This is a genomic window from Flavobacterium sp. PL02, from assembly GCF_035013205.1.
In the GTDB taxonomy this organism is placed as follows: Bacteria; Bacteroidota; Bacteroidia; order Flavobacteriales; family Flavobacteriaceae; genus Flavobacterium.
On record NZ_JAYGJP010000001.1, the window covers coordinates 346,028 to 403,698 of the forward strand.

The window sequence follows — 57,671 nt, forward strand, 5'->3', positions numbered from 1 at the left end:
TACCAGGAATATTTATAGCTTTCAGGACACTTCCAGAAGATAAGATTAGATAATCATAGCTCAACAATCTTGATCCGCTTTCGGTAGCTACTGTTACCTTTCTTTGGTCAGGATCAATGATTTCTGCTTTGCCAATAATAAGTTTAATACCTAATGGTTTAAAGTATTTATTCAGTTCGACTCTTAAACCTTCCAGAGAAACTTCGTATAATCTTGGGCGAATGGTCATATACGCATCCATATTAACTAAAGTTACCTCTAATTCATTTTCTTTTTTTAGTTCACGACTTTGGCGTATAGCACTTAAAGCACTCCAAAAACCTGCAAAACCACCTCCGATAATTAATAATTGTTTTTTCATTTTTATAATAGATAATTACGATAATAATTGTCGCAAATTAAGGCAAATTAAACAATATTGTAAAATTATTCTTTCATTATTTAATTTAAAATATTTAAAAACGTAGTTAAATACTGATAATAAGATACCGTGATTTTAAACTTTAACTTTTCGGATAACCTTTATTATAAACAATAGAAAAGTTGAGACCCATTTGCTTTGTATTCTTTTTCAGACACCTTTATGATTAAGGGAGAAATTTATTTTAGAAACTAAATCTGAAATAATAAGTCTTTAATTGATTGATAGTTAGTGTTTTGATTTTTTAAGAGAGTAGGAGATTGAGCCCTTTAAATATGGGAGATTACATTTTTTAAAGTTTGCTATTTTTATCGAGTCTAAATTAAGTTATATTTGCAACTTTTAATCACCTTTCTGTTATATATCATATAACTGCATTACAAATTAACTACAATGACTTATTGTAATAGTCTCCCGCCAATATTTTCTAAAAGCATTATTTTGTTAGTATTCATCTTATTTTCTAACCTTGGTTTTACACAAAATATAAATAAGTTAAATATTCAGATTACCGTTAAAGATGCCGAAAGTAAACTACCTATAAAAGGGGCTTTGCTAACTGTAGAAGGATCGTCTCAGAAATATAAAGGACAATCAGACGATTTTGGTAGCATTGTTCTGAATGCTATTGTAAGCGGTAATTACAAAATAAAGCTATCACATTCAGGTTACGAAACCATCGAAAAAAAGCTAGAGTTTACAACCAATCAAAATTTGTCTTTAGAGTTAAAACCTGCAAGTATTGAGTTAAACGAAGTAGTTATAACAGCTACAGAGTCTCGAGGAATGACAAGTACCTCTATTATCGATAAAAGAGCCATGCAACATTTGCAGCCTTCGAGCTTTACCGATTTATTAGAACTATTACCAGGCGGACGCTCCAAAGATCCTGTGTTTAATGCATCCAATCACATTAAATTAAGAGAAGTAGGCATAGCCGATTCTAATTATGATATTTCCTCTCTTGGAACTGCTTTTGTAATCGACGGAATTCCTCTTAATACCGATGCTAACTTACAATATTCAACTGGACCAAGAATGACTATTACTCCGGGTTCCGGATATGCAAATACACGCAGAAACACAACATCAAAAGGAGTAGACATGCGTTCTATATCTACAGATCAAATTGAGAAAGTCGAAATTATAAGAGGTATTCCATCTGTAGAATATGGAGATTTGACCAGCGGACTTATTAAAATTAAACGAAAAAGAGGACGCAGTAATTGGGAATCTCGTTTTAAAGCAGATGAATTTAGTAAGCTGTATTATGTAGGGAAAGGGTTTGAATCTGAAGAGAAACGATTTGTATTAAATGTTGGACTTGATTACCTGGATGCAAAATCAGATCCTCGCAATAGTTTCGAAAACTACAAAAGAATCACTGCATCTATACGAGCGCAAAAAACATGGGAGGATGATTCTTATCTGCTTCAATGGGATTCTAGTTTAGATTATAGCGGTTCGATGGATAATGAGAGAGCAGATCCTAATGTTGGTTACGCAAAAATTGATAGATATAGTTCTGATTATAATCGATTTTCTATAGCTAACTCATTTGATTTAGACTTTAAAACATCACGATTTTTAAAATCGATTCATGTAGCTACATCACTTAGTCAGCAATATGATAAAATCGAACAAACCAAATGGGTACAAGTATCAAATGCTACAGCGATACCTAATAATACAGAACAAGGAGAATCCGACGGTATTTTTTTAACGCCTCAATACGCCTCAGAACTCCTGGTTGATGGTAAACCATTTGATGCTTTCTTAAAAGCAATGGGAGATTTTGAAGTTCGTTTATTTGGAATAACACATGCTTTAAAAGCAGGTTCGGAGTGGACATATTCTAAAAATAACGGAAAAGGTCAGGTTTACGATACCACACATCCGCCATCTCCAGAAATGACAACACGCCCCAGATCATACAAAGATATTCCTGCTAGTACAGATATTGCTTTTTTTGCCGAAGATGCTATTACAATTCCTTTAGGAAAACATCAATTAAACCTTGCGGGCGGTATTCGAGCCATGTCATTATTAAATGTGCCATCGGCTTATGCTATACACGGAAAATATTATTTTGATCCCCGAATTAATGCACAATGGGTGCTTCCGTCTTTCCAGATAGGGAAACACGCATTAAAAACGGAACTTACAGTAGGAGCAGGGCAATATACTAAGTTCCCAACATTGGCACAGCTTTATCCCGATTATGTATATAATGATTTGGTGCAGCTTAACTATTATCATAATACTCCCGAATACCGAAGAATTAATTTAATGACCTATAAAACGTCTGCAATAAATTATGATTTAACGCCGGCAATAAATAAAAAATGGGAGGTTCGCACAGATTTCTCTTATGATAATAACCGATTCTCTGTTACTTTTTTTAATGAACGTTTAGATTCCGGATTCAGAAGTGGGTCACGATATCATGCGCTTTCTTATAAAAAATACGATAGTAGTTCTATAGATCCTTCAGCACTAACATCACAACCTGATCTTGCCGAAATGAGTTTTGTAATGGATACTTTATTAACCACTTACAATATTACTAACAACGGAAGTAAACTACTAAAAAGCGGTGTTGAATTTCAGTTATCGTCTAAACGTTTTAAGTCTATAAATACGCGATTTACATTAAATGGAGCTTGGTTTAAAACGACTTATACTAATAGTAATCCTGTGTATAAAAGTGGGCAAAAAGATATCATTATTAATGGCAAACGACTTCCGTATTTAGGTCTTTACCAGTGGGATGATGGTTCTATAAAACAACAATTAAATACAAACTTAATTGTCGATACTTATATCCCTTCACTTGGTTTAGAGTTCTCTAGTTCCTTTCAATTTATGTGGTTTAGAAGCAATCAATCTACACCTATGAACGGAACACCAATTGCTTATATAAATCCTTCGGGAGAACAATATCCTTATCTCGAAAAAGATAAATCAGATCCTATTTTGCAATGGTTGGATATAAAATACAACGATGATTTATTTGAGAAAAGAACAATCCCAATGTCAATGAATATGAATTTAAAAATCTCTAAAGATTTTTATAAAAAAATTAGAATATCAATGTTCGTTAACCGACTCTTTAGTTACTATCAAAACTACGAAATCAATGGGCAGAAGATAGAACAAAGAGGACTCACTTCTCCTTATTTCGGGATGGAATTAAACTTGAATTTATAACCTTTAATATTAAATAAATACCTCAATTATGAAAATTAAACTATTACCCATTTATCTAACGATGGCCATAATGGCTTTACTACAATCTTGCTCAAAAGATGACGATAATTATAGTAGCAAACAAACCGCTATAACCTTAAAACTTGTTAACCCGGAAGATTTAAATAATGTTGTACTTTCTAACCTTTCGGTATCTTTTAAAGAACTTAATACAGGCAAAATAACAGAGAGTAAGTCATTTGTAAATAATGATCTTTCTATCGAATTAAGTGAGGGATCTTACGAAATTTCTATCAACGGAAAAATCCAATATTCTGCGGGAGAAAGTACTGTTGAGGCAGCAGTAAGCGGTTATAAAGAATCGGTTGTTATTACAGGAAAAACAGTGCTGGTTTCTTTAAACCTTTTCCTAAAAACAAGCCAATCAGATTTTATTATCGAAGAAGTGTTTTTTACAGGAACGCGAACTGCCGAAGGAAAACAATATCTAGGAGACAAATACTTTAAAATTTACAACAATACAGATAAAGTATTATACGCAGATGGATTAATGATTGCCCAATCGGAATTTATGACGGTAGAGAAACAGGCTTATACGCCAAATATCATGGCAAAATCTTTTGCAGCATCGGCAATTGCTATTGTTCCCGGAACAGGAACTACATATCCTATTGCTCCGGGAGGATTTTTTATTATTGCCGAAGATGCAATTAATCATAAAGAATACAACCCAGGTTCGATTGATTTAAGAACAGCTAATTTCGAATTTTATACAGAAGATGCAGATGACGTAGATAATCCTGCAGTTCCTAATATAGAGAATTTATTCTCATCGATGATTGTACATAACAGAGGATTCAAGAGCTTTGTTATTGCTCGTTTGCCAATAAATAAAGATGCTTACTTGGCAGATTACACGTACGACTATGAATATAATTTGGTAGTAGGAGGAGAAAGTTATCCTATGGGAGAGAGTGTTTACTCTATTCCTAATTCATGGATTGTAGATGCAGTTAATTTAAGTGTTGCGTCAGAATTTCAATGGATTGTTACCGACCCTTCATTGGATATGGGATGGACATACTGCGGAAAAGTAGATGCAGACCAAAGTCGTTACGGAAAAAGTGTTCGTCGTAAAGTGCTTACAACGGACTCAAAAGGTAAAAAAGAATTGAAAGATACTAATAACTCTACATTAGATTTTAGCCCAGAGGTTAAACCATCTTTAATGAATTAATAATTTAATCATGAGTTTTCGTTCCATTTTTCTATTTATTATTTTTAGTTCAGCTATGCTACATGCACAGGATAGCACCTCGGTTCTTATCCGAATTCATGAGGATTTAGCTCCCGAAAATAATTTTTCTGGTGCATTTTATACAAACCCTGCAAATATGCAATATGCTCGTCGCTATTCCTTATCAGAGTTTAGTGCGGGGTATAATACTACATCGCAGCAAACCAATATTCAACAATTCGGAAATGGCATTAGTGAGTTTCTTATTAATGCACAATCCTATTATAAGATTGATCCTAAAAATACAGTTTGGGGAAATGCAAACTATAAAAATGGTCAACGTAAAAATGTACAATGGAACGAAAGCTCAGATTATCAGGTAATATATCCTTATGTAACCGCCGATTCTATAGGAGGAGATCTTTCTTTTGAAGAATATTCTTTTAAAGGAGGTTATACTAAAGGATATCAAAAAATGACCCTGGGAATTGTTGCCGAATACCGTGCTTTAATGGAATACCGAGATATAGATCCCAGACCTAAAAATACAGTTTCGGATTTAAAAGTAGTACTCGGAATATCGCGAAATATAGGAAATCATTATGCGATTGGATCGGCTATTAATTTGCAAAAATACACGCAGTCAAATAATTTAAAATTCTTTAGCGAGTTAGGTGCTCCCGCTGTTTATCATATGACAGGACTTGGAGTCTATAACAACCTACTTACAGGAAACAAACTGAGCTCTTATTATGATGGGAAAGGATATGGAGCAAATGTGCAATTATTTCCAAAAGACAGGAATGGGTTTGCTTTATCTATTGGATATAACCATTTTGATTATGAAAAAATAATGACCGAATTTCAAGACCTTATCGCATCTAGTATTCTAGAGAAACGTTATGATGGAGAACTTTCTTATTTAAAAAAATCAGAAGAAAAGGCTTGGGGTACAAAAATCGGATTTTATTATATTGACCGGGCAGGAACCGAGAATATATTCGACAATCAGACTTCATCATCTTACGTAAAAATATCCGAAGCTACCAAATACACCAATCAAGTTACATCGGTTATATTTTCAGGTTTATACAGTATTCCTAATCCAGAATTATCATGGTCTATTGCGCCAAGTTTTAATTTAAAAAACACAGCAACAAAATATATAGATCCCTTAAGAACTATCGATGTTCAGCAAGGTATTGGCCGATTAGATTTTTCGGTTTCAAAACTGGTGTCGCAATCATTAATCAAAGTCTCGACATCTTTAGAGCATAGCTGGGCTTTAGATTCAAAGATGAAACTTAGTGACCGCATAAATACAAATCAAATTTTTGAAATGTTAGATTATAATTTTGCTTACTTATCAGCAGCATATACTAAAGTAAATCTAACAGCACGTTGGGATTACAAATATGAAACAGAGCTTAATTTTTTTATCAAAACTGGTTTGGATTACTACAATTATTCTAAAAACAAAAACAATACTTATTTTCAAATGTCACTAGGAATGACGTTTTAATAGGCATTGCAAAATATCTATTACTTTATAATGAAGTCTATTTTATTAAAAACCTTTTTTCTTATTCTGTCCGTTGGTATTGTACATTCGTTATTGAGTTTTAGCGTTACGCTAAGCGAAAAAATAGCAAATACCAATTGGAGAGAACTTTATAGTAAGCCAACAAATCAGTGGCCAAAACCGACTATTGACAAAGGTGTTACTTGGCAAGAATTTGAACCTTTGGATGTAGATACAAGTTATTACGAAAGGATGGATGACCCTAAAGTTATATTAGGGCAGATGCTTTTCTTTGATCCAAAACTTTCAGGTTCTAATCAGGTTTCCTGTAGTAGCTGCCATGATCCGGAACTGGCTTGGGGAGATGGGAGAGAAGTATCTTTGGGTAATGATCATTTGCAAGGCAAGCGCAATACACCGTCTTTATATAATATTAATGCGCGAAAATCATTCTTTTGGGATGGTCGTGCAACAACGTTAGAAGAGCAAGCGCAAGGACCAATTACAGCACATCATGAAATGAATATGGATTCTAAAAGTCTGGCTAAAAAGATAAAAAAAATTAAAGGCTACAAAGTTTTATTCCAAAATGCCTACGGAAACACTGATGTTACTTATGATAAAATCTTACAATCATTGGCAACCTTCCAAAAGACAATACTTAGCAAAAGAAGCCGATTTGATGCTTTTATCGAAGGAGATTATAGTCAATTATCTGACCAAGAAATACACGGTTTGCATCTTTTCCGTACCAAAGCGCGTTGTATGAATTGCCATTCAGGGAAATATTTTACCGATGAATCATTCCACAATATAGGACTTACCTATTATAAAAGAGACTATGAAGATTTAGGACTTTACCATATTACTAAAAAGGCAGAAGATGTCGGGAAATTCCGAACACCTTCACTTCGCGATGTCATGCACACAGGACCATGGATGCATAATGGTTTGTTTGATAATATGACAGGAATTATTAATATATACAATAGCGGAATGCACATGATAGACCCAGATGAAAGTGAAAAAGCAGCAGATCCTTTATTTCCGCAGACAGATGTATTGTTGCAACCTCTAAATCTAGATGATGATGAGATTATAGCCTTGGTTTCTTTTATTAAAACCTTATCGGGAAGACAATACAAAATGGAGCGTCCACAGATACCGAGGTAAATATAATTGCATAAAATTAAAATTATGTAGTTTATTGTTTGTAGTATAAATACTTATATATTAGCGTTGGTAAAAAAGCAATTTATGTGGTGTAAAATCATTTATAATTTGCTTTTTTTTATCATTAACTAACTAAATTAAGTAGCAATACTATCTAAAGAAAACAATGAAAAAATTGAAATTACTGGCTATTATCTTTCTATTATTTGGAAAAAACATAAATGCTCAAAACAAAATCGACGCTATTTTTAAATTGAAAATAGAACAAGCGTTAATTTCACGAGGAGATAATTTTCCTAATTTCAGAACAAATAAAGACAGTTTAGATATATTTTTATTTGCAATCCATAAAGGGTTTTCGCCAGCTGATTTTCAGAAATTCACAAAGTTTAGTGACGAAAAAATGACGAGGTTAATTAGCCTATTAGAATCTAAAAATTGGCTTCATAAAATCAATAATCAATATAAACCAACAGTTTTTATTACCGATGCAAAAGATGGAGAGCTGCTTTATAAATATGCAAAACCCATTTCGGGGAAAATAACCAAATCAATAATTAAAAATTTAGCCGATATAAAACTGCAATTTGGGAAAACAGAGATATCAAAAACACAAGATTTCCAAAAATGGTCATTCCTTATTTTAAGTAATGTACTATTAGATTCCTGGCAGATTAATGATGTCGAAAAAGAATTTCTGAAGCAAGAAGACAGACCTTTAAGACACGGAAATCATTACTATTACAGAATTAGTGAAAATACAAATGCAAAAACAGAATCTTTTGGGATTTACGGAAATCAGTCAGAACAAATAGATGGCAAAGACGTTTGTGTTTACGGAAATAACAGACTTCATGTACAAACAAATTCATTCGAAAATTTAGTTTCTAAATCAGACAATATTTTGTTTGAAGAAATAGCTAAAAACTATTTGCCAGACTTATTAAAGATTCTGGAGAGCGAAAGAGAATACAGTAAAAAGATTTACACTAAATTAGGTTATGATAAGGAGATATCTTTTGAAGAATTTTTTATCTGGTGGTATCATTTCATCTATACACAAGCTACAGACGAAATGCATAAAAAAGGAGTTTTAACCATCCCTGTTGATGGGAATTTTGATTTTGTAATAGAAGAATAGATGATTAAAACTTAAATTTGTATGAAAGGGAGATTTTGTACAAATTTGAGTTTTAATATTCTTTTTGTTTGATAAAACTCCCTATTCCTTTCATTTTGAATGCTTAACCTTATCATTTTGATAGGTATTATAAATTAAATAGCAATATTAATTATTTAATTTATTGGTATTTAGGGCTTTAATTTATTTTTGATTGCTTTGGCATACAGTTTGCACACTTTGATTCCTAATATTATGAATTAAAATTAAAAAACATGAAAGCAAATAAAACAAGAAAAAAAGATTTGACAGAGCTAGACATATCAGAAAAATCGATGAAGAGAAAAGGCAGAATTATTAACTCAATAGTGTTTGCTGTGGTTTCCTTTATTGCTATTATGATGATTTCTAAAATAGTGTAGTACTATTTAATTGCTAAAACTTTTAGCAATTGTTAGATTTGCTTTTTTTGTCTTATTCGGAATTTTATTTAACTATAATAAAAGGGTTATAAAATAGTAAAGCCTCAGATTTCGCTGAAGCTTTACTGCACCCCTCACAGGACAATTTTGGAATTGTTTTATTGATTATTTTGTTTTATTAAACATATAACGGGCAATTTTCCATTCTCCATTTTCTTTTGCCAATACAAATAACTCCCTGTTTTCTTCTGGAACAGTTTTTCCATTAGCGTGAATTAATGTTGTGCCTTTTGAGTTTGTTACTGCATAAGCAATATCTCCACTAATGTTTATTTCTTCGATAAAAAACTCAATGTTTAATTGTATTGATTTAAATACAAATTCATAGGAATCTTTTAATTGTTGTTGCCCTTTTGCAGTTGGGGCAGAGGTTGGCATAAATACACCATCTTGAGTGTATAATGACAAAACTTTAGATACATCTGATGTGTTTAAGGCATCACGATAAGAGAAAAATAATTTTTCTATGGCTGTTTTTTCTGCTGTTGTATTCATTTCTACTTGTTTTAAATTATTTGTTACGGATTTGTTTTCTGTTTGTTTTTGACAACTTGCCATCAGCAAGAGCAAAGAAATCGGGATTAGTATTTTTTTCATTTTATAATGCTTTAATTACATTACAAAGTTGAGGTAAACAGAAGTGTAACACTTATAAACAAGTTTAAGAAATACCCTTAAACTATATTAAGGGTAAATTACTTTTTAGTAATATTATTGCGGATTTTACTCAGGAATTCAGGAGTTATACCAAGATAAGAAGCTATTTGAGTATTAGGAATTCGGTTAGAAAGTTTCGGGTATTGACCCAGAAAAGTTTGATATCTTTCTTCGGCAGTAGAACTAATATTTTGTAGAACCCTATTTTCGAGTTCAATAAATTTGTCTTCGATAATAACTCTAAAATTTCGGTCAAATTTCGGAAAATGAGTATAGAGATATAAAAGGTTCGATTTTTCTATTTGCAAAATAACAGCTGGTTCCATAGCTTCGATATAAAGTCGGCTTGGTTGTTCAGAATGAAAACTACCAATGTCAGTAATCCATTCATTTTCTGAAGCAAATTGAATGTTATGTTCCGTTCCGTTTTTATCAACAGCATACATTTTAAAAAGCCCAGAAATAACAAAAGTATAATGCCTGCAAACATCATTTTCCTGAAGTATAAATTGTCTTCGCTTGATGTTTCTTTCAATCACACGATTACTCAATTCTTCCTTTTCCTTGCTGTCAAGAGGAAGATAATTATCAAAATGCGATATGAGTATGTCTATGTTCACTATGTCTTTTAAAAGCTAATATAAAGCTAATTTACTACAAGTAATAAATTTTTCAGCAACGATTTAGCAACATTATCTTTTGATCAGGCATAAAATACTATTCTATAAAAAAAAGCTTCAGATTTCTCCGAAGCTTTGCTTAATGTTATATGTAAGTTCTATAATGACAAAACAGAATAGACTTTGTAAGAGTGCAAAAAATGATACTTAAAAATTAGTATTCACTTTTTTAGAGCGATCAGCAATGTATGACATAAGCCAAGTTACTTGTCCGTCTTTTACAAAGTATATTTTCTTTTTCTCTAAATTTGGAATACTTTCCAGGCAAGTTACTAGTATGTTGTTTGCTGAAATAAGGTATCGTTGATCGTATGTAGTCAAAACTCTAGCAGCTTCTTTATTCGTTTTGGCATAGGTAGTAAACTTTCCGAAATTATTTTTCAGGATTGCATCGTAATTCATAACATCCTCCAACGTAAAAGAAATATAATGATCTTTAGTGTTTTCATCATAATAAAGAGCTGAAAACGCCCAGACAGCTCCTCCGGATAAATAAATCTTTTCCTTTTTTAATAAAAGAGGATTTGCATCAAGCAATTGTTTTATCTTCTTACGCAGAATTGGGTTAAAATCAAAAGCCTTTTCCTGATAGGTTGACATATCATTAGCTTGACTTTGATTTACAACCGTTTTTTTAACAGCATCGGTAAGTGTCATTGTACCGAAATCAAGCTCCAAAGGAATAAACTCTAATCTGTTATCTCCAATCTCATCAATGTATCCACCTTTAGTAGTTTGGGCACCAATATCGAGGAGCAGAGCGTTAGAATAATCAACAGGTGGTATAGCACCTTTAACTAGTATTTTAGCTTCTTCGTCAACATTAATTATATCAAAACTTTTGCTAGTTAAAGTAGAAATTCTATTTCTTAAAACGTCAATGTTGCGAGCAGATGAAAAAGCAGGAGCAGCAACTATAAAAATATTTTCTTCGGGAATTTTAAATTTCGCTCTTATTTCTCTCAGTTGACTAAGAACTATATTGCTAGTTTTATTAATGTCGTCCTGAGGAAGCTCTCCGTAAGTAGAAATATGTTCGGCAAGGTTAATTCTTTCATTCGAGAAATGGAGAATTGTATAGTCTGCTTTCTTAATATTATTTATCTCTACAACAGAAGTTTTTATTGCTCTACGTCCGATTTCAATTCCTGCGTAAATGTTTTTTTGAGAAAATGAATTGATGGAAAAAAATAAACTTAAAAGGGTAAAAATTAGAATTTGGGTTGTGTGTTTTTTAAGCATTGGATTTAATTACTGTTATAATTTAATGAATAAAGATTGTGAGGGAATTGTTTGTTGTTTTGTTTGTAAATTAGATATTTGAATTGTGGGTAATATTTTTTTAGTGTAAATAATTTAAAGACTACAGAAGTGGACTTCTCAAGGTTAATATATCTTTTATATTAACAATAAAGTAAAAGGATCTCATGATTAGTTGCTTATATATAAGTGACAAAATGATAGAGTATTTGGTTACTAAGTCTTAAATACTGTGAAGTAAAAACTATTAAATACAAGGCCACAAATTTATAAAAACATTTATTAGAACAAACTCAGTTATTAGGAAAATATATTATTAAATTGTTAATACACTCGCATATTATTTTATATTTCTAATGTGTTGAAAAAGAGTGATAAGCAAATGGGATTTATTTAGAAAAGAGAAATAATGACTCATTTAGGGAAGTGTTTCTATATAAAAATGCATTAGGATTCCTGTATCTGTACAACTTTTCGTATTTTATAAAATCTATAAAAATCTCATAACCTTTGTTATAGTTCTTAGAAATTACAAAAGAGAGATAAGTTTAGGAATGAGATTATAATTTTTATTTCTTACTTGGCATTAATATCTACTATAAAAAACGTAATGTCTAATGTTTCCTTAAAATATATATAAGGCTTAATGATTCGTAGGATAAATATTATATATTTGGCAAAAAAATAATGCAAACCTTTGTAAATCTATCTTAATTTAGAGGTAAGCATAAGGTTTACTGCGCCATTATTAAGTAATATCAATTAAGCAAAGGCAAATTTTGCATTTACAAGAAATAAGATGAAAAATAATATAAAAAAAATCGTTGTAATATTAAGTGCTATACGACTTTTACCTCATATTCTTTTGTTTAATTTTCATGGGAATAAGAAAGTAATACATTATGATGTCGAACGTTGGCTGAAGATAACTAATTCAGGTAGCAATACTCAATTTGGTTTCCTAACACTTATGACATTTTACCCAGAATATAGAAACGTTTTTTATGTAAGAGTAGGAAAGATTTCTTTTTTAATAAATTGGATGTGTCCGAAGATGAATACACTATTTATTTTGACAAAAAATATTGGGCCAGGGTTATTTATCCAGCATGGTTTTGCAACAATAATATCTGCTAAATCTATTGGACGCGATTGTTGGATTAATCAACAAGTAACTATTGGATTTTCAAATGCTACAGATAGTCCTGAATTAGGAGATAACGTAACAATTAATGCAGGTGCTAAAATAATTGGAAAAGTTAAAATGGGAAATAACTCTAAGGCTGGAGCAAACGCTGTAGTTGTAAAAAATGTTCCTGAGAATTGTACCGTAATTGGTGTTCCTGCATATATTATTAGGAGAGATGGAGTCCGAGTGAAGGAAGAATTGTAAATATCACTAGTAATATCAAAAGTTCTAAAAAAGAAAGCTTCAGAGAGATCTGAAGCTTTCTTTAGATTAAATCAATTAATTCACCTTTAGTTTCTGCTAATTGGCCATGTGGTAAATTGCCTTTTTTATATTCTAACCACAGCGAATTTAACCAGTAATCATTATGTTTAATTTCTAATGACTGTAATATTAAGCCAAAATCATCAGATACGTAGGAAGATAAATCAGGATGATTTGTTATAGAATATACGAGTTTAAAAACTTTTTCTCTTAAGCTGTGGCTACTAGTTTTGTCTATTTTACTTTCACTAACTTTTACTTTGATGATATCAAATATTTCCATCCATTTTTCAGAAAAATAGTCTTCGTCTCTTTCATCTAAAATCATGTCAAAATCATCTTCAGTATAATTCGACAGTACAAGAGGTAAATTGTTCTCAATAAAAAAGTTTAGCTTTTCTAAAATTTGCTCCATTTTACTATTATTTATTATTAATGCAGTCTTTTTTTTTGTGTTGATTTAACTGCAAAGATTTATAAAGCTATTGATTAAATTTTGTAAACCTTTGTGTTATCTATTCTCTAAAGAGTGTAGTTTTTATTTCTTTAAAGTAAATATAAACGAAAAAAGCTTCAGATTTCTCTGAAGCTTTTTCTTAGTAGCCCGTAGCGGAATCGAACCGCTCTTACATGGATGAAAACCATGCGTCCTAACCGATAGACGAACGGGCCTACTTTGCTATTGCGGGTGCAAAAATACAATCAATTTTAAAATACACAATAGTTTTTCCGAAAAACTTTTTTTGGTTACACTGAAAAGAGCATTGTTAGAAATCATCAATCATAAACAGAATTGAGTTAATTAAAATGTATTTATTTGATTAATAATTGGTTGTTTTGTTTTTGAAAAGAACGAATAGGTTTTTTCTCTTCTTTATATTAAAATGTTAAATTTTATTAAGAATGATAAATATTTATTTTTGAAAGATTATTCTTGTGTTTTTTATGTTGAGTTTTTGAAAAAATGCCTGTTGTTGGAAGTGTTCGAATTAAATATAATGCGAATATTACTGACTTTGCACATTTTTTTGTTATTGTGAATGATGATTGCGATAAGTCTCAAATAAATCTACTGTGTATTTTAGTTTATTTTTATAAAACATCAAATAGCTAGTGTTTCTAGAATTAGATTAAAATAGATTTATTTATGGATAATATAATATAATTATGAATTTAAAAAAAAATGTTCTTTTGCTGTTAAAAATTTATGATGAAAAATCTTTCTGGAAAGGCATTAAAAATTTCTACTATAATTGTATTATTTGTATTATTTGGGATATTGGGGTATTCTTACAATCAATATGTATATGCTCAAACAGTAGCTAATGATTTAAAAGTAGAAAAAATAGAACTGGTAAAGAATTTAATAGAATCAAAAAAAGAACTTGAAACTGCTATTTCCGAAAATATTTATTATAAAGATGAATTGATTAACGAAAAGCAAAAAGTAGAAAATTTATTATATGAAATAAAGAATACTAATGTTGATGCTGTAGTTATAATAAAATATAAAAAAGAAGTACTTCGATTGAAAAGAATTGTTTCTCTTATGCAAAAAGAAAAAATAAAATTATCAAAAATTGCGAAATTGTATAAAATGCAAAGAGACAGTACAAAAATGATTTTAGGTAGTGTAAAGAAAAAAAATGACACTCTCATTGCTTGGAATAATTATTTGAAGGAAATACAAAAAAACAGCAACGAAATTGTATTGACTAATCTTGAAGTACAGTCTTTTAAAGAGGAGAGAGGAAAGTTTACAGTTACTGATAAAGCAAAAAAAGTAAATATCTTAAAAATTTCTTTTACAATAGTGGGGTTTTTAAATTCGGGGCTTTCTTTGAAAAAAAAATATTATGTTCAGGTTATTGATAGTGAGAATAATATATTGGGTGAAAATAAGGAAATCAAATTTGGAAATTCTGTTTTGAATTACAGTTATATTTCTAATGTAAAATATCCAAATGATTCATTGAAATTTGAACATGAAATTAGAATGAAAGAGTTTAAAAAAGGAATTCATTTTGTTAATGTATTTGATAAAGGAAAACTAACAAATAAAGATAAGTTTGTGCTGAGATAGTCCCGTGAACGTAACGAATATAAAAGTTTCAACGAAAGTTTAGAAACAAAAAAAGCTTTAGAGTAATCTGAAGCTTTTTGATTTTACGGGAACAGGACTCAAACCTGTGTTGCTGCTTTAATTATTAGCATTTGTAAATAGACAGTCATAAATGGAGGAACGTATAAGTCTAGTCATATACGTTCCTATTTTATTGTAAAAACTTCCTGAACTATGCAAATAAAAATAATAAAATATCATGGAAATAGCTGAAACTAAAAAATTAGAGAATCTTAAAAAAATAATGAGTAACATGGAATTTTTCACAAAACTAAACCCCGATGCTGTTAATAATTTGCTTAGCGTACCAATAAAATTATCTTCTTATTATGAATTAAATCTAATGGTTTCTTCTTTGCTTAAAACAAGTATTAGTTTACTTAAAAATGATATTTCCTCTGGAATCGCAATTGATTTAATAATCTTACTTGAAATTGCTTTACAGCTTCTTCCTGAGGATGAAATGGAGTTGCTGGATAAGATACGTGAAATAGATAAAAGGTAATGTGGGGGTGTAATCTGTACACACAAAGTGAATCAGGTATTGTTTTGTAAATTTAAATTGAGTTGTCTTGAAAAAAGTTTACAAAGTGTATTAAAACAAGTACTTAAAAAAGTTAGTATAACAAAACCTATAAGTTTGCATTGGTTGCGCCATAGCTTTGCTACTCATTTACTTGAAAGCGGAACTGATTTAAGATATATTCAAGAATTTTTAGGTCATCAAAGCAGCAAGACCACCAAAATTTACACTCATGTTAGTACGAAAAGTATTCTACAAATAAAAAGCTCATTTGATGATTCATGAAATAAAAATCCTATTTTTGAAAATAAATAAACACGGGCATTTATTAGGTATATCGACCCAATTTAGGGTAGATAAATCGGATGTCGTCAGACATATATGCAAGTTAGTAGCTATTTTCCTGACACGAGCCTTCTAAAAATAAATAAATATTTAAATATGGGACATAATACAAATGCTTTAATAGCGAAAATGCCTATTAACCTTGAAAAGATAAAATTTTATGGATTGGCAGTGGCTTTTGAAAATGATTATGCTATTATTTTTCTTGACGAAAGCCACCTTTTCCATTGGTATTTTAAACTAAAATTAGACTATCATTCTGATAATGATAAATTAGATTTAGGTGGTGAATTAGTTCATTTCTTTGCTAAAGAAATTGAACTTGAGGAATATTTACTCGTTCATTTAGATGATTATTATTATGCAGAATTATATAAGAATACTATCAAAACAGATGAAGGAGAAATCAATTTAATGCTACAAAAAATAGGAGTTGAAGTAATCGATAAACAAAATGAATTTGATGAACTAAATCTCAATGAATATCGAATGCCTGAATGCTTTTACTGGGAGGGAGATGCAAATTGGGCTAAACTTTATAAAAATATTATAGGTGGATTTATAAATAAATAAACAGCTACTAACAGGTACTACAACAGATTTGGGCAATAGGCTTAATTTGAAATTGGTTTTGTATTTGGAAGATTTGGCAAATCCGAAAGATAACGCTGATTTATCCCAAACTGCTTGTAGCGCGAGAACGTTAGTGGTCATTTTAAGAGAGCAAACACGACAGTATAATTATGAGCTGGACAGACAATAAGACATTATTAGAATATTCAAAATATACACCTTGTCAAGACATATTTCAAGCTGTCTGTGACGAACTCGGCAAACATTATGAGACAAAAGGGTTTAAATATTCACGCTCCCGGCCAAAATTGACGATTGACAAAGATAACATCAAACTTGTAATCGCATTTTGGTCAAGTAGAAGTAATACTCCTGGCGAATGGGTGAATCTTGAAATTTCACCGAATTTCTATTCCAAACAGTTGGCTAAAACAAGTAACATCAAAGGTTTTCTATTTGGTCATACTGGTCTCTTCTATCATAAGTATTCAGACAATCCCAAAGAAATAATGGTCAAACAAATATTTGGTGGTGAAACGGAAAGAGTTGATGAATACAGTAGCGAATCAAAAATTATTGAAAGCAATAACTGCAATGTTTATGGAATTGACAAAGAGAAATTCGATTCAATTGTGAAGTTTATTGATAACAAAATTGTTCCTTGGACGTCAAAACTTGCGACCGAAGAAGGAATAATTGAATTACTAACAAACGCAAGTCCGACAAGAGTTTGGTCATTAAACGGGAAAGGCTCAAATTCCGACTTTATAAAGTATGTTCAACTCAATTTCCCAAATATCAATATTGAAAATGAACTCGATAAACAATAAAAAACGAACCGCTAACACACGCTACAAGCAATTTGGGGATTTGGCTTAATTTAAATATGGTTTTGTATTTGGGATGATTTGCTTCGCCTGTTTCGCTATCGCTCGGGTGGCAAATCCGAAAGATAACGCTGATTTAATCCCAACCTGCTGTAGTCCCAGAACGTTAGCTATCAGTATACAGCATATCAATATTAAAGCTAAAATATGAGAGTTACGTATTTGCCAAATTTAGGAATCGAAATTCAATAAGATTTCTTGTTTTTTTATTAAAATTTTAAAATTAATGTACATGAATTTAAAACTTTCAATTTTCTTTTTAGTTCTTCCATTTATAATGATAGCTCAACACAATTTTGTGTTAAATGGTGTCTGCTCCAAAAACGCTAACAAAGAAAAAATTTATTTGACATATAAAATCAACGGCAAGAGCATTACCAAATCTTCAGAGATTTATAACAATAAATTTGTATTTAAAGGAGAAATTGATTTCCCAGTTAAAGCAATTATTTGTACTGACCCTAGATTTTATATGACAAACTTAAATTCAAAAATATTTTATTTGGAGCCGTCTGCAATGAGTGTTAAACTCGATATTGATGATTTGAATTCTATAGTAATAAATGGTTCTAAAACGAACGATGAATTTTATGCATTACAAAATACAACGGAAAAGGAAAAAATTCACAGAAAAATTGATTCTATCAGGGAATTGAGTAGGTTTTATTCTGATAAAATGACTGCAACAAGTGATAATTCTTTAAAAATTCAATTTCAAAAGAGTTTAGATTCGCTGGATCAACAGTTGGATCAATGGGTGGATCAAAATATAAAAATAAATAGGCAATCGGATTTTGAATTTATAAAAAAAAATCTAAATTCATTTATAGCACCTGACTTATTAGATCGCATATTAGCAGAAGAGGATAATCAAATTCCATATGATACAATTAAAAATTTATACGATAAATTAGGACCAGAAGTGAAAAAATCTTACGGCGGAAAACAATTGGCTGAAAAATTAAATTATTTTAAAAATAGTAGAATTGGAAGCTTAGCCCCTGATTTTAAGGTAAATGATGTGAATGCTAACTTGTTGCAACTTAGCTCATATAAAAACAACAAATATGTGCTTCTTGATTTTTGGGCAAGTTGGTGTGGCCCTTGCAGAGAAGATTTTCCTTTTCTAAAAGAAATGTACTCTAAATATCAACACAAAGGCTTTGAAATTATAAGTGTTACAAAGGATGAAAAACTAGATTTGTGGAGAGCTACAATACAAAAAGAAAATATTGAAAAATGGAAACATTTTTCAATCAAAGAAAATAAAAGCACAATTGAAAACACCTATGCAGTAACAGGAATTCCAGTAAAAATCTTAATCGATAAAGATGGAAATATCATCGGCAGATGGATAGGTAGCAGTGCAGAAATCAAAGCAGAAATCGAAAATATGATTACTGAAATGTTTCACAACTAATAGATAATATATACCCGCTGTAGTACAGGAACGTTAGCTAACATTGTAAAAAAAAGATTCTCTATGAAAACATTTTTTCCCTTAATTTTATTATTCTTTCTGTCTTGTAATAATAAACAAAAGCAACTGGAAGAAGCGCTTTTAAAAAAAGAAGGACAGGTTGAACTGGATTACTTTCACTTGCTTGATCAAAGTTCTGATAAGAGTTATGGCTTTACTGAATCTAATCCAATTAAAGTTGGAGGAAGTTCCGAAAGTATGGGGCCAAAAAATGAGCGAAGATTTTTAAGTGCGTTAAAAGGTCCAAATGGAGAAACAGTTAGATTTTACAGAGAAGGAAGTTGTTGTCTTTTTGAAACTCCTAATGTAGAAAAAGGAATGAAAGGTTCACTTGATACTTATAAAGTATATTGGGAAAATATGATGGATGATACTCTACGAATTTACATAAATATGTACGATAAAGACAGTTTAATGATTCCTGTAGGTTTGACTTCAAAAAAATAACCAAAAGGTTACCTGCTATTTTAAACAAACACTATGCAAATACAACCATTAACATCGAATCAGTCAAGTGAGGAAAATTTATTTGACAGTTTTGTAATCGAAAATCTAAAATCTTTCGATGAGCTAATTGAAATTTATCAGACTTATAAACAAAATAATTCTGATAAGACAATAATTTTGACACTTGATGATTTAGGGCAAGCTGAATATACAAGTGGACATTCGATAAATTCAAATGATCTTGACGAAACAGAAGGATATGACTTATCAGGGCTTGATAAATCGTGTTTTGAAGATGGCGAACATTTGGGCTATCTTTCAACACCATCTGAGTTTTTCATTAGAAAGGAAAACTTATTAAAACAAGCAAAAGGCATTGACTTCGCATCTGTTTGTGAAAGAAAATTAACAATTGACGAAGCCGAAATTTTAATTTTAGAGAAAGTTAATCGAACGCCACTTGATTACTTAGACGAACAGGTAATTCTTAAAATTGTTCCTGTAGAAAAATCATATGAAGGAATTTGCGGTTTCCCGAATGGTTATTTTGAAAGCGACCTAAATCCTTTTGAAAATTATGCTTTAGCAAAACACTTATTTGAAAAATACAATTTTGAACTTTTTGGAATAGGTGCTTCACTTTTAGGTTTCTTTAGAAATGAGAAATTGGAAGAAAATAAAACAAAAGAATTAATTTCAGATTTATCAAAATTATACAACGTTAACGAAACTGCATTCGGTAAATTCTTTGAAATAATTAAAAGTAATAATTATCTGTTTTTAAAATACTGTGAATACTTGGAAGAATAAAAAAAAGTGATCTTCGAAGTGTTCTTATGAAAAGTTATGGTGAATGTCCCCTGACTTCGCACTCGAAATCTAAATAAAGAAGAAAAAGGAATATAATTTTTTAAGAATCAGGCAATAGATTAGATGATCTAAAAAATACTTTATGTTAGTTTCTTGCGGAGATTGTTTCGCCAGTTCGTGTCTTCGTTCCTCAGGATGATAAGTTTACGATTTTTTTATACACAGAATTTTTGTAGGCCCGTTTGTGAAAAGTTATGCAACTATTAATGTTGTAAATCTAAATAAATAAAAAAAGCTTCAGGGAAATCTGAAGCTTTTTGTCTTAGTAGCGGGAAGCATTCAAATATCTAACCAGATTATTATAATCTTATTGAATGTGCATCATAAATTTAATTTTTAAATTCTGCTATAACCTTTTTGAAGAATAAAAAGAAGCCTACCAAATATATTGTGTTCCTATTGTTTCTTTAAATATGTAAAATTATTTATTGGGAAGACAGATCAATACATCAAGCTTCTGTTTTTTAAATGCGAAATTTGCTGTTAAAAAATTAATTTAAAATACTTTTTTTTTAAAACTAAAACTTACATTTACATCAAAAAAATAACAAACCTTTTCTTAATATATGCCCAGTTTAGAAAAAATAAATTTTTATAAAGACCGTAAGTTAAAACATAGTAATTTTAATGAAATAAGAAAATTCGGATACAGGTATCAAGATTTTGAAAATGAAAAACTTATTAAAGAAGTGCATTACGAAGTCGACATAAACTGTAAAACCCGCCATAGTTATAATGATTTTATTTTTGAAATAAACCGAAAACAAGTCTATGTTGACAATAAGGAACCAGATCTATTAGTAGAGCAAATGCTGGAAAAATGTGCTAAAGCAATTTTTCCGATAAGAATTATACCTGCTGAGGATGGTACACTATCTGAGATCGACAATCATGATGAAATTCTACAAAGATGGCGCTCATTAAAAGAACATCTTGGTTCTTATTATTATAGTGACGTTGCTTATAAAATATTAAATAAAGTCCATAAACTAATTTTAAACAAACAAGAACTTGAAAAGTCGTTAAATCAAGATTGGTTTTTTCATCTATATTTTTCTCCTCTCTATATTGACTATCCTCTGGAAACATCACAAATATATAAATGGAAATCGCCTGTTTTTGGTAATCAGTCTATTGGTTATAATGTAAATCATACTATCGAGGAATATTACACTGCTACTGATAAAATTATTATTAATGCTAAAGGCAAAAGTAGTGATGAGCGTTCAATTGAAGAAGTTTTACAGGGAATTGATTACCCAAAGGCAAAATTACAGGGTATAGCCTATAAAACTTTAGAATCAGAAATGGAAGTAAAATATAAACTTTATGCAGAGGACAGATCAATATTTTCGATTATTTCTACTTATGAAACTAAAATAAATGACACTAAAAACAAAACACAAAAAATATCATTATACCATTTGGTAGATGATAAATTTTTTAGGCCTGAGTCTGATCTTGGAGCACGTAGGGCACAGGAACAATTTAAAAGCTTTCAAACTGCAGGAGACGAAGATATTATAGATATAAGTAAAAGATTGAAAGATTTTAAATATACTCCCAGTTCAAAAGAGCCTCATGAAAAAATAAGTCTATTTGTAGAAGAAATCCCAACTCTCCAAAGAAAAAGCTCATTAGAGAGATTCTTAAAGATGTTTAAAAAATAAGATAATTTAATCCCAGATTATTATGGCTGAAAAACATTTTGTTGTTCAAGGAGCAACCTGTGAATGTAAATTTAGTGTTGAACCCAAAATTGATAAGTTAAAAGTTAAAACACATTCGAAGCATTATGCAAATGATAAAGACGGAAAGGATAAACTTATTGGCACTGACAAAGAAATTGGGCAGACATTAGAAAAAAATACTTTTGGTAAATGTAAAATGCAGCCCAACGGAAGCGGAGATTATCTGCCTTGTCAGGCGGTAATTACAAAATGGAGTGGTTTTTATGAAAAAGTAATTTTATCTAATAAAGGCAAAATATTACTTGAAGATAGCAAAGCTACTTGTCCGATAGGAGGGGCTGACTGCATCACAATAAAAAATCATGGACAAGTTGCTGAAGTTTCTAAACAAAATGTAAAAAACAGTGATAATGAAATAAATGCACAAATATTCCCAGGAATAGACCTGAGTAATTTAGAAACAAAAAATATACAACTGCCAATTAAAGATTAGTATTATGTCAAAACTTAAATTAAAAGTTAATCCTGGAATTAATGATATTTACAATCCTAATAATTCATTTATTAAAATTGGAAATTCCAATTCTAAGCCAAATAGTAAAAATGAACTCGGAAATAATAATCCTATTGTTCATGCTGTAATAGAAAATTGGAATGAATTATCAGAGACTGAAAAAAATGATACTGTTTGGATATGGAGTTTACTAGAGAACAAGTTAGCATTTAAAGATAACGACTATAATAAATTTATTGGTAAAGGATACTCTGGTGGAAATTTCAGCCTTCCAACAATTTACAGTGGTAATGCAATTGCTTGGTTAGAGCCCTACATATATGGAGTTAGCTCTCCAACAGGTAATCCTAAAAAGGGGCTTTTTGTGTCAGGAAAAGCAACTCCAAAAGTGATTGGTTATGAATGGAGAAAGTATTCATCGAACAATGATGGAGCCATCATAAAGGGAGATATCAAATATGGAGAAACAATACAACTTCATATCTATACGGAAGGGTTATATGGAGATGAAATATTAATTGATCTTTATGATGTACAATTTGAAGATGAGGATTTACCTTTATTTGAAAAAGATAACGGCGTATATCAAAAAGTACCCAGACCTAAAGAGGAGATTAATAAAGAAAATGTACCCATCTCTCACAAAACATTAACGAGAGAAGTAAAAGTGCATAATGATTTACAAGATCGAGTTATTAACTGTGAATTATACACCCTAAAGATAATTGATGAAAGCAAGAATGAAACGATAAAAAAATCAGTGCAAAAGTGCATTGTAAATATTTATGTAGATCCCGTTTGGGCTTTTTTTGTTAATAAGGAAAAAAATAACTCTCAAGGTAGCGATAATTCTGTTGAGATGAAAGCTTGTATATTCACGGCAGTTAATAATCAATATTTAAAGATAGAAAAATCTGAAAACCAGCCTCTTGTAAGAGTGTTAGGCAGGACATATGAAAAAACTGCTTTAGAGCCCGAAGGAAATAAAGTTTTAGTTGCGGGTACAATAGAAACTTCAATTGCTAATTTTTTGCCATGTCGCTTTAACAGAGCTGTTGGTAAATATGCAAGAGGAGAAGAGACGGTTGAAATCGAAATCTATAATATTCAAAATAATCTAAACTTAACCAAATTAGTTTTCCCTCTGACAGCTGGTATAAAAGAAGCCAGAAAAGATTTTACAGTAGAATTAGAGGGTTTACAAACCAGTGAATGTATTTATATAGACAATCCCGATAAAAAGCATGCTGGTCGTGTAATTGATATTTCTGAAATTAAAAAATTAATTGAAAACGGTAAAGACAAAAGAAGCGAAAAATGGAGATTAGCAGAGTATAAAAGCAACAGTGTTTCAAAAGAAAACCCTAATGTAGAAGCTAAAAATCATGGTTCTGATGAAAGTATTATTACAAACAGTTTTAAATTTATAAATGGTATTTCATCTCTAAAATCGCAAGCCTCTTTTAAAGTTTTAGAAGAGCATAAGCCTTTTGTTTTGCAGCCCCCAACAGATGAAAAATTAGAATTACAGGTAGGTTATGACTTTACAAATGGAAAAAAAGTCAGCGCATTACGTGGATTACTGCAAACTTTATGGCCGAATACTGAAAGTTTAGCACAAAAATACACTGTTAACTTACATACATGCTGTCCTGATATACCTTTAGATATTATGGTTTATCCTGATACTAAGTGGACATTGCAATTAGCGTTTAACTATGATGGTGAAGAATTTAATAAGTTGCGAGATATCTATCACGACAAATGGAAACTTAAGGAACTGGAAGCAAAAGATGATCTAAAAAAATTAAAGGCAAAATCTGAGAACCTTGATTCTGATGAAAAAAAGAAACGCAAAAAACTAAAAGAAGCAAAACTTAAAGCAAAAAAAGCTAAAGCTAAAGCAAAAAGAAAACAGTCCTATAAAAGCCAGGCTTCGCACATGATTAGCAACACTACAAACGTAGGGCTAATTGATTGTGAGTTTTCGCTCATATGTGAGTTTGATCGTCCTCACCAGGCTTTAGAGCTATCATCAGGCATGCCCGAAATAACCGATTTCTTAAAAAAAATAGGAGATATTAAAGATTTGATTGAAAGCATCTTTAATGGTGCAAACGACAAAACTACTCAGAATTCGCCTAATGAAGAAGAATTTAACGAAAAATCAAAAGAAAGAAAAAAGAAAGTAGATAAAAAGCTTAAATCAAAAAAATCTAATTGGAGTTTTGAGTTTATCCCTCCAAGTGTAGGAGTATCCGTAAGCTGGTATGCTGACCCTCCAAAAGATTTGTACACCCCTGTAATGGGCACAATGATAGAAGGCGCTATAGATCTTGATCCTCTTTTTGGGTTTGAAATTAAATATGATGTATACCAATTATTATATAAACTTAAACATCCTGCTGTATTAGCTGTTGTTGCTACTTTGGACATTTTAGATGAAGCAATGGGAGATAATTTTGATATCGATCTAAATCTTATTATTACCTCTGAAATCAGTGGTTCTCTAAAAGGAACAATAAATACAGCAGAAGGCAGTAAGTATACAGAACGCTTGATGAAAGACGACGATGACACTCCTTGTAAGGTAGGTGGTAAAGTTATGCTTACTTTAATCGGAGAAATTCAAATTAATGGAACATACCAATTTCTTAAATTCAAGAAAAAAGCATTTTATGGTCAAGTTTCTGCCGAATGTACTACTGGAATATCAATTGAATGTGTCACCAAAGCTGATAAAAGTAGTATTTATATAGAACCAGAAATTAAATTCGAAGGATTACTTCTTAAAGTGAGTGCTTCAGCTGGTTTAACAAATTATGAAGCAGGTGATAAAATTAATGATTTAAAAGAAAGAGATGGAATGCATTATGATGCACAAGGAAAACTTGTTGTACTTGACCCTTATGAGTGGGAAACTGGCTGGAAACTCCCTATAATTTCTACATAATATAAAAAAAAACATAAAATGAAAAAAACAATTCAACTAATTTTATTATGTGTATTTCTTCAAAGCTGTGCACAAAATGATCAAAATATAAATATAAACATGAAAAATTTAATTGATAATTTAAAAAAATATGATTTTGAACCAATATATCAAATTAAAGTAAAAAGTAATTTATCATATACAATAGCAATAAATGGCATTCCAATTCTAAATAAATATGAAGCAGATTTATTTTTTTCTGGAAACAATATTAACAATTGTATTCAAAAAAGTGGTATTCAAAAAATAGATATAAAATTATTCCCTCCAATAAAAGAGGATGGTACTTTCGAAGATTATATTGGAAATAATTCATTTGAGTTGACTATTGAACAAACTGCATGGGATCGTAATGGAAATTTAGAAAAACCAAAAAGCATTTCAAACTATCAATTATCAAAAATAGATTTATCTAATTTTAAAAGTTATTCTTATAATTATGATTTTAAAGCAGATGTACCTTATGAACTAATCGATTGGAATGAAGGAGAAAAATTTGATCTAAAAGATAGCTTAAAATTAAAAGAAAAAGCAATTCATTTTTATGAAAAATTAAAATATTCTTTTGAGAACAAAGAAGGAGAAAAATATTCCAACAGTCTTCAAAAAGGACTATTTAATATATATCAAGCTAATTACTATACTAAAAAAGATGCTTTAGATAACTATATTAAAAAAATTGAATTTATAAATAATGAAGAAATAAGTTTATCCTCATTTGAAAATTATAAAGTTCAAATCTTAGGTAATAACAATAATTTAATTAGTTTAAAAAGAATAGATGGCTATAATATTGGCGAGGGAATTCTTAGAAGATATTATACCAAAAATAATGCAGAAAAAGTTCAAATTGATGATGTGATTTTATATAAACCTAAAGGAAGTGATGACTTTGAAGTAATATGGTATATGAATCAGATGAAAGGAGCTTCTATGTAAACTTGAATTTTTGAGAAAATTTAAAATATTTATTTCATGACCAAAAGTAATGTAATCGTAACAGAGGTTCTCAACCTAATTATTTAACTAAATAAAGTAGATAATTTCCATGTAGATAATTGCTGTACTTTAAAAATGGTATAAAACACAATAGGTACCTCCTGCAATTTTATTTAAAAAAAAACAAAGAAATGAAGATTTTTTTTATAACAATCTTGCTAAGCATCAACTTACTAAGTTGTAACTCACAAGAAAAAAATACTATGAAGGAAAACCCTTTATTAAATAATTTAAAAAAATATCCTTACGAACCCATTTATCAGTTACAAGTTGAAACTTTATATAATTATGATATTTGGGCTAATGATGTTTTGATTCTAACAAAACACAACAATGTTATGAATGTTTTTGGAACTTTTGATAATTCATTCATACTTAAAAGTGGTTCACAAAAACTAAAAGTAAAAATTTATCCTCATATTCCTTTTGGCGAAGGGCAAGTTACTCCAAATGAATATCTAAAGAATGGAATCAAATTTAAATTAAAAGTAGAACAAACAGCCTGGGAAAATGGAAGTTTGGAAGAGCCTAAACTTATTATGAATTATGAACTACCACAATATCAACGTGATGTGAATAATGAGGAAGATTACAGTAAGCCTATCGATTATAGTAAATTAAAAGAATTTACGACAGAATTAGATTTTATAGCTAAGGTGCCTTATAGTTTATATAGTTGGGAAGATAGCGAAGATTTAACAAAAACAGATACCCTGGATCTAAAAAAGAAAGTATTAGCTTTTTATAATGAATTTAGAAGCAGTATTGAAGACGGAAATAGTGATTTTTACCTCAATAGTATCACAAAAGCTGAATTTAATTATTTTCAAAGTAATTACTTCACAATTGAAAGTGCAAAATCAAAAAGTAATAAATGGATTGATTTCGTTGCGAAAGGAAAAACTTTTGAACCTATAGATAGCGGTAAGCTTGAATTTTATGGTAATGGCAAAATTGTAAGTATTAGAGGAGTTAAATCATGGGATAAAAATGAAGGAATTTTAAGATATCGTTATAAAAAAGGAGCTTTTAATTACGTACTAGTTTTTGACATTTTTTTACATAGACCTAAAGGCGCAAAAGATTTTGAAATAATTCGATATAGTATGATCGATAAAAACTTCTTAAAGGGAGAAGCAAAATGATAAATCTAAGATGGATATCTCTTTGTTTTTTATTTTTTGTTGTGAATTGTAATTCACAACAAAAAATAGAAAACACAATGAATACAGAACAAAGAATATCTTTTATAGCAGGTAAAATAAAATACTTTGATTACCAACCAATATACAGAATAAAAATAGAAACAACACTTAATTACGAAGTAACAATTAATGATTTGCCTGTTGCAAGAAAATTCAATAATGATGTTGGCACTCTTTTGCTTCCTATTAATTATGCCCTTCTTAAAAGTGGCACACAACAATTACAAATAAAAATTTATCCTTCATATAAAGACAAATATACACCAAACCCTTTTTTTAGTAATAATCCAAAATTCAGCTTTGAAATTGAAAAAACGGCAAGAGATAAAAATGGTAATTTAGAAGAACCTAAAATAGTTTTGAACTACGAACTTCCTAAATATGAAGTAGATAATAATGGGAGTTTTGATCATAGCAAACCTATTGATTACAGCCAGCAAAATATATTAGTTAAAGATTTTAGCTTTATAGCAAACATACCGTATGAACTTAAAGGTTGGTCAGAAAGTGAAGATCTCAGCAAAATGAATCAAGAAGCTTTACATGAAAAAGTATTAAAATTCTGTGAGACTTTGGTTTACAAATATAAAGAAGAAGATTTTGACTATGTCAAAACGCAATATTTAAATGCCGATATTGAGTGGTATCAATCGGAGTATTTAAAACCAGATGTTATAAAAAAATATCAAAATGCCATGAATATGAATAAAGGTAAATTTACAAATAATTTTATCCCCCTAAATAAATACAAAATGGCACTTTACGGTAATAATAAAATAATTAGTATTGAAAGAAATGATGTCGAGAATAAGGGGAAATCGTTCTTTTTGCACGAAAAAATAGATAAAGAAGGAAACAAAAAGATAGTCTCATTAGATTTATATCTCCACATTCCCAAAGGCTCAAAAGAATTAGAAATTATACGTTAAATGAAAATTAGAAATAAGTTATGCTTTTCTTTTCTTTTTTTTCTTGTGAGTTGCAACTCACAAGAAAAAAAAGAAAACACGATGAATACTGACGAAAGAATATCACATATAACAAGCAAAATAAAAAAATATGATTATGAACCTTTATATCAAATAGAAATTGAAACTTTAAACAATTTTGAAATTTTAATTAATGGATTTCCTGTTTATACACACAATCATTTTTTACCAGGTACAATAAGATTTAATATTAATGCAGCCTTATTAAAAAGTGGGTCTCAAAATTTAGAAATTAAGATACATCCTGGTTACAATTCACAAAATATTCAGAATGCTTACTTAACAAACAATGATTCATTTTTTCTAAAAATGGAACAGACCGCTTGGAAAAATGGAAGTTTGGAAGAACCTAAACTTATTATAAATTATGAACTCCCTAAATATAAAATCGATAATCATGGAGAACCTGATTATGAAAAACCGATTGATTATAGCAAACAAAACCAAGTAATTAAAGATTTCAGTTTTATAGCCAAAATTCCTTACGAGCTAAAAGGATGGTCTGAAAGTGAAGATCTCAGCAAAATGGACAAAGAGGTTTTAATGGATAAAGTTTCTAATTTTTATTATAGAGCCATTGATGCTTTCAAAGTAAAAAACTATGATTATTTAAATACGCTTTATTTAAATGCAGATACTGAATGGTATCAATCAGAATATTTTTCAAAAGAGATTATTAAAAAATATCAATCCAAAGAAGGTCGTAAAAGTAAATCAATATCTACAACAAAAGCTAATACAACATTGTACGAACAGAAGATGTTTTCTTTAAAAGATGCTAAAATAGAATTTGATTGTGATAATAAAATCGTAAGACTCGTTCAATCATTAGGACCTGATAAAGGAAACTCTGCTTTTGGGTATGAAGACATTGATCAAAATGGAATGAAACGTCAAATTTTCATAGATCTCTTTTTGCACATACCTAAAGGTTCTAAGGAACTAGAAATTATACGTTAAATGAAAATTATAAATAAGTTATGTTTTTTCTTTCTTTTTTTTCTTGTGAGTTGTAACTCACAAGAAAAAAAGAATACCATGAAAGAAAATCCTTTATTAGCACATATAAAAAAGTATGATTATGAGCCCATTTATCAGTTACAAGTTGAAACTTTATATAATTATGACATTTGGGCTAATGATGTTTTGATTCTAACAAAACACAACAATGTTATGAATGTTTTTGGAACTTTTGATAATTCATTCATACTTAAAAGTGGTTCACAAAAACTAAAAATAAAAATTTATCCTCATATTCCTTTTGGCGAAGGGCAAGTTACTCCAAATGAATATCTAAAGAATGGAATCAAATTTAAATTAAAAGTAGAACAAACAGCTTGGGAAAATGGAAGTTTAGAAGAGCCTAAGCTTATAGTGAATTATGAATTACCACAATATCAGCGTGATGCGAATAATGAGGAAGATTACAGTAAACCTATCGATTATAGTAAATTAAAAGAATTTACTATAGAACTGGATTTAATAGCTAAGGTGCCTTATAATTTATATGGTTGGGAAGACAGCGAAGATTTAGCAAAAATAGATACTCTGGAACTAAAAAATAAATATTATTTTATATTGATTTCCATGTTTAAATTTGATCTTAGTCATTTATAATATTAAATCAGTGGAATAAAAATCTACTTATTTACTTCTTATTTTATTTTCAGAAAGTAGAATTAATGAGAGTTTAAACAAGAATTAGCTTGATATAAAGTTTTATACTATTGAAATTGCACTCCTATATGTACTAAAGGATTCAACAAATATAAGTTCGTTTGAATATTGTTAAGTAAATATCCTATTTTTGAAAACAAATAAACACTGACATTTGTCAGACATAGCAACTCACTTTTGGGGAGATAAGTTGGATTTTATCAGATATATATACAAGTTGTGCGACACTTTAACTGAACGAAACTGAATAAAATATTAAATGAAAATACTACTAAAGGTTATAAGTCTAATTTTAGTTACTATAATTCTACTAAGCTTTACATGTGATCAAAATTCAATGAAAATTTATGGTCAATTGAAACCTAGAAAACCTGAAATCAATGTTTCTGGATTGAAAATTTTGGTAAAAACTAATAACCTTATTTTAGCTGAAACACTAACAGACAATTTTGGTAAATTCAAATTGATATTTATTCCAAAAGCAAATGATAAGATTAATTTTTATTGCACAGGAATTGGGAAAGACACAATATTTTTAAAAAGAATAATAAATATCAAAACTGACTCCTTAAATCTAGCTTTTTCACTACCAGTAAAATACAAACTAAATTTAGAAGGTAAAGTAATTTGTCCAATTTGTAAAAAAAGCGATAAAGTATTAAAACTTATTTATATTAATACAAATCCTTACATTGCTGTTGGAGTAAAAGAAACAGATCAAGGTCTAATTGATGTTTCAAATGTTAAATTAAAACAAGAAAAATATACTCCCATAGAACTTTCAAGGTATTCATGCAAAAGAGATAGTATAAAATTTTAAAAAAGCGATCGCACAACAGCTACTACAACGGATTTGGGCAATTGGCTTAATATAAAGTTAGTTTTGTGTTTTGTATGATTTGGCAAATCCGAAGAATGGGCTTAATTTAGGTCCCAAACCCACTGTATTATCAGAACGTTACTTGCAAAATTTAAACCTATGAAGATTCCAACAACATCAGATGATTTTCAAAATGAATTTTATTCGTCTATAGACTTAATGGATAAAATTGGAGATTTAAGAATCCGACAACTTGTTAACATATTAGATAAAGTTAATGATGAAATTATTATAGGCGGAATAATTAAAATATTCAAAAACACAAAAAGACCGAATACGGAATATGTTGACCAGAAATACGCAGGAAAAATATTGAACAGTATTAAGCCTAAAACTGAAATTGATTTAATACTCATTCTAAAAGATACTATCAAAAATTGGAATAAAAGTGTTGAAGAATTGCCTTTTTGGTTAAAAGAAAATTATGGAATTACATTACTCAAAAACAAACTTGCTGAATTTGAAAATCAAAGCCTAAATGACATAGAATCTGAAAAATTAATAATAATGAAATGGTGGCTAAAAATATAAATCGAAATAAAACTATCTAGTTCTAAAATAAGTTTACATATTTAGTTTACTCATAAACTTCAAGATACTTTACTGCATAAAAAAAGCTCCAGATTTCTTTGAAGCTTTTGTCTTAGTAGCGGGAACAGGACTCGAACCTGTGACCTTCGGGTTATGAGCCCGACGAGCTGCCTACTGCTCTATCCCGCGTTGTTTCGGGTGCAAAGGTATAACCAATTATTGGATATTTCAACAAAAACTTTAAAAAATGTTTTATTTTCTGTATTGACTTGATATGACTACCTTTGCAGAATAAATAGTACACAAATGTCACATAAAGCAGGTTTCGTAAACATTATCGGAAATCCAAACGTTGGAAAATCAACACTAATGAATGCCTTCGTTGGAGAACGATTGTCTATAATAACATCTAAAGCACAAACTACACGTCATAGAATCCTAGGAATCGTAAATGGAGAAGATTTTCAGTTGATCTTATCTGATACTCCGGGAATTATCAAACCAGCATACGAAATGCAGGAATCGATGATGAACTTTGTAAAATCGGCTTTTGAAGATGCTGATATCCTAGTTTATATGGTAGAGATAGGGGAGCAGGAGCTAAAAGACGAAGCTTTCTTTAATAAAATCATACATGCCAAAATTCCAGTTTTATTGTTATTGAATAAAATCGATAATTCGAATCAGGAGCAATTAGAAGAGCAAGTAGCATTCTGGACCGCTAAAGTTCCTAATGCTGAGATTTTCCCAATTTCGGCTTTGCAAAACTTTAATGTGCCTGAGGTTTTTGGTAGAATCATCGAATTATTACCTGAATCGCCAGCGTATTACCCAAAAGATCAATTGACAGATAAACCGGAACGTTTCTTTGTAAACGAAACTATCCGTGAGAAAATCTTATTGAATTATAGTAAAGAAATCCCATACGCAGTAGAAATTGTAACCGAAGAATTTTTTGAAGATGAGAATATCATCCGTATTCGTTCTTTGATTATGGTAGAACGCGATACTCAAAAAGGAATTATCATTGGGCATAAAGGTGCTGCTTTGAAAAAAGTGGGAATGGAAGCTCGTGCGGATTTAGAGAAGTTCTTCGGAAAACAAATTCACATTGAACTATACGTAAAAGTGAATAAAAACTGGAGAAGTAATGCTAATATGCTAAAACGTTTTGGGTATAACCAATAAATGCTGATTTGGTTAATCGTTTAACTGTTTAATCGGGAATCGTTTTAAACGTATAATCTAAAGTTGATGATAAAATCGGATATTAATCCTATGCCAGAATACTTTGACAGGTATATTAATCTTGTTGAAGATATAGAACTAGAGGAAGCTTTTGAGAAAAGTATAGAACAATTACAATTGTTGGATATTTCGACTTTTATAGCATTAAAAGGAAAAACATATCTGGAAGGTAAATGGACAGTTAACGAAATTATCCAGCATATTACTGATATCGAAAGATTATTATGTTCAGGTTCTTTGAGATTTGCCAGAGATGAAAAGGATTTTGTTATAAGTTTTGATGAAGATGAAATAGCAAGAAAATCTAAAGCAAATTCTAAATCGATAACTGAAATCATTGATGAGTTAATTGACGTAAGACGAGCCACAGTATCATTATTTAAGAGTTTTGATGCTGAAGACTTGCAGAAAACAGGAATTAATTGGAAATATAGAATGTCTGTATTGGCAATGGGGTTTAATATTATTGGTCATCAAATTCACCATTTGAATTTTATTGAAGAAAAATATTTACCACTGATTGGTTAATTGTTTAATCGAAAGTCTAGCCCTGATAGTAGTGAAAATCCTTTTGTGACGCTCCTTTAGCGGAACAAAAGATTACTTCACTTTATGTATATTTAAAAGCGGAGTTCAGTGAACTTCGTTTGAAGCGGATAGCAGGAAAGAGCTCCTGAAAAAAAGTAGTCAGTTTTTAGTTTAGAGTCACAGTTTTAGCAGTTTTTTTACTGAATATTTAAAACTGATAACTGCAAACTAAAAAAGACTACCTTTGCAAAAAATTAAAATAAAGCATTTTGGATTACAAGTGATTAGGTTTTTGGGTAACTAAAAAGCTGAAATCTAGAATCCAGGATCTAAAATTCAAAAAAATGAATAACATTGTTGCGATAGTAGGAAGACCTAATGTAGGGAAATCAACCCTTTTTAATAGGCTGATACAAAGAAGAGAAGCTATTGTAGATTCAGTATCTGGGGTTACCCGTGATAGAAACTATGGTAAAAGCGAGTGGAACGGAAAAGAATTTTCGGTTATTGATACCGGCGGATACGTTCGCGGATCTGATGACGTTTTTGAAGGAGAAATCCGTAAACAAGTAGAATTGGCTATTGATGAGGCTGATGTTATTATTTTTGTGGTAGATGTAGAAGAAGGTATTACACCAATGGATGACATTGTTGCTCGTTTGTTGCGTAAAGTTACAAAACCAGTTTTACTTGCTGTAAATAAGGTAGATAACGCAATGCGTGAGAAAGATGCAATTGAGTTTTATAATCTTGGTTTAGGTGAATATTATACGTTTGCTAGTATTTCGGGAAGTGGAACAGGAGATTTATTAGATGCTTTAATCGAATCTTTCCCTGTAAAACCAGAACCTGTTCAGGAAGAAGTGGTTTTACCACGTTTTGCTGTTGTAGGACGTCCGAATGCTGGAAAATCTAGTTTTATCAATGCACTTATTGGTAAAGAACGTTTTATGGTAACGGATATTGCGGGAACAACTCGTGATGCAATTGATACTAAATTTGACCGTTTTGGTTTTGAATTTAACTTGGTTGATACTGCGGGAATCCGTCGTAAGGCTAAAGTGAAGGAAGATTTAGAGTTTTACTCAGTAATGCGTTCAGTTCGGGCAATTGAGCATGCTGATATTTGTATCTTGGTTATAGATGCTACTCGTGGATTTGAAGGTCAGGATCAAAGTATTTTCTGGTTGGCTGAGAAAAACCGTAAAGGTGTTGTAATCCTTGTGAACAAATGGGATTTGGTTGAAAAAGATACGATGTCGACTCGTGATTACGAAGAGAAGATCAAAAAAGAATTAATGCCTTTTACAGATGTGCCAATTTTGTTCGTTTCGGCTTTAACGAAACAACGTTTATTGAAAGCATTAGAAGCTACGGTTCAGGTTTATGAAAATAGACAACAAAGAATACCTACATCTAAATTTAATGAATTTATGTTGAAGGTGATTGAAGCTTACCCGCCACCAGCGACTAAAGGAAAATATGTAAAAATTAAATATTGTATGCAGTTGCCAACACCTACGCCTCAGTTTGTGTTTTTTGCTAACATGCCACAATATGTTAAGGAACCATATAAAAGATATCTTGAAAATAAGATTAGAGAAAATTGGGACTTTTCAGGAGTGCCAATCGATATTTATATCAGAGAGAAATAATAAACAGAAATCCCGAGAAATCGGGATTTTTTTATGCAATTAATGTATGTTTACAGCGTTTTATTTTGGTGAATTATCTTTGTTAGCAAGGTTAGTTTGTAAAGCCAAGAAAATAGATGATAAATAGTTAAACCTTTGCCCTTTTTTTTGGTCTTATAGTATTAAAAAATCCTTTCATGATTAGATTATACGCTTTCTTATTGCTTTTTATTTTAGGTTTTACTGCTAGTGCTCAAAATGACATTGTTATAAAGGGAACTGTCATAGATATTAATACGCAACTACCTCTGGAACTGGCTACAGTTTATTTTACCACAGTTAAAGATTCGACTATAATTGAATATGCAACGACGGATAAGAATGGTTTTTTTAGTATAAACACCAAGAAATATGATAAACCTGTTTTTATGAAGATAAATTACATGGGGTATCAGCCGTATTATGAGGAGGAAAAAGGACTTCTGGCAAGCAAAGATTATGGGAAGTTGTATTTACTCGAGAATGTAAATGCCTTAGATAATGTGGTTATAAAAAGTGAAGCGGCACCAATAACAATGAAAAAAGATACACTAGAGTTTAATGCAGCTTCGTATAAAGTGCGTCCAGACTCGAATGTAGAAGCTTTGCTAAAACAACTGCCCGGTGTAGATGTAGATAATGATGGTAAGGTGACTGTAAACGGAAAACAAGTAACTCAGTTTTTGGTAAATGGGAAAGCTTTTTTTGATAAAGATGGGGCGATTGCTTTGAAAAATTTGCCTGCTGATATTATAAAAAAAGTTCAGGTTTCTGATTTTAAAACAAAAAAAGAAGAATTATCTAAACAAGAATCGACTTCGGATTATTCTAGTATAAACTTAACTATAGACGAAAAGAAAAATAAAGGTTTCTTTGGAAAGATTCTTGGCGGTTATGGCTCAGACGATAGATATGAGAGTAGCCTTATCATGAACTTTTTTAATAATAAGCAAAAGATTAGTGTTTTAGCTTCTTCTAATAATATTAATTCTACGGGATTTTCTATGGATGATGTGTTTGATAATATGGGAGGAGGAAGAAATAGTAAAGGATTAAGTAATAACTCTTCTGGTGGTGGTAAAGGAATCACACAATCGAACTTGCTGGGTTTTAATTACTCTGATGAATGGTCTAAAGATTTGGAAGCTACGGCGAGTTATGATTTCTCTAATACGGTTAACAAAAACGCAAGTAAGTCTGATCAAACTAGTTTTTTGCCTACAGGAAATATTATAACCAGTTCAGACTCGAACACAAGAAATGAGAATACAGGAAACAACGTAAATCTTGAGTTAGAGTATAAGATTAACCCAACTACTCAAATTTTTGTTTCGCCAAAACTTAGCCAGTCTCGTTCTAATAACAATTCGGATTCATCTAGTTTTTCTGAAGATGGTAACGGGGAATCTTTAAACGAAAGTAATTCGAAATCCTATTCAGAAAGTACCAATACTAACTTTAGTAATGTTATTAACTTCAATAAAAATTTTGAGAGAAAGCATCGTAACCTAAGTTTGGTATTTATTAATAATAATACAAGTAATGATTCGGACGCGTTAAATCTTTCGGAAACTATTTTTTATCAAGACAGTAAGCCTAACGATCAGAGAAATCAAAACACAAAGAAGAACACCATTAGTGATACTTACTCGTTAGATCTGGAATATACTGAGCCTATAACTGATTCGTTGAGAGTAAGATTTGGATCAAATTTTGATTTGGCAAATACGGTAAATGATGAAAAAACATTCAATTTTGATCCTACTACGCAGACATATTCAGATTTAAATTTAGCGTTGACTAATTATATAACGTCTAAGCAAAATTCGATTAGTCCTAAAGTTGGTATTACTTGGCAGAAAGATAAGTTTACCATAAACGTGAATTCTAGAACAGCAATTGTTGATTATGATAATCACTCTTTATACCTAAATAAAGAAACTGATTTGAATAAAAAATATGCATTGCCTTATGGTGATTTCCAGATTAGATACAAGTTTAGTAAGTCTAAAAATATATCGTTTAAGTATGATTATTCTAATGCGCTTCCTACTTCGACTCAGTTATTGCCTGTCTTGAATCTGAGTAATCCATTGAATACTATAATAGGAAATCCAGATTTAAATCCTGTTGAGAAAAATAGTGCTAATTTTAATTTTAGGAATTTTGATTTCCGAACACGATCTGGTTATAGCTTGTTTGTAAGGGGAGATTATTATAAAAACGATGTTGTTTCGACCTCAATTTATGATGATAGCGGAAAAAGAACGACTACTTATACTAATATTTCGGGAACTTATGCTATTAATGCAGGAGGTAACTGGAACCAGTCTATAAAAAAAGATGCTCATGTTTTAAGATATGGCCTAGGATTAAATGGTAGTTATTCTTTTGATAAAGGATATACAAATGCTGTTTTATACAATGCTAAATCTATTGCAATTACGCCAAAAGTATATTTATCATACGATTATGGTGAGTTGCTTACTATTGCTCCATCATATAGCTTTTCTTATAACGAAACAACGTATGAGAACTATTCTAGAGATGCGACCTCTAACGTGATTCATAAAATTAATTTGCAGGCAACAACTTATTGGCCTGAAAATTTAGTTTTCGGTAATGATTTTGGATACACTTACAATTCTAATATTTCAAGTGATTTTAAGAAAGATTTCTTTCTTTGGAATACAAGTTTGTCTTATGGAATATTGGACAAGAAAATGTTTATAAAAGTAAAAGTTTATGATCTTTTAAACCAAAACCAAAGCGCCACAAGAACAATTTCGGCGACATCTATTCGTGATGAAGAAAATACTGTTTTAAAACGATATGTAATGTTTTCACTATCGTATAAAATTGGAAATTTTGCATCTGATAAAAAAGGATCTAAGAGAAAAGGGTAAAAGGGAGGAAGCAACAAAGGTTCAAAGGGACAAAGCAACAAAGGTTCTAAGGTTTTATAGGTTTAAAAGAAACAAAGTTAGAAAAACTTAAAGTTTGAATTGGCTCCAGCTTTAGCTGGAGATATTAATGATTAAGAGGAAAAGGGCTTTAGCCAAATCTTTTCGTCTTGCATCTTGCATCTTTTCATCTCACATTCTCAAGTCTTCACGCTCTCACATTTTCCGATTAATTCTGTGGTAAAGTGTAAGTCTGATAATATCTCTGTCGTAAAAATCAACTCCGCTGGCTCTTCTTTGAAAGTTTTTTAGGTAGCCAAGTTCTAAGCCAACATTTGGATTAAAATGATAACGTAATGCAGCGTAAATTCTATTTTGGTCGAAAGTATTTCTCTTGATTTCTTTTCCGAAATTGAATAAGACTTCATCAGAAATGGTTCCTTTTAAGCTTTGTTTTTCTTTCTCCCAAAGGGTAAATGTAGATTGTAAACGGTACCGAAATCGAAAGGAAAAAGAGTAACCATCGAGTAATTCTTCTTGATTGGCTTTGTGAATAAAACGTTCTTCTAGCTGAAAACGATTGTGGAAAGTGATTTTTGCAATGTCGTTTATAAGTGTAATATCTTGTTGTGCTCTGTATTCTGGAATCGAAAAATCGGGATCAATTTCGGTACTCTGGGTATTGACATTAAAATAAGCGAAACCTCCACCAAGATCAATAAGTTTATTTGCTCGGTATCTTCCCTGAACTCTTAAAACCCATAGGTTTTCGTGAATAGGATTGAGAAAACTACGATTATCAATTTCTGAATGTAAGGACCACTTTTGGCTTAACGGCAATATATTGTAATATCTTATCCAGGTAAGAGTTTGCTGGTCGATATTTTTTTTGGTTTGCCCTGCCAATAATTGACTTGTTAGTACGAGAAAAAAAAGTAATCTGCAAGATTTCATTCAGCTGTTATTCAGGCTGCGAATATATACAATTGATATTGATAATTAAATCGACTTTTGTTTCGATTTTGTGATTTGGATGATGAGTAAAAAAAGAGGACGCTGATTATACGGATTCGCTAGGCGAAAACGCGGATAAAAACTGATTTTCTTTTTACACGTATTCTCTTTTTACTGCCGAAGATTTGGATGATTAAAACGATTAAAAAACTTTGCATTCTTTGCGTAAATCTTTGTGAACTTTGCGGTTAATTTTTTTGCCACAGATTAAAAGGATTTGAAAATTATTCTAAAAATCCGTTTTTATCCGCGTCTTTACTTTAGTAAATCTGCGCCATCCGCGTTCCTTTTTTGAGACAATCTTCGCGTTTCAATAGAACTCTAAATAAAAAACTGGAACAAGTTATTTAAAACTTATCCCAGTTAATAGTTGTTTGATTTATGTTTGATAAAAATCTATAAAGAATACTTTAAAGTAACTCCGTAAGTTCTTTGGTCGCCTAATACTCCTGCATATTGTCCTGTGTTTCCTCCTGCAGGCAATAATTGCTCATAGTAATCTTTGTTTAAAAGGTTACGTCCCCAGAAGTGAACAGATAAACCTTCGGCTGCACGGAAACCAAAACGAGCATTAAAAATAGCATAGCCTTGAACTACTAAATATTTTGAAGCTGATGGGCTTGATGAGAATTCAGAACGAGCATAAGAATCTATCGCTACGAAAACTTTACCAGCATTTCCGAAGAATTTTGCTTTATCAGAAAGCTCGCCTCCTAAAGATCCAGCCCATTTTGATGCACCTGGTAAATCAGTTCCCGAAACATCTTTAAATGCTACTGGAGCTCCTGTTTCTTCTAATGGGAGTGGTGCGTTTGTGAATTTTACATACTTACCATCTGTATAAGTTGCAGCTGCATTTACAGTAAGATGTTGACTGAATACAAAGCTAGCATCTAGTTCTACACCTCTTACACGTACTTTATCTGCATTGGCAAGATATCCACGGTTAACGCCCAATTCAGCTGCTTGTACATTTGTTTGGAAATCTTTAATATCTGTATTAAAGAATGCTAAGTTGAATATGGAGTTTTTAAAAGGAGATGTTTTTATTCCTATTTCGTAATGATTTACTTTCTCTGGTTTAATTACCGCAAGATCAAGTAATGGCTGTCCTTTGGCATCTGTTGGAAGACCAGCTACGTTTACCCCAACTGGTTTGTAACTTTTTGCATAAGTAGCGTAAGCATTAATTTTATCTGAAGCTTTGTAAGTAACTGTTATATTTCCAGAAAAGTCTGTGTTGTCAGTATCTGATGTAAAAGCTTGATCACTATAAACAGATTTTTTCAAAGCAAGTAATGCTGGATCAGTGGTTTGTAAACCTCCGTATGTAGTACGAGTGTAATCGGCTTCTTTTTTATCAAAGTTATAACGTAAACCAGGTAATATATGTAAACGTTCGGTTACTGCCCAGTCTAATTGTCCAAATACGGCAGCACTAGATGATCTGATTCTTGCATCGGTTTTTATTCCGTATCCTTCAAAAAGACCTGGAGTTTTCCATAATGGGCTAGTGGTGCTTTGTGAAAATCTCCATTGTGCATTACCAGATTCTTCGGTACCGTTTGTTTTAGATGTTTGGTCGATAAAAAACACACCAACAACACCACTTATTTTAGATGAAAGTTGTCCCGCATAACGAACTTCTTGTGTTATTTGTGTTTGTCTTGTAGGGTTTTGCGATTTTGCTAATACTTGTAATCCTGTAAAATCTCTATCATTTGATGGATCCCAATTCCAGAATCTCCATGCAGTGGTCGAGGTAAGAGTACCGCCTCCAATTTTTGTATCAACATTAAGCGATATACCTCCTAAATCTTGTCCAGAACGCCATGGAGTATCTTGATCTATTTTGCGGTCAAATGCATTTAAACTTGGTAATTGATAGTTTAAATCTTTAATAATGGCATCAAACTGGCGATAACCTGCTCTTTGAGTAGGAGCAACACCAGCTACAACTTGAGCATATCCATCAGGGCGTTGCGTTGTAATATCTGCTGCTAATATAATGTTTGTATTTTCTGATGGAGTATAAAGTAGTTGTCCTCTAATTCCTTGATTGTTTAGTGTATTTGTAGCTCTTCCGGTAACGATGTTATCAACTAGACCATCACGTTGTGTACCAGAAAAAGATAAACGACCTGCTACTTTTTTTCCTAAAGCACCAGTAACCGAAGCTTTGGCTTGTAAGAAAGCAAAATTTCCGTAGCTCACTTCAAAGTCAGCGCCCGAAGTAAAACTTGGTTTACGAGTAGTGATATTAAATGCACCCGAAGTTGTGTTTTTACCAAACAAAGATCCTTGTGGTCCACGTAGCACTTCAATTTGTTCTACATCGATAAAATCTAATGTTGTTGCTGCAGGACGGGCATAATATACACCATCTACATAAAAACCAACACCAGGATCGATTCCGTCATTAGTAAGACCAAAAGGAGAACCTAAACTACGAATGTTGATTCCTGTATTTCTTGGGTTTGATGAATATAGTTGTACTGATGGAACAAGTTCTTTTATACGGTTTACATTAAATGCTCCTGTTTGTTCTGCTTGTTTACCAGTTATAACTGATATGGCGATAGGCACATCTTGAACTTTTTCTATTCTTCGTCTCGAAGAAACAACCACTTCTATTAGAGCATTTTCTTCGTTAAGAGTAACTTGTAATGGAGTGGTTATTGGTAAAGCTGTAATTTCTATCTCTGCAGTTTTGTAGCCTATATATTGAACTAAGAGTGTTAGTGGGAGTTTTCCTTTGGAGTCAATGCTAAATTTTCCGCTTTGATCTGTAGTTGTATTAGAGGTTGTTCCTTTTATGATAACATTAGCGGCTTCTAAGGGAATATTTTCGCTATTTGTAACAACGCCTTCAATGTTTTGTGCAAATGATATAGAGAAGGTTAAAAAGAATAGTATTGTAAGTGTATTTTTTATAGATTGTTTCATTTTATATTAAGTATATGTAATTAGTAGAATTTAAATTAAATTTTTTTTACTAGCACATACACATACATAAAATAGAACTGGTATTGTTTTTTGCAATTAATTTTGAAATGCTACTCTGCAGCCGACTTGTCTTTTTGACAAGGATTCTTTTAAGTGGTTTCATAAGGTTGGTTTTAATTAGTGTGTGTTTATTTTTGGCAAATATATATAAATTCTATATAATTGCTAGACTTTAGAATATATTTTTTTATTTTTCTACTAATGAGGCTATTGTAATCCCCTGCATCGCTTGTAAAGTTTTGTCTCTAATAAGCATTAAGCCGTGTCTTAAGTGGCATTCTGACTCCGTTTTACAATCAGAACAAGGTTCGTAAAAATTTAATGAAGCACACGGCAAAAGCGCAATTGCTCCATCAAAAAGACGATGAATTTCGGCTAATGTAATATCGTTTTTGGATTTTATAAGATAATAACCACCGTATTTTCCTTGTTTACTACTCACAAAATGCCCTCTTTTTAGATCAAGTAAAATTTGTTCTAAAAACTTTTTAGGAATATTGGCGCCTTCAGCAATTTCTATAGTTTTAGAAATGTGATTTTCGTCTTGCTCCGCTAAATAAAGTAATGCTTTAAGAGCATATTTGGCTTTATGTGATAACATTATTATAAATTATGATTTGCAAATATATTATAAGTTTTTAAACTGTGATAGGTAATTGGGACTGAAAAACGAAAACTACCAGCTTCCGCCAGAACCTCCACCAGAGAATCCTCCTCCGCCAAAGCCTCCACCAAAACCCCCGCCTCCGCCAGATGATCCACCACCAAAACCGCCAAAACCACCACCGCCACTTCGGCCAAGATTGCTTAAAATGATTACGTCGAGTAGGCTAGGGCCTCCACCGCCACTATTTCCGGAGTTTCCGCCACCACCTTTATTTCTTGACATAAGAAATATGATAACACCTACAATAATAATGAACATGATGAAAGGGAAATTTTGTCCTTCGTCTTGTTTACGGCTTCCTTTATATTTTCCTTTAAAAACGTCAAAAAGAGCATCGGCGCCTTTGTCAAGACCTTTGTAGTAACTTCCTGCTTTAAATTCAGGGATAATAATATTTCGGGTAATTTCACCACCAATACCAGCAGTTAATTTGTCTTCAAGACCATAACCAGGTGATATCCATATTTTTCTTTCGGCTTTAGCCAATAAAATAAGAACTCCGTTATCATTTTTTGCAGTTCCGCCAATTCCCCATTCTTGCCCCCATTTTGGAGTTAATATTCCAATATCTTCACCTTTAAGGCTTTCAATGGTAATTACAACAATTTGAGTAGTAGTAGAATCTGAGTAACGAATTAGTTTTTCTTCTAACTGTGCTTTTTCTGTAGGGCTTAAAACATTTGCATAATCGTAAACAGAAGTCTGAAATTTTGGTTTTTCAGGAATTGTAAATTGAGCAAAACCTATTTGGGTAAAGAACAGACAAACGATTAATTTTAGGAAAATCGAGGTATTTAGTTTGGGTGTAATCATTATCCTTTAGATATTTCGTTTGATAATTCGTTAGTATTGTCAGCAGACCATGGAAAATATTTTTTTAATTGTTCACCCGCTACCAAGATACCGTCAATAAGTCCTTGTTTAAAATTGTTTTGTTTGAATTGTGCTGCCATTGCTTCTTTGGTAGAATCCCAAAAATCAGGATGCACAACGTCATTTATTCCTTTGTCTCCGCAAATAACAAACTTATGATCGTCTACGGCAACATAAACTAAAACACCGTTTTGAAGGTGTGTTTCGTCCATTTTTAATTCATGAAAAACTTCCAAAGCCCTATCAAAATGGGCTTTAGAAGTTGATTTTTCTATATGAACTCTAATCTCGCCAGAAGTATTTTTTTCGGCCACACGAATAGCTTCAACAATTGCTTCTTCTTCTTCCTTGGTTAAAAAATCTTCTACTTTTGACATTGAAATTAGTTTTTAGATGAATAATAATGATTTTTAAATTTAGTATTTCTACAATCAAAAATCGTTTATCAATTTTTTAGAATTTTACTTCTACAGGTTTATCAGCTCCAGCAACAGCTTCAAAATATGGTTTTTCTTTATAATCTAAGAACCATTTGTTAGGAATTGATAATATGTAACCATTGTATTCCTGAACAGCTTCATTAAAACGAGTTCTTGCAGTAAGAATTTGATTTTCTGTACTAGCTAATTCGTCTTGTAACTTTAAGAAATTTTCATTTGCTTTTAGAGTTGGGTATTGTTCAACCGAAACTAATAATCTAGATAAAGATGAAGATACACCGCTTTGTGCTTGGTTAAATTGAGCCAATTGTTCTGGAGTAACATTACTTGGGTCTATTGTTACCGCAGTTGCTTTTGCACGAGCCTCGATAACAGCAGTCAATGTAGATTTTTCAAAATCAGCAGCACCTTTTACCGTATTCACTAAGTTTCCGATAAGGTCGTTACGACGTTGGTAAGCTGTGTTTACATTTCCCCATTCTTTGTTTACTGCCTGGTTATATTTTAAACCAGTATTTTTAATTCCAATTGACCAAAAAGCTATAATAGCGATTAGTGCAACAATAATTCCTACAGGGATTAACCATTTTTTCATATTTGCTTTAATTTAAGTTTATTGATTTGTTTTTACAATTCGTTTTTAATTTCAGTCAATTGTGTTTTTATCGTCTCTAATTTACGTATTATTTCGAATTTATCTAATGTTTTCTTTTGGCCTTCCTTCAGGTGAATTTTGGCACCTTCCAGCGTAAAACCGCGTTCTTTAACTAAATGGAAAATTAATTGTAAATTTTTCACATCCTCAGGTGTAAACATTCTATTACCCTTAGCGTTTTTTTTTGGTTTAAGAATATCAAATTCTCCATCCCAAAAGCGTATCAAAGAAGCATTCACATGAAATGCTTTGGCGATTTCGCCAATACTATAATATCGTTTATCAGGTTGTAATTCTATATGCATTTTAATCTAATGATTGATTTTCTTGGTTTGCTAATTGCGAAATGGCAACATATTCCACCGCCGAAATATTTCCGTAATAAAAATTAAGAGGGTTTACTACTTTTCCATCTTTATGAACTTCGTAATGGCAGTGAGGTCCTTCTGATCTTCCGGTGCTACCTACATAACCTATAACGTCACCACGTTTTACTTTTTGACCAGGTCGGCAGTTGTATTTGCTTAAATGGGCATACAAAGTTTCATAACCAAAACCGTGCCTAATTACGACATGATTTCCAAAACCAGAGGCATTACTGTCGGCTCTATCTATAACACCATCACCAGTGGCATAAACAGGAGTTCCTGTTTTGGCCGTAAAATCCATACCCTCATGCATCTTACGTACTTTGGTAAATGGATCTGTTCTATAACCAAAACCAGAAACCATACGTTTTAAATTTTCGTTCTGTACTGGCTGAATGGCAGGAATTGCCGATAATAAATCTTCTTTGGCACTAGCCAGTTTCAAAATTTCGTCTAATGATCTTGATTGTATAGCCAATTGTTTAGAAAGTACATCGATTCTTTTGGTGGTTTTAATTACCAATTGCGAATTATTGTAGCCTTCTAAAGCTTTATATCTTTCTATTCTCGAAAAACCAGCTTTTCGTATTGAATCTGGAATTTCTTTTTTGTTAAAATAAACTCGGTATAAATTATTGTCACGTTCCTCAAGACTCTCAACAACAGCATCAATCTGATCCATTTTTTTATTTAAAATCGAATAATTCAACTTCAAATTCTCAATTTCACGAGTTTGTAAGCGGTCTTTTGGAGTTTCAAAGTAAGGAGTGTTCAATAAAATAACAAAACCTAAAAAACCAAACAACGTCGAAGCAACTAAAAACAAGACAATAAAGCCAAATTTAGTCCTTTTTTTAGTTTTTATTTTTCGGTAGGCCAAATTTTCCGAATCGTAATAATATTTTACTTTCGCCATATTTTAAAATACCCTATTTTTGCACACTGTAAAAATGTTAGTGGAACAAATTTAATAAATGTTTCAGTTGTTCCGCCCTTTTTTCAATAATAAAAAAATAATTAGTCAATTAGATAACGGGATAATTAGATAATTAATTATAAAAAAATTATCACATTTTTAATTGACACATTTTCAAATTGGCACATTTTCAAATTTAAATATGAAATCACAAGACGTACGCAAGCAATTTTTAGACTTTTTTCAGAGCAAAGGGCATTTAATTGTTCCATCTGCTCCAATTGTTCTTAAAGACGACCCAACCCTTATGTTCAATAACTCGGGAATGGCCCAGTTTAAAGAATACTTTTTAGGAAACGGAACGCCAAAAAGTCCTAGAATAGCCGACACGCAAAAATGTCTTCGTGTTTCAGGAAAACACAATGATTTAGAAGATGTAGGTTTTGATACGTATCACCATACGATGTTTGAAATGCTTGGGAACTGGTCTTTTGGAGATTATTTCAAAAAGGAAGCAATTAACTGGGCATGGGAATTATTGACTGAAGTTTATAAAATTCCAAAAGAAAATCTGTATGTTTCTGTTTTTGAAGGAAGCAAAGAAGATAATGTCCCTTTTGATCAGGAAGCTTGGGATATCTGGAAAACTCTTGTTGCTGAAGACCGAATTATTCTTGGAAATAAAAAGGATAATTTTTGGGAAATGGGTGATCAGGGACCTTGTGGGCCATGTTCGGAAATTCATGTTGATTTACGTACAGAGGAAGAAAAAGCATTGAAACCTGGAAGAGAAGAAGTAAATAATGACCATCCGCAAGTGGTAGAAATCTGGAATAATGTATTCATGGAATTCAACCGTAAAGCCGATGGATCTCTTGAGAAACTTCCTGCACAGCACGTTGATACCGGAATGGGATTTGAGCGTTTATGTATGGCATTACAAGGAAAAACGTCTAATTATGATACTGATGTTTTTACACCGCTTATTGAAAAAGTAGAACAAATTACAGGTTTTAAATATACTTCTGATGAAGTTAAAAATATAAGTGAAGAACAAAACAAAACTAATATTGCTATTCGGGTAGTAGTAGATCACGTTCGTGCTGTTGCATTTGCAATTGCCGATGGACAATTACCATCTAACACAGGAGCAGGATATGTAATACGCAGAATATTGCGTCGTGCTATTCGTTATGGATTTACATTTTTAGATACCAAAGAGCCTTTTATTTATAAGCTGGTAGATACACTAAGCACACAAATGGGAGTTCCGTTTCCAGAAATTAAATTGCAAAAAGAACTTTGTGCAAATGTAATTCGTGAAGAAGAAAATTCATTCTTACGTACACTGGATCAGGGATTGGTATTACTAGATAATATTATTGCAAATAACACTGATAAAGTTGTTTCGGGTAAAAAAGCATTCGAATTATATGATACGTATGGTTTTCCAATCGATTTAACAGCTTTGATACTTTCAGAAAAAGGATTAAAATTAGACGAAGCAGGTTTCGAATCAGAATTACAAAAACAAAAAGAGCGTTCTCGTGCAGCTTCGAAAGTAAAGGCGGGAGATTGGCAAATTTTGATTGATGATGAAGATGAAGAATTCATAGGATACGACCGTACCGAAGCAATGGTAAAGATTACTCGTTACCGTAAAGTCGAAAGTGCTAAAGATGGAGAAATCTATCAAATCGTATTTAATATGACACCTTTTTATCCAGAAGGTGGAGGGCAAGTAGGAGATAAAGGATATTTTGAAGCTAGTAACGGAGATGTAATTTATATAATTGATACTAAGAAAGAGAATAATGTAATCATACATTTTGCTAAAGAAATTCCGAATAATCTAACGGAGACTTTTAAAGCTTTTGTAGATGTAAGCACAAGAAAAAGCTCTGCTTCAAACCACTCTGCTACGCACTTAATGCATCAGGCATTACGTTCTATTTTAGGAACGCACGTAGAGCAAAAAGGATCATTGGTAAGTCCGAAACATTTAAGATTTGACTTTTCTCATTTCTCAAAAGTAACCGATGAAGAATTGCAGCAAGTTGAGGATTTTGTAAATGCAAGAATTCAAGAACAGTTGCCTTTAATAGAAAGAAGAAGTGTGCCATTTGAGCAAGCAGTTCAGGAAGGAGCAATGGCTTTGTTTGGTGAAAAATATGGAGATCATGTACGTGCCATTAAATTTGGAGATAGTATGGAATTATGTGGAGGAATTCACGTAAACAATACAGCTGATATTTGGTATTTCAAGATAGTGAGCGAAGGTGCAGTTGCATCAGGAATTCGTCGTATCGAAGCAATAACTTCGGGAGCTGTAAAAGAATATTTTGCAAATCAAGCAGAGAAACTAAAAGAGATTAATGCAGTTTTAAAAAATGCACAAGATCCTATAAAAGCTGTTGTTTCATTGCAAGATGAAAATGCTAAACTTAAAAAACAGTTAGAAGTTTTATTAAAAGATAAAGCCAAAAACATGAAAGGAGATTTGGCTAAGGAATTACAAGAAATAAATGGTGTGCAATTCTTAGCAAAACAAGTCGATTTATCTCCAGAAGGAGCTAAAGATTTGGTTTATGAACTAGGTAATTCTTACACAAATTTATTTGTAGTATTGGCTACAGCCGAAGAAGGAAAACCTATGTTAACGTGTTATATCTCTAAAGAATTAGTAGCTGATAAAAAACTAAACGCAGGACAAGTAGTTCGTGAGTTAGGGAAATATATCCAAGGTGGAGGAGGAGGGCAACCTTTCTTCGCAACTGCTGGAGGAAAAAATGCAGATGGAATTCCAGAAGCTTTAGCGAAAGCTATTGATTATGTGAAGTAAGGTTTTAAGTTACTAAGGTTCTTAGATACTAAGTATCTAAAAATTTAAGAATAATGAATTAAAATAAAGACCCAAATAGCAATTTATATTGTTTTATTTGGGTTTTTTATTACAAAAAAATGAATTTTATTAGGTTTTTAAGAACTGAGTCTTTGTATATTTACACTCTAATTGATAATATATAACCTATTAAAAAATGAAAAAAAAATTACTTTACTTATTTAGTGCTTTATTAGTGCTAACCTCTTGCTCTAATGACGTAACTAGAGAAGATGAAGATGTTATTGTTGTTGCACCAGTACCAGTACCGGTACCAGTAAGTCAGATTCTGTTAACAAAAATGATTGAAAAAAATGCTAATGGAACGACTCGAACAATCATTTATACTTATGATGCAAATAAAATAGTTAGTCAACTATATAATAATACTAAAGAAGGTATTTATTATACATATACTGGAGATTTAATTACTAAAATGGAGTTTAAACTTGCAGATGGAACTGTAGAGCAAATAAATACATACAAGTATGATGCAAATAAAAAACTAACAGAATTTTCAAGAACACAGCCTGGACAAGAGGATTGGGACAGTAAAGATACTTATGTTTATAATGCAGATGGTACAGTATCAGTATATGATGAAGATGGATTTAAGAATTCAACTATTACTTTTTTAAATGGAGAGGTAAGTGAAATTGTTAGTACAAACTCACCAAATTTTAAATATACGCATGATACTAAAAATAATCCTGAAAAAAATATTTTAGGGATGAATAAAATTGCTTTTACAGACGGTGAAGGCAACGGAATTTTGCATAATATTATTACTGAAATATCAAGTTATGGTGATGACACCACTACTACGACTAAGACTTCAAAAATGACATATAATAAGGATGATTATCCAGTGAAATCATTTGATAATTTTGAAGATGCAGGAACTACTACAGAGTATTTTTACTAGTTGATTTTTAAAAGAAAAACAAAAGCCCAATGTCTACTAAAAAGGATGTTGGGCTTTTTTTATGGAGTAAAATAATTTGTTATTCATAGTATTAAAAGAGAAGAGCACTCGAGCTAATATGTCTTAAAATGTTATATATAAGACGTGCTATAGAGGTTTAGTTTGATAAAAATGTTTCTTTTTGCAGACAATTATTCTAAATGAAAATATATTATGAAAACAAAATTATTTTATTTTTTGGTAGCCTCTTTATTTGTATTGAGTTCTTGTTCTAGTGACACTGACGGGAGAGATATTGAGCCAATAACTAAAACTGAACCTATAATTGATCCCAAGCCAGAATCTAATCCAATAATTGATAATCAAATTTTAGTAAAAAAAATAATTAGTACAGATGAAAAAGGATTGGTGACAACAATTCTTTATAATTATGATGGAAATAAGATAGTTAGTAAATTATATAATGATACCAAGCTAGGGATGTATTATACATATTCAGGAGATTTAATCACTAAATTGGAGTATAAATTTGCAGATGGAACTATAGATCAAATAGATACATATAAGTATGATGGAGATAAAAAAATAATTGAATTTTTTAGTACACAACCTGGACAAGAGAAATGGGATCATTATGAATTTTATGTTTATAATGCAGATGGTACAGTGTCAGTGTATAGCGAAGATGGGTTTAAATACTCAACTATTACTTTTTTAAATGGAGAAGTAAGTGAGATTGTAAGTACAAATTCACCAAATTTCAAATATACGTATGATACTAAAAACAACCCTGAAAAGAATATTTTAGGCATGGATAAAATTGCTTTCACATACGGTGAAGCATCAGGAGTTTTGCGTAATATAATTTCTGAAACATATGGTTATGGTAATGATGCTAAAACTACAACATTAAAAATAACATATAATGCGGATGGTTATCCAGTAAAATCATTTGATAATTTTGAAGATACAGGAACTACCAAAGAGTATTTTTATTAGTTTATTTATAAAAAAAGCCCAATATCTTTTTAATAGATATTGGGCTTTTTTTATGACTATTTTCTTTCACCAATTTGTTGACGCCACATAGCATAATACAATCCTTTTTCGAGTACTAAATCATCGTGTTTCCCTTGTTCGATAATTTTTCCTTGTTCCAAAACAAATATTTTATCGGCATGCATTACGGTAGATAATCGATGTGCGATTAAAACCGTAATTCTGTTCTTGTCGGATATATTTCTAATTGTAGTATTAATTTCTTCTTCGGTAATAGAGTCCAATGCAGAAGTTGCTTCATCAAAAATCAATAAATTTGGATTTCTTAAGATGGCACGAGCAATAGATAAACGTTGTTTCTCACCACCTGAAACTTTAATTCCGCCTTCGCCAATTGTGGTGTTTAAACCATCTTCGGCACGATGTAATAGTGTCTCGCAACTGGCTCTTTTTAAAGCATCGTATAAATCTTCATCAGTAGCAGATGGTCTTACAAATAGTAAATTCTCACGGATTGTTCCTGAGAATAATTGAGCATCTTGGGTTACAAAACCTAATTGCTTTCTTAAATCTAATAAATCAATTTCGGTAGAATCGATGTCATTATAAAATACTTTACCCTCGGCAGGAGTATATAAACCGACTAATAATTTAACTAAAGTAGTTTTTCCAGAACCAGATGGCCCCACAAAAGCTACGGTTTGTCCTTGCTTAATATCAAAGTTAATATTCTCTACAGCTTTATATTTAGCCGTTTTATGTTGGAAACTTACATTCGAGAAAAGTAAAGATCTAATAGCGCCCACGTGTTTTGGATTCTTTGGACGAAATTCTTTTGGAGCACTTAATAAAGTTTTAAAATTCTCCATTGAAACTTTTGTTTCATTTAGCGCAATTATAAAATTACCTAATTCTTGTAAAGGACCAAAAATGAAAAAAGTAAAGAATACCATAGTAAGTAAATCACCCACGATGATTTTTTGTCCAAACAAGAAATAATATAGAGTAAACACTACACAGGTTCTTAAAAAGTGAACCGTAGTACCTTGAATAAAACTTAAACTTCTTATAAAACGGATTTTTTGTAATTCCAGTTGTAAAATTTTAAACGTATTTAAATTCAAACGTTTTTCTTCCTGGTATGTTAATCCAAGACTTTTTACAAGTTCGATATTTCTTAAACTTTCGGTAGTAGAACCAGCTAATGCATTGGTTTGATTTACAATTTTGCGAGAAACAATTTTTATCTTCTTACCCAGATAAGAACTTACTAAAGCTATAATTGGAGCAGTAACTAAAAAGATTAACGAGATACGGTAATCAATTCTAGCAACATAAACAATTACAAATATAAACCCGATAACAGTTTGAAAAATTAAAGAAATAGATAGTGTAATTAATTTTTCGGAATCAGAACGTACTTTGGTTAATTTGCTTAATGTTTCCCCACTGCGTTGATCTTCAAATTCAGCAAAAGGTAAATCTAGAGATTTTTTAATACCATCAGTATACATTTGAGCGCCGGTACGCTGGATGACTACATTGGTGAAATAATCCTGAAAGTTTTTGGTAATTCTGGAAATCATCGCCGCACCAAGCGAAAGACCTAGCCAAAAGGCTACAGATTTAATAAAACCGATTTCATTTCCTTTGTATTTAGCTAATCCAACACCGCAATCTTGCATTAATTTACCAGTAATAACAGAATCGGATAAACTGAAACAGATGTTTATAGACGCCATAATCAAGGCTAGAAACAACAGCATTTTATGTTTGATTATATAAGAATATAGTAATTTCATTTGAGAATTTTAATTTATAGGAGATGCAAAAGTAGTAAATAGATTGGCTTAGTAATTCTGATTATTTGGGTTTTATCAAGCTAATAATTTTGAATTCTTCTATATTTGCCCAAAAAACCTAAATCTATAAATGAAAAAATTACTCTATTTATTCACGGCTTCTTTATTAGTGCTAACTTCATGCTCATCCGATGATGATAATTCTACTGCTGTTCCGACAGAAGACATATCAATCTTGCCTAAAACTATATCGTATATTTATCCTTCTGTTTCTTTGGGTACTAATAGAAAAAGTACTAATACTTATATCGGAAACAAAATTTTAAGTACTATCAATGAGGATACAAAAACAATATTTACCTATGAAGGTAATATAATTACAAAACAGGAACAGTTTAGTGTAGATGTGCAAGGTAAAGAAACTAAATATATTGATGTTGCTTATGCTTATGAAAACGGGAAACTAAAAACTAGAATTTATAAAACAGGTATTTCAGAGGCGAATCCTAATGGTGTATATATCACTAAGACTGTTTATACACACAATCAAGATGGTACTATTTCTTATATTGTATATGGTATTGATTCAAAAACACAAGTCGAAACTAAACAAGGAACGGGTAATTTGACCTACAAAGATGGAAATCTTATTAAGAGCGAGGTGAACAATACAGGCAATAGTTTTGGTAATGGAATAAGAGTTTATGAGTATGATGCTAAAAAGAATCCTTTAAAAAATGTATTAGGATTTAGTTTGTTACTTAATGAAATTAGCGAATTTGGCAGCAATAACGTTATAAAAATAACTAGTACAAGGTCAGATTACCCAAAACCTTCTGTATATTTAACAACTTACATTTACAATGATAATGGTTATCCAGCAAAGCATACATCATTTGCGGGTGATGGTAAAACGATAGAATATGAGATTGAATATACGTATTAATTAAAGCGAACTTTTAATTTTGAGAAACCCAGATACTTTTTTAGTATTTGGGTTTTTTATTGAAAAAAACAGTTGAAATTTTAGAATAAACACAAACACAAGTTGTGCCTTAAAATGATATTTTTAAACCTTTTTTTGTGACCTAATTACAGTTAAAATCTTTCTTTTTGTTGCTTATTATCATGTCGACATTATGGAAAAAAAATTACACTATTTTTTAGTTGCTTCTTTGTTAATACTGACTTCGTGTTCTAAAAACAATGCTGAACAAGGAGATGGGAATATAAAATTACCTAAATCCAAATATTATAAATACATTGATTTTCCTTCAGATAATTATGAATCCACTTATAGGTATAATGGTAACAAAATCGAAAGTATTCTGGATGATAATGGATCAAAAACAGTTTTTACCTATACTGGAGATTTAATTACGAAAAAAGAAGATTTTTCTAATAAGAAGCTATTGGTTTATTGTACTTTGTATGAATATGAAAATAATAAGCTAAAAGAAGCTGTTCATATATTTAATAATCAGAAGTTCTTAAAAAAGTATACTTATAATAAGGATAAAACAGTAAGCTATAGCGTACATCTTTATAATGATAAATTGAATACTACAACAGAAATTGCGACTGGAACATTTACATTAGAGAATGGCAATATTATAAAACAGGTAGATAAAGAGAGTAAAGATTATGACAGTGCCGATATTGTAGCTTTTAAGTATGATACAAATAACAGCCCACTTAAAAATGTTATAGGAATTGGTTTGTTGTTAGATGTCGACTATTCTATTAATAATATTATTGAAACTACACATACCACATCTTTACAGGATTTGGCGATGCATATAACTTCTTTTCGAAATTCAATAACGCCCTATAAATCTACAAATACAGCTACTTACACTTACGATTCCGAAGGGTATGTACTAACAAAAGCATTTTATAATGATGGAAAGTTAGGATACAGATTATCATATACCTATTAAAAAAGTGGAATGTCATTGCATCGTGCTTTCGTATTTATAAAAAATAGACGAAATTTACACGAAACAACGATTATGCAATTCAGAACCCAAATTCCTATTTCGAAAAGTAACAATCCTATCGATTATAATTCTAGAGTATTGTCCTTTGGTTCTTGTTTTGCAGTAAATATGGCAGAGAAATTGGATTATTTTAAATTCGATAATAGTTGTAATCCGTTTGGAATTTTGTTTCATCCGTTGGCGATTGAAAAATTGATAAACTTTGCAGTTTCACAAAAGACATTTAGCGAGAGCGATGTGTTTTTTCATAACGAACGTTGGCATTCGTTTGATGTACATTCAGATTTAAGCAACACAAATAAAGAAGATTTAATTAATAATCTGAATGTGATTATTAAAAAATTGTACCAACAATTAACTGAATCTACACACATCATTATTACCTACGGAACTTCTTGGATTTATAGAAATATAGAAAGTAATGAGATTGTGGCTAATTGCCATAAAGTACCACAAAAGCAATTTATAAAAGAGCTTTTATCTCTAGATATAATAAAAGATAGTATTCAGAAAACAATAGATTTAATCACTTCGTTAAATCCAGAAGCAAAAATCATCTTTACCGTTTCACCAGTCCGTCATATAAAAGATGGTTTTGTGGAGAATCAATGGAGTAAATCCAACTTAATTTCTTCGTTGCACGATACCCTGAATACTGAATACTATAAACTGCAAACTAAATATTTTCCTTCGTACGAAATCATGATGGACGAACTTCGTGACTATCGTTTTTATACCGAAGATATGTTACATCCTAACCAAGTTGCTATCGATTATATTTGGGAACAATTCAGTGAAAACTATATTGCTAAAGAAGGGATTCTTATCATGAAAGAGGTATCTGAAATACAAAAAGGGCTTTCTCATCGAAGCTTCAATCCTGATTCTGAACAGCATCGTACTTTCTTATCAAAACTAAGTGATAAAATAAAAAAGATAGAACAGAAATGGCCTCATATTAAGTTTTAAATCCGTTCTTTGTTTTGAAGTTAAAGTAGAAATATACTTACAATAGTCCTTAATTTTAAAATAAGTTTGGATAATTATGTAAAGTATTGAGGTATATTTTTTACAATTTTGTAAATTGGATATGGTTAGTTAAATTTAATAACCATATGTCGATAATCTAAACCAGTTATTAGCCTTATTTTCTTTATATGAATAAGAAACGAATTTCTTTTCTGAAAAAAATACTTCGAGTGCTACTTTGGTGCGTCATTACATTAGTAGCATTATTGTTATTAATTACAATTTTAATTCAGGTTCCGGCAGTACAAAACTACGCCAAGGATAAGGCAATTACTTATTTGCAAAAAAAAATAAGAACCAAAGTAGCTTTAGATAGAATAGCCATTAATTTTCCTAAAGAAATCGTATTAGAAGGTTTTTATTTTGAAGATCAAAAGAAAGATACTTTACTTAGCGGAAAACGATTAGAGATAGACATTGATTTGTTTAAACTCATAAGTAGCGAAGTAGAAATAAATTCTATTTCACTTGAAAATACAACTGCAAATATTTCCAGAAACAAAGACGGAGTTTTTAATTTCGATTATATAATTGCAGCATTTGCTTCCAAAGAACCAGAATCTGCAGATCCCAATAGTAAACCTTTTAAAATATCGGTAGTTAAAATCAATTTGGATAAAATCAATTTTAATTTTAAAGATGATTTGTCCAAAAATGATGTTCGTGTTAAACTAGCTAATTTTCAAACAGAATTTAAAAAATTCGATTTGGATAAAATGGATTTTGATATTCCGAATATAGATTTAAACGGATTAAAATTAGTTCTAAACCAGGATTTAGTAGAGAAGATAGCCGAAACATCAGTAAAAACCGTAGATACAATTTCGAAAAGACCAGATTTTAATTTAAAACTAAATAAAATCAACTTGTCTAAAATCGATATTTCTTATGACAATAAAGATTCTAAACTCGCTTCAGGAATAACTCTGGGGAAATTACAGTTACTGGTTAATAAATTAGATTTAAATAATCAGTTGTTAGATTTTGATACTTTCGAACTAAAAGATCTAAAAGGAAATCTACAATTAGGCGTAAAAGATAAACAACTTAAAACGCCCGATTTAGATTCTACAGCTATTCCTCAAGCAGGCTGGAAGTTAAAACTGAAGTCAGCCGATATACAAAATATCGCTTTTAAATATGATGATATGCAATCAAAACCTACTAAGAAAGGGATTGATTATGGACATCTTGATTTGGATAATTTTAATTTAAAAGCCGAAAAGTTGTATTATGCAAATGACACGATTTCGGGGAGCGTAAAATCATTTACAGTAAATGAAAAAAGCGGGCTTAAGATTCAAACGTTTAAAACAGATTTTTTCTATGGGCCTAAAAACGCATATCTAGATAATCTGTATTTAAAAACACCACAAACTTTATTGCAAAAGAATATTAAAGTTGCCTATCCATCAATCGCGGCGGTAACTAAAAATATTGATAATCTAAGTTTAGATGCCAATTTAAGTCAGGCAAAAGTTGGATTTAAAGACATATTGCTTTTTGTTCCAGATTTACAAAATACCAATCCGTTTAAGAGTAATCCTAATGCAGTTTTATCTATAAATGCACGAGTAAGTGGGAAAGTAAAGGATTTAGCAATTCCGCAGTTTGAAATGAGCGGAATAGGAACGACAAAAGTTTCTATTTCAGGAAAAATTACTGGAATGCCAGATGCACAAAAAGCATATTATGATTTGGATATAAAAAACTTTGTGAGTACATCTAAAGATGTGATTTCGTTTGTGCCAGCAGGAACAATCCCAAAAAGTATACAGTTACCTTCTCAATTTAATTTAAAAGG

50 protein-coding genes and 2 tRNA genes (2 of these 52 running past the window's edge) are annotated in these 57,671 nt (G+C 31.0%); 36 read left to right on the top strand and 16 right to left on the bottom strand.

Going from position 1 to position 57,671, the window contains the following annotated elements; genetic code table 11:
• On the bottom strand, positions 1–361 hold the start of the coding sequence (locus SHI72_RS01415) for an NAD(P)/FAD-dependent oxidoreductase (RefSeq protein WP_323488820.1). Its footprint begins 866 nt before the window's first position; only the first 361 of its 1,227 coding nucleotides appear in the window; its start codon is at positions 359–361; its stop codon lies off the left edge, out of view.
• Between the two features lie 501 nt (positions 362–862).
• On the opposite strand from SHI72_RS01415, the gene SHI72_RS01420 reads away from it, so the two are divergent.
• The 6 genes from SHI72_RS01420 (at position 863) to SHI72_RS01445 (ending at position 9,105) form a co-directional block, all read left to right on the top strand.
• Positions 863–3,631: a TonB-dependent receptor gene (locus SHI72_RS01420; RefSeq protein ID WP_323488821.1), complete on the top strand. Its 2,769-nt coding sequence runs from the start codon at positions 863–865 to the stop codon at positions 3,629–3,631.
• A 28-nt stretch (positions 3,632–3,659) separates the two neighbouring features.
• Positions 3,660–4,868, top strand: coding sequence for a DUF4876 domain-containing protein (locus SHI72_RS01425; protein WP_323488822.1), 1,209 nt, complete (start codon positions 3,660–3,662; stop codon positions 4,866–4,868).
• 10 nt (positions 4,869–4,878) lie between these two features.
• The gene (locus SHI72_RS01430; protein ID WP_323488823.1) at positions 4,879–6,390 is read left to right on the top strand and encodes a DUF6850 family outer membrane beta-barrel protein; all 1,512 of its coding nucleotides are present in this window, start codon (positions 4,879–4,881) and stop codon (positions 6,388–6,390) included.
• 30 nt (positions 6,391–6,420) lie between these two features.
• On the top strand, positions 6,421–7,563 hold the full coding sequence (locus SHI72_RS01435) for a cytochrome-c peroxidase (protein WP_323488824.1): 1,143 nt from the start codon (positions 6,421–6,423) through the stop codon (positions 7,561–7,563).
• Positions 7,564–7,729: 166 nt separating this feature from the next.
• A complete protein-coding gene (locus SHI72_RS01440) occupies positions 7,730–8,704 on the top strand; it encodes a hypothetical protein (RefSeq protein ID WP_323488825.1) in 975 nt (324 codons plus the stop codon).
• A gap of 254 nt (positions 8,705–8,958) precedes the next feature.
• Entirely contained in the window at positions 8,959–9,105 is a 147-nt protein-coding gene (locus SHI72_RS01445; RefSeq protein WP_165572082.1) for a hypothetical protein, read from the top strand.
• Between the two features lie 165 nt (positions 9,106–9,270).
• Here SHI72_RS01445 and SHI72_RS01450 read toward each other — a convergent pair whose 3' ends face one another.
• From SHI72_RS01450 to SHI72_RS01460, 3 genes are all read right to left on the bottom strand, one after another.
• A complete protein-coding gene (locus SHI72_RS01450; RefSeq protein ID WP_323488826.1) occupies positions 9,271–9,762 on the bottom strand; it encodes an SgcJ/EcaC family oxidoreductase in 492 nt (163 codons plus the stop codon).
• 98 nt (positions 9,763–9,860) lie between these two features.
• Positions 9,861–10,442: a Crp/Fnr family transcriptional regulator gene (locus SHI72_RS01455; RefSeq protein WP_039118762.1), complete on the bottom strand. Its 582-nt coding sequence runs from the start codon at positions 10,440–10,442 to the stop codon at positions 9,861–9,863.
• A gap of 207 nt (positions 10,443–10,649) precedes the next feature.
• The gene (locus SHI72_RS01460; RefSeq protein WP_039111468.1) at positions 10,650–11,744 is read right to left on the bottom strand and encodes an exopolyphosphatase; all 1,095 of its coding nucleotides are present in this window, start codon (positions 11,742–11,744) and stop codon (positions 10,650–10,652) included.
• Between the two features lie 817 nt (positions 11,745–12,561).
• On the opposite strand from SHI72_RS01460, the gene SHI72_RS01465 reads away from it, so the two are divergent.
• The gene (locus SHI72_RS01465; RefSeq protein WP_323488827.1) at positions 12,562–13,155 is read left to right on the top strand and encodes a hypothetical protein; all 594 of its coding nucleotides are present in this window, start codon (positions 12,562–12,564) and stop codon (positions 13,153–13,155) included.
• A 61-nt stretch (positions 13,156–13,216) separates the two neighbouring features.
• Here SHI72_RS01465 and SHI72_RS01470 read toward each other — a convergent pair whose 3' ends face one another.
• Both SHI72_RS01470 and SHI72_RS01475 read right to left on the bottom strand, forming a co-directional pair.
• The gene (locus SHI72_RS01470; protein ID WP_052259339.1) at positions 13,217–13,630 is read right to left on the bottom strand and encodes a hypothetical protein; all 414 of its coding nucleotides are present in this window, start codon (positions 13,628–13,630) and stop codon (positions 13,217–13,219) included.
• A gap of 185 nt (positions 13,631–13,815) precedes the next feature.
• Positions 13,816–13,887, bottom strand: a tRNA-Glu gene (locus tag SHI72_RS01475).
• A gap of 535 nt (positions 13,888–14,422) precedes the next feature.
• Here SHI72_RS01475 and SHI72_RS01480 point away from each other — a divergent pair.
• The 18 genes from SHI72_RS01480 (at position 14,423) to SHI72_RS01565 (ending at position 31,940) form a co-directional block, all read left to right on the top strand.
• Complete coding sequence (locus SHI72_RS01480; RefSeq protein WP_323488828.1) at positions 14,423–15,298, top strand: hypothetical protein; 876 nt, start codon at positions 14,423–14,425, stop codon at positions 15,296–15,298.
• Positions 15,299–15,536: 238 nt separating this feature from the next.
• The gene (locus tag SHI72_RS01485; protein WP_323488829.1) at positions 15,537–15,842 is read left to right on the top strand and encodes a hypothetical protein; all 306 of its coding nucleotides are present in this window, start codon (positions 15,537–15,539) and stop codon (positions 15,840–15,842) included.
• Between the two features lie 27 nt (positions 15,843–15,869).
• The gene (locus SHI72_RS01490) at positions 15,870–16,145 is read left to right on the top strand and encodes a tyrosine-type recombinase/integrase (RefSeq protein ID WP_323488830.1); all 276 of its coding nucleotides are present in this window, start codon (positions 15,870–15,872) and stop codon (positions 16,143–16,145) included.
• 156 nt (positions 16,146–16,301) lie between these two features.
• Positions 16,302–16,778, top strand: a complete 477-nt coding sequence (locus tag SHI72_RS01495) for a hypothetical protein (RefSeq protein ID WP_323488831.1) — start codon at positions 16,302–16,304, stop codon at positions 16,776–16,778.
• 170 nt (positions 16,779–16,948) lie between these two features.
• Positions 16,949–17,608 carry a hypothetical protein gene (locus SHI72_RS01500; protein ID WP_323488832.1) on the top strand — a complete coding sequence of 220 codons (660 nt, stop codon included), beginning with the start codon at positions 16,949–16,951 and terminating at the stop codon, positions 17,606–17,608.
• Positions 17,609–17,897: 289 nt separating this feature from the next.
• Positions 17,898–19,085, top strand: a complete 1,188-nt coding sequence (locus SHI72_RS01505; protein ID WP_323488833.1) for a TlpA disulfide reductase family protein — start codon at positions 17,898–17,900, stop codon at positions 19,083–19,085.
• 63 nt (positions 19,086–19,148) lie between these two features.
• The gene (locus tag SHI72_RS01510) at positions 19,149–19,592 is read left to right on the top strand and encodes a 2-dehydro-3-deoxyphosphooctonate aldolase (RefSeq protein WP_323488834.1); all 444 of its coding nucleotides are present in this window, start codon (positions 19,149–19,151) and stop codon (positions 19,590–19,592) included.
• Positions 19,593–19,625: 33 nt separating this feature from the next.
• Positions 19,626–20,402, top strand: a complete 777-nt coding sequence (locus tag SHI72_RS01515) for a hypothetical protein (protein WP_323488835.1) — start codon at positions 19,626–19,628, stop codon at positions 20,400–20,402.
• A gap of 626 nt (positions 20,403–21,028) precedes the next feature.
• Entirely contained in the window at positions 21,029–22,132 is a 1,104-nt protein-coding gene (locus tag SHI72_RS01520; protein WP_323488836.1) for a hypothetical protein, read from the top strand.
• A 22-nt stretch (positions 22,133–22,154) separates the two neighbouring features.
• The gene (locus SHI72_RS01525) at positions 22,155–22,646 is read left to right on the top strand and encodes a DUF4280 domain-containing protein (RefSeq protein WP_323488837.1); all 492 of its coding nucleotides are present in this window, start codon (positions 22,155–22,157) and stop codon (positions 22,644–22,646) included.
• Positions 22,647–22,650: 4 nt separating this feature from the next.
• Positions 22,651–25,620 carry a hypothetical protein gene (locus tag SHI72_RS01530; RefSeq protein WP_323488838.1) on the top strand — a complete coding sequence of 990 codons (2,970 nt, stop codon included), beginning with the start codon at positions 22,651–22,653 and terminating at the stop codon, positions 25,618–25,620.
• A gap of 18 nt (positions 25,621–25,638) precedes the next feature.
• The gene (locus SHI72_RS01535; RefSeq protein WP_039120532.1) at positions 25,639–26,598 is read left to right on the top strand and encodes a hypothetical protein; all 960 of its coding nucleotides are present in this window, start codon (positions 25,639–25,641) and stop codon (positions 26,596–26,598) included.
• Positions 26,599–26,789: 191 nt separating this feature from the next.
• Positions 26,790–27,803, top strand: coding sequence for a hypothetical protein (locus tag SHI72_RS01540; protein ID WP_323488839.1), 1,014 nt, complete (start codon positions 26,790–26,792; stop codon positions 27,801–27,803).
• Positions 27,804–27,880: 77 nt separating this feature from the next.
• The gene (locus tag SHI72_RS01545; protein ID WP_323488840.1) at positions 27,881–28,792 is read left to right on the top strand and encodes a hypothetical protein; all 912 of its coding nucleotides are present in this window, start codon (positions 27,881–27,883) and stop codon (positions 28,790–28,792) included.
• Positions 28,793–28,873: 81 nt separating this feature from the next.
• Entirely contained in the window at positions 28,874–29,812 is a 939-nt protein-coding gene (locus SHI72_RS01550) for a hypothetical protein (protein WP_323488841.1), read from the top strand.
• 78 nt (positions 29,813–29,890) lie between these two features.
• The gene (locus SHI72_RS01555; RefSeq protein WP_323488842.1) at positions 29,891–30,469 is read left to right on the top strand and encodes a hypothetical protein; all 579 of its coding nucleotides are present in this window, start codon (positions 29,891–29,893) and stop codon (positions 30,467–30,469) included.
• Positions 30,470–30,788: 319 nt separating this feature from the next.
• On the top strand, positions 30,789–31,349 hold the full coding sequence (locus SHI72_RS01560) for a hypothetical protein (RefSeq protein WP_323488843.1): 561 nt from the start codon (positions 30,789–30,791) through the stop codon (positions 31,347–31,349).
• Positions 31,350–31,508: 159 nt separating this feature from the next.
• Positions 31,509–31,940, top strand: a complete 432-nt coding sequence (locus SHI72_RS01565; RefSeq protein WP_323488844.1) for a hypothetical protein — start codon at positions 31,509–31,511, stop codon at positions 31,938–31,940.
• Positions 31,941–32,056: 116 nt separating this feature from the next.
• Here SHI72_RS01565 and SHI72_RS01570 read toward each other — a convergent pair.
• Positions 32,057–32,129, bottom strand: a tRNA-Met gene (locus tag SHI72_RS01570).
• Between the two features lie 117 nt (positions 32,130–32,246).
• Here SHI72_RS01570 and era point away from each other — a divergent pair.
• The 4 genes from era (at position 32,247) to SHI72_RS01590 (ending at position 38,295) form a co-directional block, all read left to right on the top strand.
• Positions 32,247–33,128 carry a GTPase Era gene (gene era / locus SHI72_RS01575; RefSeq protein ID WP_039111452.1) on the top strand — a complete coding sequence of 294 codons (882 nt, stop codon included), beginning with the start codon at positions 32,247–32,249 and terminating at the stop codon, positions 33,126–33,128.
• Between the two features lie 66 nt (positions 33,129–33,194).
• Positions 33,195–33,716 carry a DinB family protein gene (locus SHI72_RS01580; protein ID WP_323488845.1) on the top strand — a complete coding sequence of 174 codons (522 nt, stop codon included), beginning with the start codon at positions 33,195–33,197 and terminating at the stop codon, positions 33,714–33,716.
• A 344-nt stretch (positions 33,717–34,060) separates the two neighbouring features.
• Positions 34,061–35,371: a ribosome biogenesis GTPase Der gene (gene der / locus SHI72_RS01585; RefSeq protein WP_039111450.1), complete on the top strand. Its 1,311-nt coding sequence runs from the start codon at positions 34,061–34,063 to the stop codon at positions 35,369–35,371.
• A gap of 176 nt (positions 35,372–35,547) precedes the next feature.
• Positions 35,548–38,295 carry an outer membrane beta-barrel protein gene (locus tag SHI72_RS01590; protein ID WP_323488846.1) on the top strand — a complete coding sequence of 916 codons (2,748 nt, stop codon included), beginning with the start codon at positions 35,548–35,550 and terminating at the stop codon, positions 38,293–38,295.
• 213 nt (positions 38,296–38,508) lie between these two features.
• On the opposite strand, the gene SHI72_RS01595 is transcribed toward SHI72_RS01590, so the two are convergent.
• The 8 genes from SHI72_RS01595 to SHI72_RS01630 all read right to left on the bottom strand — a co-directional run bounded on the left by SHI72_RS01595 (position 38,509) and on the right by SHI72_RS01630 (position 46,231).
• Entirely contained in the window at positions 38,509–39,246 is a 738-nt protein-coding gene (locus tag SHI72_RS01595; protein ID WP_323488847.1) for a DUF2490 domain-containing protein, read from the bottom strand.
• A 456-nt stretch (positions 39,247–39,702) separates the two neighbouring features.
• Positions 39,703–42,252: a TonB-dependent receptor gene (locus SHI72_RS01600; RefSeq protein WP_323488848.1), complete on the bottom strand. Its 2,550-nt coding sequence runs from the start codon at positions 42,250–42,252 to the stop codon at positions 39,703–39,705.
• Between the two features lie 247 nt (positions 42,253–42,499).
• Entirely contained in the window at positions 42,500–42,913 is a 414-nt protein-coding gene (locus SHI72_RS01605; protein WP_035619335.1) for an RrF2 family transcriptional regulator, read from the bottom strand.
• 75 nt (positions 42,914–42,988) lie between these two features.
• Complete coding sequence (locus SHI72_RS01610) at positions 42,989–43,792, bottom strand: TPM domain-containing protein (RefSeq protein WP_039111446.1); 804 nt, start codon at positions 43,790–43,792, stop codon at positions 42,989–42,991.
• Positions 43,792–44,229, bottom strand: a complete 438-nt coding sequence (locus SHI72_RS01615) for a TPM domain-containing protein (protein ID WP_039111445.1) — start codon at positions 44,227–44,229, stop codon at positions 43,792–43,794. Before SHI72_RS01615 ends, SHI72_RS01610 begins: the two co-directional genes overlap by 1 nt.
• A 76-nt stretch (positions 44,230–44,305) precedes the next feature.
• A complete protein-coding gene (locus SHI72_RS01620; protein ID WP_039111444.1) occupies positions 44,306–44,887 on the bottom strand; it encodes a LemA family protein in 582 nt (193 codons plus the stop codon).
• 32 nt (positions 44,888–44,919) lie between these two features.
• The gene (locus tag SHI72_RS01625; RefSeq protein ID WP_035619327.1) at positions 44,920–45,252 is read right to left on the bottom strand and encodes a MerR family transcriptional regulator; all 333 of its coding nucleotides are present in this window, start codon (positions 45,250–45,252) and stop codon (positions 44,920–44,922) included.
• Between the two features lies 1 nt (position 45,253).
• Positions 45,254–46,231 (bottom strand): M23 family metallopeptidase, encoded by a 978-nt coding sequence (locus SHI72_RS01630; protein WP_039111443.1) that lies wholly within the window; start codon positions 46,229–46,231, stop codon positions 45,254–45,256.
• 202 nt (positions 46,232–46,433) lie between these two features.
• Between SHI72_RS01630 and alaS the strand changes: the two genes are divergently transcribed.
• The 3 genes from alaS (at position 46,434) to SHI72_RS01645 (ending at position 51,036) form a co-directional block, all read left to right on the top strand.
• Complete coding sequence (alaS, locus tag SHI72_RS01635; protein WP_086894165.1) at positions 46,434–49,073, top strand: alanine--tRNA ligase; 2,640 nt, start codon at positions 46,434–46,436, stop codon at positions 49,071–49,073.
• Between the two features lie 196 nt (positions 49,074–49,269).
• A complete protein-coding gene (locus tag SHI72_RS01640) occupies positions 49,270–50,037 on the top strand; it encodes a hypothetical protein (RefSeq protein WP_323488849.1) in 768 nt (255 codons plus the stop codon).
• Between the two features lie 213 nt (positions 50,038–50,250).
• Entirely contained in the window at positions 50,251–51,036 is a 786-nt protein-coding gene (locus SHI72_RS01645) for a hypothetical protein (protein WP_323488850.1), read from the top strand.
• 56 nt (positions 51,037–51,092) lie between these two features.
• On the opposite strand, the gene SHI72_RS01650 is transcribed toward SHI72_RS01645, so the two are convergent.
• Entirely contained in the window at positions 51,093–52,838 is a 1,746-nt protein-coding gene (locus tag SHI72_RS01650) for an ABC transporter ATP-binding protein (protein WP_039117533.1), read from the bottom strand.
• A 130-nt stretch (positions 52,839–52,968) separates the two neighbouring features.
• On the opposite strand from SHI72_RS01650, the gene SHI72_RS01655 reads away from it, so the two are divergent.
• The 4 genes from SHI72_RS01655 to SHI72_RS01670 all read left to right on the top strand — a co-directional run.
• Entirely contained in the window at positions 52,969–53,784 is an 816-nt protein-coding gene (locus SHI72_RS01655; protein WP_323488851.1) for a hypothetical protein, read from the top strand.
• A 193-nt stretch (positions 53,785–53,977) separates the two neighbouring features.
• Positions 53,978–54,778, top strand: a complete 801-nt coding sequence (locus SHI72_RS01660; RefSeq protein WP_323488852.1) for a hypothetical protein — start codon at positions 53,978–53,980, stop codon at positions 54,776–54,778.
• Positions 54,779–54,850: 72 nt separating this feature from the next.
• Positions 54,851–55,807: a GSCFA domain-containing protein gene (locus SHI72_RS01665; protein ID WP_323489629.1), complete on the top strand. Its 957-nt coding sequence runs from the start codon at positions 54,851–54,853 to the stop codon at positions 55,805–55,807.
• A 188-nt stretch (positions 55,808–55,995) separates the two neighbouring features.
• Positions 55,996–57,671, top strand: partial view of a translocation/assembly module TamB domain-containing protein gene (locus SHI72_RS01670; protein WP_416348464.1) — the 5' portion only. It continues 3,409 nt past the right edge of the window; only the first 1,676 of its 5,085 coding nucleotides appear in the window; the start codon lies at positions 55,996–55,998; its stop codon lies off the right edge, out of view.

Excerpts from the sequence above, each read along its gene's own strand:
- SHI72_RS01470 (WP_052259339.1), bottom strand. The coding sequence starts at position 13,630 with ATGGAGCAAATTTTAGAAAAGCTAAACTTTTTTATTGAGAACAATTTA.
- SHI72_RS01440 (WP_323488825.1), top strand. The coding sequence starts at position 7,730 with ATGAAAAAATTGAAATTACTGGCTATTATCTTTCTATTATTTGGAAAA.
- SHI72_RS01660 (WP_323488852.1), top strand. The coding sequence starts at position 53,978 with ATGGAAAAAAAATTACACTATTTTTTAGTTGCTTCTTTGTTAATACTG.
- SHI72_RS01430 (WP_323488823.1), top strand. The coding sequence starts at position 4,879 with ATGAGTTTTCGTTCCATTTTTCTATTTATTATTTTTAGTTCAGCTATG.
- SHI72_RS01610 (WP_039111446.1), bottom strand. The coding sequence starts at position 43,792 with ATGATTACACCCAAACTAAATACCTCGATTTTCCTAAAATTAATCGTT.
- SHI72_RS01640 (WP_323488849.1), top strand. The coding sequence starts at position 49,270 with ATGAAAAAAAAATTACTTTACTTATTTAGTGCTTTATTAGTGCTAACC.
- SHI72_RS01465 (WP_323488827.1), top strand. The coding sequence starts at position 12,562 with ATGAAAAATAATATAAAAAAAATCGTTGTAATATTAAGTGCTATACGA.
- SHI72_RS01625 (WP_035619327.1), bottom strand. The coding sequence starts at position 45,252 with ATGCATATAGAATTACAACCTGATAAACGATATTATAGTATTGGCGAA.
- SHI72_RS01605 (WP_035619335.1), bottom strand. The coding sequence starts at position 42,913 with ATGTTATCACATAAAGCCAAATATGCTCTTAAAGCATTACTTTATTTA.
- SHI72_RS01650 (WP_039117533.1), bottom strand. The coding sequence starts at position 52,838 with ATGAAATTACTATATTCTTATATAATCAAACATAAAATGCTGTTGTTT.
- SHI72_RS01460 (WP_039111468.1), bottom strand. The coding sequence starts at position 11,744 with ATGCTTAAAAAACACACAACCCAAATTCTAATTTTTACCCTTTTAAGT.
- SHI72_RS01590 (WP_323488846.1), top strand. The coding sequence starts at position 35,548 with ATGATTAGATTATACGCTTTCTTATTGCTTTTTATTTTAGGTTTTACT.
- SHI72_RS01505 (WP_323488833.1), top strand. The coding sequence starts at position 17,898 with ATGAATTTAAAACTTTCAATTTTCTTTTTAGTTCTTCCATTTATAATG.
- era (WP_039111452.1), top strand. The coding sequence starts at position 32,247 with ATGTCACATAAAGCAGGTTTCGTAAACATTATCGGAAATCCAAACGTT.
- alaS (WP_086894165.1), top strand. The coding sequence starts at position 46,434 with ATGAAATCACAAGACGTACGCAAGCAATTTTTAGACTTTTTTCAGAGC.
- SHI72_RS01620 (WP_039111444.1), bottom strand. The coding sequence starts at position 44,887 with ATGAAAAAATGGTTAATCCCTGTAGGAATTATTGTTGCACTAATCGCT.
- SHI72_RS01595 (WP_323488847.1), bottom strand. The coding sequence starts at position 39,246 with ATGAAATCTTGCAGATTACTTTTTTTTCTCGTACTAACAAGTCAATTA.
- SHI72_RS01645 (WP_323488850.1), top strand. The coding sequence starts at position 50,251 with ATGAAAACAAAATTATTTTATTTTTTGGTAGCCTCTTTATTTGTATTG.
- SHI72_RS01485 (WP_323488829.1), top strand. The coding sequence starts at position 15,537 with ATGGAAATAGCTGAAACTAAAAAATTAGAGAATCTTAAAAAAATAATG.
- SHI72_RS01500 (WP_323488832.1), top strand. The coding sequence starts at position 16,949 with ATGAGCTGGACAGACAATAAGACATTATTAGAATATTCAAAATATACA.
- SHI72_RS01550 (WP_323488841.1), top strand. The coding sequence starts at position 28,874 with ATGAATACTGACGAAAGAATATCACATATAACAAGCAAAATAAAAAAA.
- SHI72_RS01480 (WP_323488828.1), top strand. The coding sequence starts at position 14,423 with ATGATGAAAAATCTTTCTGGAAAGGCATTAAAAATTTCTACTATAATT.
- SHI72_RS01425 (WP_323488822.1), top strand. The coding sequence starts at position 3,660 with ATGAAAATTAAACTATTACCCATTTATCTAACGATGGCCATAATGGCT.
- SHI72_RS01600 (WP_323488848.1), bottom strand. The coding sequence starts at position 42,252 with ATGAAACAATCTATAAAAAATACACTTACAATACTATTCTTTTTAACC.
- SHI72_RS01580 (WP_323488845.1), top strand. The coding sequence starts at position 33,195 with ATGATAAAATCGGATATTAATCCTATGCCAGAATACTTTGACAGGTAT.
- SHI72_RS01435 (WP_323488824.1), top strand. The coding sequence starts at position 6,421 with ATGAAGTCTATTTTATTAAAAACCTTTTTTCTTATTCTGTCCGTTGGT.
- SHI72_RS01560 (WP_323488843.1), top strand. The coding sequence starts at position 30,789 with ATGAAAATACTACTAAAGGTTATAAGTCTAATTTTAGTTACTATAATT.
- SHI72_RS01535 (WP_039120532.1), top strand. The coding sequence starts at position 25,639 with ATGAAAAAAACAATTCAACTAATTTTATTATGTGTATTTCTTCAAAGC.
- SHI72_RS01655 (WP_323488851.1), top strand. The coding sequence starts at position 52,969 with ATGAAAAAATTACTCTATTTATTCACGGCTTCTTTATTAGTGCTAACT.
- SHI72_RS01540 (WP_323488839.1), top strand. The coding sequence starts at position 26,790 with ATGAAGATTTTTTTTATAACAATCTTGCTAAGCATCAACTTACTAAGT.
- der (WP_039111450.1), top strand. The coding sequence starts at position 34,061 with ATGAATAACATTGTTGCGATAGTAGGAAGACCTAATGTAGGGAAATCA.
- SHI72_RS01530 (WP_323488838.1), top strand. The coding sequence starts at position 22,651 with ATGTCAAAACTTAAATTAAAAGTTAATCCTGGAATTAATGATATTTAC.
- SHI72_RS01525 (WP_323488837.1), top strand. The coding sequence starts at position 22,155 with ATGGCTGAAAAACATTTTGTTGTTCAAGGAGCAACCTGTGAATGTAAA.
- SHI72_RS01665 (WP_323489629.1), top strand. The coding sequence starts at position 54,851 with ATGCAATTCAGAACCCAAATTCCTATTTCGAAAAGTAACAATCCTATC.
- SHI72_RS01510 (WP_323488834.1), top strand. The coding sequence starts at position 19,149 with ATGAAAACATTTTTTCCCTTAATTTTATTATTCTTTCTGTCTTGTAAT.
- SHI72_RS01565 (WP_323488844.1), top strand. The coding sequence starts at position 31,509 with ATGAAGATTCCAACAACATCAGATGATTTTCAAAATGAATTTTATTCG.
- SHI72_RS01630 (WP_039111443.1), bottom strand. The coding sequence starts at position 46,231 with ATGGCGAAAGTAAAATATTATTACGATTCGGAAAATTTGGCCTACCGA.
- SHI72_RS01555 (WP_323488842.1), top strand. The coding sequence starts at position 29,891 with ATGAAAGAAAATCCTTTATTAGCACATATAAAAAAGTATGATTATGAG.
- SHI72_RS01495 (WP_323488831.1), top strand. The coding sequence starts at position 16,302 with ATGGGACATAATACAAATGCTTTAATAGCGAAAATGCCTATTAACCTT.
- SHI72_RS01545 (WP_323488840.1), top strand. The coding sequence starts at position 27,881 with ATGAATACAGAACAAAGAATATCTTTTATAGCAGGTAAAATAAAATAC.
- SHI72_RS01615 (WP_039111445.1), bottom strand. The coding sequence starts at position 44,229 with ATGTCAAAAGTAGAAGATTTTTTAACCAAGGAAGAAGAAGAAGCAATT.
- SHI72_RS01520 (WP_323488836.1), top strand. The coding sequence starts at position 21,029 with ATGCCCAGTTTAGAAAAAATAAATTTTTATAAAGACCGTAAGTTAAAA.
- SHI72_RS01515 (WP_323488835.1), top strand. The coding sequence starts at position 19,626 with ATGCAAATACAACCATTAACATCGAATCAGTCAAGTGAGGAAAATTTA.
- SHI72_RS01450 (WP_323488826.1), bottom strand. The coding sequence starts at position 9,762 with ATGAAAAAAATACTAATCCCGATTTCTTTGCTCTTGCTGATGGCAAGT.
- SHI72_RS01445 (WP_165572082.1), top strand. The coding sequence starts at position 8,959 with ATGAAAGCAAATAAAACAAGAAAAAAAGATTTGACAGAGCTAGACATA.